Genomic DNA, 57,311 nt, shown 5'->3' with positions numbered 1-57,311 from the left:
CGATCTCGTTTATACTTAAATGGATGTCCTGCAGGAGACCGGCGGCCCATACCATCTTCTCTTTGTTGACAAATTCCTGAAATGTTATGGATAGGTGTTCTTTGAGAAATCTGGATATAAAATAGCCATCAAGCCTGGTAAAAACCGCGCAGGATTCCAGAGTTACACTAGATGGATTTTTACGGATAGAATCGGACAGTATCCGGAGAACCATCTCCGGCTCCGATAGAGCAGCAGTCTGGTTCGCGATGCAGGCTCTGTCCGTTTGCGGGAAAGAGGCCTTTAACCTTGTAAAGAGGCTCATCAGCTCCTGGTAACGGATCGGCTTGACAAGATAATCGACAGCGCCGTAGAGAATTCCCTTCTGGGCATATTCAAAATCGGAATAAGCGGACAAAAAGACCACTTCGGTTTGGATTCTGCGTTCACGAATATTTTTAATCAGTTGGATGCCATCCATGACCGGCATCTGGATATCAGTGAGAACCACGTCGGCAGGAGTGCTTTCCAGGAAAGAGAGAGCCTCTTGCCCGTTGGAAAAAACCGCGGACACCGCGTACCCTAATTCTTCCCACGGGAAGAGATTCTTCAGGTTTTCACGCATGAATGCTTCATCATCGACGATAATCAGTTGGAGCAGCTGTGACAAAACAGAGATCCCCCTTTCCTTGATGTTACGTGTTATGCACAATGGTATCGCTGTATAAGTACCTCACGAAAGAATTATAGCAAATGGAAAGAAGGAAGTCAAAAAAAACAAGCGATTTCTAACATTGTATGATGTCCGGGGATATAACGGAAAAAAGAAAGGGGTCAACCTGGCCTGAAGTCCGAGCCGGTCCACTAAAGCATAGCGGCCCTGGTTGCAGTTTGCCGCCTTTCTCCATTCATCAACCCGTAAGCGGGTTCGAGTCCCGTTTCGAGCTTTTTTATTTGCAGCGAAAGCCTTAATTTTAAATAGCATTTTTGATCTTGTTAAAAGAAGGTACGAGTCGTTTGGAAAACCGTTCAAGGAGGACTTTACGGAAATCATTACGAAGAAAGCTATAGTAATAGGTTAATGACAGATATATCGAAAGGAAATTATTTTGTGATGGCAGGCTCCATGGATAGCTTTAATGAACCATTTGTTCCATTGTTCGATTTAGCAGTACATATCACAGCATCTGTCGAAACAAGAATTGATCGGATTCATAAGAGAGAATATGAAATATTCGGAGAAAGAATCATGAAAGGTGGAGATATGTATGTGGGGCATTGCCGTTTTCTTGATAACTCAGCCAGATATGATTTGGATGGCTCTCCATGTATGAAGACACATTTGCAGTGGGCTATTTCTTTACCTTGTATAGTGCTGCAGCTGAGCGGACATGAGGATTTAAACGAGAATGCCGCAATAATAGTGCAAAGATATTTAAAACTAAGTTTACAAAATGAGTGTTCATGAAATGTGATATGGCTTTTCATAGGATAGGTCGAGGACAAGCGTTTTTCCTGCGGTACCCTTGATCTATCCTAACATAAAATCCAACAATAATACAAGGTTGTAGACAAGCTGTAGACACTCATTAGACAGTGTACGTCCCTCTTTATTATATGTAGATTTGCGGACAACTGTAATATTCGAATCCCGTCTCTCGCTTTTTTAATTTGTAGTGAAAATCCAGGTTTTATCAGGGTTTTCACTATTTTTGTTATGTAAACTTGTCTTTTAAAGGATAGACAGGGGGAGACATTAGACCATGCCTTTGCAGTTAAAGATATGGTCCGTCTTTTGTTGCCACATCCCGCTTGCCGGCTACCTAATCTGAGTGTTCCTTGATTTTTTTATTGAGTGCCAGCTAAGTCAGCCCCTTTGTTCTGGCGCCGACCTTGCAGCCTTTTTTAAACTTATTTTTATATCAAATTATCTTATCAGGACGCGGGGAGGAATTCCGAACTTCTTTTGAAACGCCTCCGAGAAATGGCTTACGTTTGTATACCCCACAGCAAAGGCCGATTCACTCACGTTATGTTTCCCTTGCTCTAACAACGCAAACGCTTTTTCCAGCCGTTGCTCCCGAATGAACTCATAAACGGTTTTCCCGAAATACTGCTTAAAAGAACGTTTTAACTTACAATCATTCATATGGATTATCCGGGATAATTCCAGCAATGACGGGGGTGACTCCAGCCGATTCAGAAGAATCTCACGTGCATAAGTCAAACTATCCATATCTGCTCTGGATAGCCGGCTTACATATTCCTTACTGTTATCATTGCAAATCAGCTTTTCTATATTAATGGATAACAGCTCTAAAATATAGCTTTCTAACAAAAGTCTGTTTATTTGATTCGCTTCTTTTATAAAACACATATCCAATTTATTTATAATGCTTTCTTCCCGGGCATCGCTTTTAAAGCCACAGCAAGAATACGTATCCTTTTGGAAAGAGCGGAATCCAATATTGCTTTTACCACAAACCGCTTCACAAAAACCATCGAACGTGTTAGGGCTAACCCAAATAGAGTATAGCTGAACTTCTTCGCCACTGTTGTATTCTGAATGTGCGCAAGTCTCTCCTAAAAAACCCAGCGACGAATATCCGGGCCGAAGCTCCACAGGCACACGATCTACCTCGCCGTATATGAAATTTCTTCTAGTATAGCTTAGTTCAAACACAGGGGCTGTGGAGCCAGATTGTCTCTTTGTATTATTGGAAAATATACCAGAGGATACCATGATATGTACATCCGGACGTATTGCAATTGTTTCCTTCGGAAATATGTTAGATGATTCAAATTTCAACGGTAAATATGACATTCTATCAGTCCTTTGTAATGTCCGTCTTCGGACAAAGAAAATCCGCCGAGGGGCAGATAATATTTTATCAATCTATTATATTGTAGTTAGCTTAGACTAACTAGTCAATAGTTACTTTCTGAAACAAGCATCCAGTGCGTACTGTTAGAATAAGACAGCCCCATACAATTCCGTCAAGGGGCAGAAAAACTCCGCCTGAGGGCAGAAGGTAAGACGGACTTTATGTATACTATCAAGGTTAGCGATACCTAACTAAAATGCACGATTTACATTAGGAGGTTTAAAGTGAAGAAACGACTTATGATTCCAATTTGTCTTATGCTGGTGACGGCACTGGCCGCATGCTCGCCTGCAGTAGATCACTCACAAACATCAGGCCAATCATCACCTTCCGCTCAGACTGCAGAACCAGCAGGTCAAAATGGCGGTACCATTACGGTTGAAGACATGAAAGGTCAAGTTGAAATTCCCGCTGATCCGCAGCGCATTGTGGACGTTTCCGGTTTAGCGGATGAACTTATCATTTTGGACATGCCATTTATTGCATCGGCCAACACCAGCATGTATGATGGCATAACCGTTCCGGACTATCTTCAGGAGTATTTCACCAATAACAATATTGAAATCGTTGGCAACTATTCCGGAGCCACCGCATCGGGGGATTTGAATCTTGAAAAAATTGCTGAGCTAAAACCGGATCTTATAATTATGAATATCCGGCATGACAAGGTATATGAGCAGCTCAAAGGCATCGCTCCCACGGTGATGATTAACGATGACATCAGCTATGTCAACTGGCGGGGACGCTTTCAGCAGTTAGGCCGGTGGTTTGGGAAAGAGGACGTTGTGACACAGTGGCTTGCTGATTATGACGCAAAGGCCGCTGAGCTTTCCGCAAAGGTTAAGGAAACGGTTGGCGACGAAACCTTTGCTGTCGTGGAAGCGAATTCAGTGCATTTCGGTTCCTACTATATTTATCGGACCGGAGGCCCGGGGGAACTGATATACGATGAATTGAAGCTGGTACCTTCCTCGGGAGTTCCGGAGAATGTCTGGGGAGAAGTAGTTGATGCGGAGTACTTTTCAAAAATTGATGCGGATCACATCTTCTTTTTCAGCGATGACGGCCAGATTGGAGATACGGGAAACAGCCCTGTTTGGCAGAACCTAAAAGCCGTAAAGGCTGGAAATGTATATTATGGTAAGAATGAGGCGCAATATAATATGGCGTATACGGCAAACGGCAAACTGCTGTATATGGAAAAACTGGCAGACGCCATCCTAGGCCGCAGCAATGTTGAATGATCCCAAAGCCCCGGCAAGCCCTTCGCCTATGCCTGTGCGATGGCTTCGAACTAAAACAGGCTTTGCATTATCTCTTGTTTTGATGGGGGGGACGTTGTTGCTCTCCCTCCTGTTCTCAGCCAGCGTCGGTGTGGCAGGCGGGAATATTCGTATTTTAATAAATACGCTTTTTCATCCTGCGGCATCTTCCGACATGGGAAGAATTATGCTGGAGATGCGTATGCCCAGAGCAATGGCCGCCTGCTTTACCGGGGCGGCCTTTGCCCTTGCAGGCGGAGTGATGCAGGGTGTGACGAGAAATCCTTTGGCAGATGCCGGGCTTTTAGGAGTCAATGCGGGGGCAGGATTTTTCGTTGCTCTCACCGCAGTCCTTTTGCCGCCATTGTCAAGCATTGGTACGATGCTTTTCGCGTTTATGGGAGCGGCACTGGCCGTACTGATGGTATATGGCATAGGAATCGGCAAGCATAAATCCGGATCTATACGGCTCATCCTGGCCGGCAGCGCTGTTTCCGCCCTGTTAACTGCATTGAGTCAGGGGATTTCCCTCACCTTCGGACTTTCAAAATCGCTGTCATTTTGGACGGCTGGGAGCTTGTCCGGCATTACATGGCAGAGCCTTCTCCTGACCGCTCCATGGATCGCGGGTGCAGGGCTTATCAGCCAGCTCCTTTCTGGAAGGTTATCGGTGCTTGCCCTGGGAGAGGAAAGTGCAGCGGGACTTGGTGTAAACGTATGGGCTGTTCGGCTGACCGGCATGGGAGTGGTGTTGATTTTGGCGGGGGCCAGCGTATCTCTGGTAGGCGGAATCTCATTCTTGGGGCTGATCGTGCCGCACATTGCACGATTTCTTGCTGGTGAGGATTACCGCAGGCTTTTGCCGGTATCCGCACTGTTGGGGGCAATACTGCTTGTGCTGGCGGATATCGCGGCCCGTTCCATTAACGCTCCTTTTGACACGCCGGTAGGTGCGCTGGTATCAGCCATTGGCGTTCCGGTATTTCTTGCACTGACGTACCGGAAGAAAGGAGCAGTTTTATGAAAAAGAAACACAGGCAAAAGCTTATGCCATGGGTTCTCCTGTTGGCGGTAATCGGGGCTGTCCTGCTATCAATCAACTGCGGCTATTCAAATATCCCTTATTCAGATGTGTCCGCTAGTCTGCTCCATCCGGGCAGCCCGGATGCATCCGTCACACTTTTGCAAATTCGCCTTCCGCGCATAATCCTTGCCGTCTTATGCGGAATGGGGCTGGCACTGTCCGGCTGCACACTGCAGGCTGTGACAGAAAATCCACTGGCTGATCCGGGGGTATTGGGAATCAATGCGGGAGCTGGATTTACAGTCATGCTGTTTTTGACTTTTTTCCCCGCTATGCACATCAGCACTATGGCCTATCAGCCGCTTTTCGCCATGGCGGGTGGGTTGCTGGCGGCGGGCATGCTATACGGATTTTCCAAAAGAAACGGGAAGATCATACCGTCTTATCTCTTGCTTGGCGGCATTGGTATTTCGGCCGGTTTTTCGTCCCTGATGCTGATTATGGCTGCCGACATGGAAAACAGCAGTTATCAGCTGGTAGCCAGATGGCTGGCGGGTAATATCTGGGGAACCAGCTGGTATCAGGTGAAGGCACTGCTTCCTTACCTGCTGATTCTGATTCCGCTGCTTCTTACGAAAGCAGGTATTTTGGACATACTGCTTTTGGGAGAAGAAGCATCCCTTGCATTGGGGGTTCGCGTAGAGAGGGAACGAAGAATTTTATTGGTTGTGGCAGTGGCATTGGCGGCCAGCTGCATTTCCGTCAGCGGCGGTATTGGCTTTATTGGGTTGGTTGCCCCCCATATAGCAAGAAAATTTGCAGGCGGACGGCACCATGTACTTTTGCCTGTATCCATGTTGCTTGGAGGATTACTCCTGCTTTTTGCGGATACCATAGGGCGTTCTTTTTTTGGAGTCATTGAAATACCGGTTGGAATCGTAATTTCCGTTCTGGCCGCACCCTATTTTCTCATTCTGCTTCGCAGGCAGGCATAAGGAGGTAAAAAAACGTGCAATCATGTATTACAGCGGATAAGCTGTCCGCCGGATATAACGGCATTTCAGTTTTTCGTGACATGGATATTGACATTCCCGCAGGGAAAATAACAACGCTGATTGGCTCCAATGGCTCTGGTAAATCAACCATTTTGAAAACCATGTCCCGCCTTATCGTGCCGTCCGGCGGAGCCGTTTATCTGGAAGGTCAGTCCATTCACAGTATGCCAACCAAGCTGGTGGCACAAAAACTGGCGCTCCTTCCCCAAGGCGCCCAGACGCCCATAGGTATCACTGTGAGCGACTTAGTGGAATACGGGCGGTTTCCCCACCGCACCAAGCTGTCAGGACTTACATCAAAAGATCAGGAAATCATCCGATGGGCGTTGTCCAGCACAAGCATGACAGAGCTTGCCGACCGGGAAATGGATCAGCTTTCCGGCGGACAGCGGCAGCGGGGGTGGATTGCCATGGCGTTAGCGCAAAAAACCGATCTCCTGTTTCTGGATGAGCCAACTACATATCTGGATATTTCGCATCAGCTGGAAATCCTACAGCTTTTGCGGAAATTAAATGAAGAACAGGGTGTTACTGTGGTTATGGTTCTCCATGACTTAAATCACGCCATTATGTTTTCCGATTATTTAGTGGCAATCAAGGAGGGAAAAAAACACAGCGCCGGTTCGCCGGAGAATGTGATGACACCCCAGACGCTCCGGGAGGTTTTCGATGTGGAGGCGGCGGTGATTCGTCATCCTGTTCTGGATGTTCCCGTATGTCTGCCTTACGGCGTAAGAGGACAGGTATTTCTAAAACAGAATCAGAGAAAGGGAAACGGAGGAAATGAACAATGAAAAAAATGACTTTAGTGATGGCTGCGTCATTGTGTATACTGACACTTCTCGCCGGCTGCGGCGGTTCCTCGGATACCTATAAAGCCGGAACATATACGGCTGCCGACGTAGGATATGCCGGAGATGTGGAGGTAGAGGTAGAGTTTGATCAGGAATCCATCCTTTCTGTAAAAGTAACTGATCACAACGAAACCGTTGGCATTGGCGACAGAGCGATTGAAGAGTTGCCCTCTAAAATTGTGGAGGAGCTGACTTGGGAGGTGGATGCGGTTGCCTCTGCTACGGTGACCAGTGATGCAATCAAGGCTGCGGTAAAGGACTGTATAGAACAGGCTAAGAGCAAATAGATGAAAACAGAAAGTAGTTACAAAGATTTTAAAATATATACCTGTACTTGTAATATTTCAGAGAGTGTGTATAATATAATAAAGAAAGGCAATCGCCACAGGGTGGTTGGCTAATTGGAAAAGCAAAGACCTTCCCGACCGGCCAAAGTACAGGGAAGGTTTTTTGCATTTAGCGACATGTCATAATGACGAATGTCAGCAGTGCTAGAAGGAACATACCAAAAGACATTAGGTCCTTAAAGTCTAAATTCTTCACGAGCAACACCTCCATTCTATGTAGAATCGAGGCCTACCACCCTATACACGATTGCCAGCAGTTTGTACCTGCCAGTATAATTATATGTTCCAACTTGTAAATATACCAATAAAAAATGAAAATATCTGAAAAATCCCTCCCGGACAAAGCCATTGTCTGAGAGGGATTCTTAGTTTATGAATAGCGTTATCGGGAAATGATTCTACAAGTTATGACATTTCAAGCTAGTGCCTGTTTTATTTTAATAATTCATTACTCAGATTTTAGTACTATAATGAGTTACTGTCCTCAGTTTTGCGTTACAAAATGTTGCCGGGCGTATTAATTATATTCATATTACCCCATCGTTATTTCGTAGATGATGGAGCATGATAAGGGACGTTCAGAAAACTGGTAAATGATTTATGTATTATAATTAAATACAATTTGTAATTATACTTTAGCCTCTTATTGCGATTATGATCTGTCAATAATCTGATTTATGTAAACAATTCTTTTTACTAAGAATAATCACTTAATTTGTTTTACAGTTACTTTTTTTAATACATGAAGAGCATAATTTCAAAAAAAATAATTTTACTGTCAAAATATATTGCCTAATTTTTAACTAGGTGGTAATATATGGTTATATTTACGCCTGTATAAAAAATAAAATACCAGGAGGATTTTAAAGATGAGTATGAAAAGCAAGAAAGTTGCAGCACTGATTACAATGGCAGCCCTGTTTGTCTCTGCTGTACCAATGACAGCGTTAGCCAATGAAGTATCGCCTCATCTGTTTTATGGCACGGAAAGGACATACGGTGAGGATACCACAAGGCATGAGGATTTAATTCTGAGTGAGTTTGGCGAGCAGCTTACGGGGAGATGTGCTGTATTGCCCAAAAATGATACTTTCAGCATTGAAAAAGAGGGCTCAAATCTTGATCCGTCTCATGAATTGGTTTTAAGCCTGTATTGCCCCAGCACCTCTGATTCGAATGGACAGGCACGGCTGTCTTGGGAAGAGAGAATGTTAGTGAAGACAGAAAAGTTAGTACTTGGTAAGGAGTATAGTTTATATAATGATGAAGTAAAGGCAATGATATCGGATCTGCAAGGCAGCACCTCTCATGTAAATGATCCCTATATTGTTATATACGTAACTGACTTTGATATTAATTATTCCTGGAGATGGATTGCTCATTTAACAGATAGCTGGTCAGCGCCTAATGCTGGAAGCGGGGCTGTTGCTCAAAGCGGAGCTGCCACTCAGAAGTGGGCAAGCGATGGAAAGGGCTGGTGGATCCAGAATTCAGATGGCACCTATCTGAAGGACACCTGGTATCAGTCTCCGGAAAGCGGCTTATGGTATTATATGGGAGCAGATGGGTACATGCTCGTTAATACCACAACACCGGACGGTTCCCATGTTAACCAGTCAGGAGTATGGGTCCAATAATTGTCAGATAGATATCATTAGGTCTATAAAGGATCCAAATATAGAATTAAATAAAATCAGTGAATAAGAGGTTGATAGAGAATTACATCTATCAGCCTCTTTTATGCATTTGGGGAACAGAGATCAGGGGGCATTGCCATGGTACCCTAATATATTCTGAAGTCATAGGCCAGGCAGAGGAGTGTAAGGAGGTGCCAGCCTCCTTTGGATTTTGGATAGGCTACTATAAAATCCATTGACAATCCAAAGAATCACGATATAATAGTTATGTGCGCAATTGTTGCATGTGCAATTATTGCTATAACAACTAATACGGGAGCCTGATATGAAAAATTTAATTCTCTATGCAAAAAAATACAAAAAAGAATTCATTCTTGCGATCATCTGTATTGAGGCGGAAACCATTTTTGAATTAGTTATTCCCATGATTATGGCTGACATCATTGATGTAGGAGTTGCAAACGGCGATAGAAATTACATATTTCTAAAAGGATTTCAAATGGTGTTCTTTGCTGTTCTTTCTCTTTTTCTGGGGCATGCATGCGCCCGGTATACCGCGATCTGCGGAAATGGTGTGGGAGCCCAGATCCGAATGGCAGAGTTTCAAAAGATGCAGACATATTCTTTTGCTAACACGGACCGGTTCAGCACCCCTTCTCTGGTAACAAGGCTTACAAGCGACATTACCACAATCCAGAATTCCATTACAAACGGAATGCGTCCCGGTTTTCGTTCTCCAGTGATGATGTTGACTGCATTGATCGTTTCCTTTCGGTTGAATGCCGAGCTGGCTGTGGTATTTTTAATCGCAGCCCCGGTACTTGCCGTCATCTTATTTACAATCATCAAAAACGTAAGACCCTTATACTCAAAAATGCAGGGAGCCGTTGATCTTGTGAATCGGATCATTCAGGAGAATCTGATAGCAATCCGCGTAGTAAAGGCTTATGTCAGGGGCGAACATGAGATAAGTAAATTTAAAGAGGGAAGCATGAATTTACAGAATTCCTCCGAAAGGTCCTTTTCTCTGGCGGCCTTAAATATGCCTGCCTTACAGTTTGTAATGTACGGGACCATATTAAGTATCCTGTGGTTTGGGGGAAACCTGGTCATGATCGGTAACATGAAGGTAGGTGCCCTGACCAGCTTCCTTAGCTACGTGCTGCAGGTGCTTAATTCCCTTATGATGTTTTCTAATGTTTTTCTTTTGTTTACCCGGTCCCTAACCTCATGGAAGAGGATTTCAGAAGTCTTAGAGGAGGAACCGACCATCAATGATGACCGTGCAAAGGATATCACCATCAAGGAAGGAAGGATCCGGTTTGAACATGTATATTTTAAATATAAGGAAGATGCAAAGGAATATGTGCTTTCCGATATTTCCTTTGAGATTGGACCCGGTGAGACCGTAGGGATCATTGGTCAGACAGGTGCCGCCAAAAGCACTCTGGTGCAGCTGATTCCAAGGCTCTATGAGGTGACAGCCGGTAATATTATCATAGACGGCCATCCCATATACGAATATACTCAGGACCACCTAAGGGATTCCATTGCCATGGTGTTACAGAAGAACACCCTTTTTTCCGGCTCAGTGAAGGAAAATCTTTACTGGGGAAAAGAGGATGCAACGGACGAAGAAATAGAAAGGGCATGCAGCATTGCCTGTGTTAACGAATTTATCGGCCGCCTGGATCACGGATATGATACGGAGCTGGGGCAGGGAGGTGTTAACGTCTCAGGCGGACAGAAACAGCGGCTGTGCATTGCGAGAGCGATCTTAAAAGCGCCAAAGGTACTTATTCTGGATGATTCTACAAGCGCCCTTGACACCGAAACAGAAGCAAAGATTAAAGAGGGCCTGGAAAAATCTCTTCCCGGCATGACAAAGATTATTATCAGCCAGCGGATCTCCTCTATCATGGATGCCGATCAGATCATGATCCTTGATGACGGAAAAATAAATGCCATTGGAACTCATGATCAGCTGCTGGCAGACAATGAAATATATCAGGATATTTATTTTTCCCAGCAGAAAGGAGGCGGCCAGTCCTAATGAAGAATACCGGACATGTAAGACCCCAAAACACAAAAAAAGCTTTGGTAAAGCTTTTTAAATACATTGGCCATTATAAGCTTTCCATGCTGTTCATAGCGATCCTGGTCAGCATCAGTGCATTTTCCGGAATCATGGGAACCTATCTGCTGAAACCGGTCATTAACGAATATATCCTTCCGGGTAATATACCCGGTCTTGTGAGAATGATTGTTATCATGGGACTGATCTATCTGGCGGGAGCTATTTCCTGTCTGCTTTATAACCGAATGATGGTCCACGTTTCCCAGCAGGTGGTCAGTGAGATAAGGATAGACTTATTCCGCCATACCCAGAAACTTCCTTTGGAATTTTTTGATACCCATACCCATGGGGATTTAATGAGTCATTTTACAAATGACGTGGACACCATCTCAGAAGCGCTCAACAACAGCTTTACATTGCTGATCCAGAGCTTTATCACTTCCACAGGTACCATTATCATGCTGATTCTCCTGGACTGGAAGCTGTCATTGATCGTTGTATTTTTTCTCCTGATTATGTTAATATATATTCGTCACAATGGAACGCTGAGCAAAAAATATTTTGCAGAACAGCAGAAGAATCTGGGAAATATAAATGGTTATGTAGAGGAAATGGTGGAAGGGCAGAAAGTAGAAAAGATTTTCCGCCATGAAAAACAGGATTTAAAAAAGTTTTGTGAGCTGAATGAGAAATTGAGGATTTCCTCTACAATGGCCTCTACTTATACGGGCATTACCGTTCCTACGATAGTTTCTCTTTCTTACATTAATTATGCCATTTCTGCCTGCGTGGGCGGATTGTTCGCTTTGTCCGGACTGATTAATATGGGAACTCTGGCTTCCTATCTTGTTTATGTCAGGCAGAGCGCCATGCCTATGAACCAGTTTACCATGCAGATCAATTTTCTCATGGTAGCGCTGGCCAGTGCAGAAAAGATCTTTAATATGATGGATGAAGAGCCTGAATATGATGAAGGAACCGTCACCTTAAAGAGGGTGGAGCAGGAGGCGGATGGGAGCCTTAAGGAAACGGATATTTATACCGGTTCGTTTGCCTGGAAAGTTCCTGACAGAGATCACGGATATCTTCTGGTCCCTTTAAAGGGAGATGTCCGGTTTCATGATGTGGTTTTCGGTTATACAGGCGGAAACACTATTTTAAACAGCATCAGCCTGTATGCCAAGCCAGGTCAGAAGATCGCATTTGTTGGTTCTACCGGTGCGGGAAAAACGACCATTATCAACCTTATCAACCGATTTTATGAATTAAATGGAGGCACCATAACCTACGATGGAATCGATATCCGAAACATAAAAAAAGATGATTTAAGGCGTTCTATCTCTCTGGTCATTCAGGACACCCACTTATTTACCGGAAGCATTGCCGATAATATCCGGTATGGAAGACTGAATGCTTCCAGGGAAGACATACTGGCTGCCGCAAAAATTGCAAATGCGGATTCCTTTATAAGACGTCTTCCCAATGGATACGATACGATGTTAGAAAGTGACGGCAGCAATTTATCACAGGGCCAGAGGCAGCTGATTGCCATTGCCAGGGCTGCCATATCACAGCCGCCTGTTCTTGTTATGGATGAAGCCACCAGCTCCATTGATACGCGAACGGAAAAACTTATTGAAAAAGGGATGGATGCCCTTATGAAAGACCGGACGGTATTCGTCATTGCCCACAGGCTTTCCACCGTAAGAAACTCAGACGCCATCCTGGTTCTTGAAAAAGGAGAGATTATTGAGCGGGGCAGCCATGACGAATTGCTGCAGGAAAAAGGGAAGTATTATCAACTGCATACAGGGCAGTTTGAATTAGAATGATGAGAGGAAAGCGCAAAGGGCACAACTGTTTTGTGACTTATTTGTGCCCTTTGCGAAGGGAAAGGAGTGATAAAATATATGAAGCAGCATAATGTGAGAGAACTACTGGTTCGTGAAGAAAAGGCCAGGAAACAGATTATTTCCCCGCTTCTGTCAAATATCGGATTGACGCCTGGACAGGGACATGCGAGGATTTTATATAATCTTTTACAAAAAGACCATATCACCCAAAAAGAGCTGGCAGACCGATGCCATTACGATACGGCCACCTTGTCAAGAAATATAGACAAACTGCAGGATATGGGGTTCCTTCTCAGAGAAAATAATCCGGACTGCAGACGTTCCGTTTTAATCAGTCTTACAGAAAAAGGGGTTGCTGAAGCAGAAGAGGTAAGAAAGGTTTTTCAGCAGTTTGAAGAACTGATCTGTGACCATATTCCAGAAGACGAAATAGCCGTATTCTGTAAAGTATTAATGAAAATGTGCGACAATCTGGAAGCTGATTAAATTCCGTTGACATAAAACAAAAAAGCGTTCCGCACAATGTCACGTAACAGCGGCCATTTCCTGCAGAGCCTGCCTTTTGGAATACCATGATCCTATTATAGTTTTTCAGGGGCATTTAAACAATCACCTTTTATATCACACGCGGGTAAATAAAAAAGACCGGGAAATCAAATGATTTCCCGGTCTTTTCGATGCATTCATGAGACACCGGGGATTCGAACCCCGGACAACTTGATTAAAAGTCAAGTGCTCTACCACCTGAGCTAGTATCCCATACTGGGCTAGTTGGATTTGAACCAACGAATGCAGGAGTCAAAGTCCTGTGCCTTACCGCTTGGCGATAGCCCATTAAAACTTGTGATAAAAAAAAATTCCCTAAAAGGGAAAGGTGAGTACAGGGATTCGAACCCTGGGCCTCCAGAGCCACAATCTGGCGCGATAACCACCTTCGCCATACCCACCATAAATTTCACACCTTGGTTAGAGATGTGAAACGAGCCTGAAGGGATTCGAACCCCCGACCCACGGCTTAGAAGGCCGTTGCTCTATCCAACTGAGCTACAGACTCAAAAGCGGGTGATGGGAATCGAACCCACGTATCCAGCTTGGAAGGCTGGTGTTCTACCATTGAACTACACCCGCAAAAGGTAAGAGAAACAAAACTACCAATGACGGTTTTTCTCTTGAATCGGGGTGACAGGATTCGAACCTGCGACCCCCTGGTCCCAAACCAGGTACTCTAGCCAAGCTGAGCCACACCCCGATTGTGAAAGCATTTTCCATCTTTCGCTTAGTTGCTTTTCCGCAACGCAAGAGTTATTATATATGATGGATATCATTTTGTCAACATTATTTTAGAAAAAATTTCAAATTCGCTATTAAGCCTGTATTTATGCGGTTTTTAAGGAAAAAATAGCCCAGAAATGGGAGGAACCGGCAGGTACATAAAATGTTCCTGCCGGTTGAGTATGAAAAATAAAAAGTCAATGTTAAAAGGGTGGGGTTCCTTTTCAATATTTAGTATACGCGGAAAATATGACCGAAGTTTGACTAAGCCATAAACATTTCATAAAAAGACTAAAAGAATTATGAGAAATATTTGAAGAAACAGATAGCTTACTACTTTCGGCCCTGAAACAATGAATAAAAGAAGAGGTCGTCTCTTAGCTTTGTATATGATATAATGTAATAAGATAAAAACATGGTACCGTTCATAAGAGAAAGAAGGAATTTTATATGAAGTACTGGGAAGTTTATGAAAGCAAAATAGGACCTCTTACCATCCTATGTGATGATGAAGCGCTTCTTAGAATCGATTTTGGGAGGTCGGAGCTTAAGAATGCCGTAAGGGAGCGGACAGAGCTGATCCGGAGAGCAGAAGGCCAATTGGAGGAATATATGGCTGGAAAGAGAACGGCATTTGATCTGCCTCTTAAGCCGGAGGGAACGGAATTTCAAAAAAAGGTTTGGAATGCTTTGTTACTGATTCCCTACGGAGAGACGAAAAGCTATAAGGATATTGCGGTCATGATTGATAATCCCAAAGGCTGCCGTGCGGTCGGCATGGCAAATAACCGCAATCCCATACCTGTCATCATTCCCTGCCACCGGGTGATAGGGGCTAATGGAAGCCTGATAGGATATGGCGGAGGCCTGGATATTAAAGTGAAATTACTGGAACTGGAGCGCCCCGAAGCTTCCAAATTAAATTATTAAGAATTCATGGTGATTCTTTCAGTTCCTTTAATCCCCTATACATTTGGTGCAGATAATGTTATAATCCTCATCGTCACCAGGAATGAGATTGATGATGATGAGGAGTGATTAAAATGAGAAAAAACAAAGTGCTGGCAGTAATAGCCATCGCCATGGCAGTTATGATGGCGGCTACAGGCTGTGGATCAAAAGATAACGGGAAATCCTCGCAGGATAATCCTACAGAGGTAAGTGCTGCCGAGACAAAAGTAGCAGGAGACGAATCAGCAGGTACAGATGAGACTGCGTTAGGTGAGGATGAATCTGATAATGAGGAAGACGGAACAGACGAAACCACCGAAACCACTGCTTCTGATGCAGGAGACATAACTTCCGGCGTCTTTACATCTAAATCTGGAAAATATCAGATTACACCGCCCGAGGGCTGGACCATTGAAGACGATGGAGATGAAAGCTCAGTCGCATTCACCTCTCCCAATGGCAACGATCTGTTAGAAGTTGTCTATGTAGAAGGAGATGACGCTGACGGAGCCAGAGAAATCTATCCGGATACCATGGAAGAATACAAAGAATTTGTCAGCCGTGGCGAGGATATGGAATTTGTCCGTTATAATGTAGAAAACGGAAGCGACGGAAGCCAGACGTTCCGTTATGCAATCCGGTATAAGACGAATCAGGATGGGGTCCGCTATTATGCAATTTCCGGTTCCTACAATGCTGCTACGAAGAAGTACATCAGTGCGGCAGGAACGATTGAATCACCGGACAGTGCGGTAGAAGGCCAGATTGAAGCAGCACTGGATACCTTGAAACTAAAATAAAACTGAAAATAAGATAGGTATAAAACAGGGGCAAAAGCAGGAATATCTGCTTTTGCCCCTGTTTTTACAGCTTTATAAGGGTGCCGTTAAGGAGTGCCACATCCTCCTCCTGGTGGGTGCTTATGATGACAAGTTTATCACGGGTCTTTTCTTTGATGTATTGAATTACGGTTAGTTTCGTGTTCTCATCAAGACCGGTAAAGGGTTCGTCCATTAAAATCATGTCACAAGGGACCGACAAGGCTCTTACAATGGCAACCCGGCGTTTCATTCCTCCGCTTAAGGTAGACACGGGGCGGGATAAAGCCTCTTCCGGAAGAAGCCTTAAAAGCTCTTCTCTGGCCTGTTTTCTGCTTCGGGAGGTTCGACCGGGGATTACCATGGTAATGTTGTCTACCGGGGTAAATGACTCACACAGACGGTTCTCCTGAAACACGGCGGAGGCTCTTGTGCCCTGAAGACCTTCCATGGTTCCGGAGTCGGCCTCTTCAAGTCCCAGAAGGATCCGAAGGAATGTGGTTTTCCCGGATCCTGAGGATCCCATGAGACAGTAGACCTGGCCGGAATGAAGGGAAAGATTTACCTGCATAAATACTTTAAGAGGCCCAAAGGATTTTGACAGATGATTTACCTTTAGTTCCATGGATCAAGCCTCCTTTCTTTTATGGGATTTCCGGCCGGGACTTACAAGGCTTAAAAGCCATAAAAAGAATTTTTCAAAAAGGGCGCTGATGACGATAATAACAAGGGTCCAGGCAAAAAGGTCCGCAGTGCTTAAATAAATTTTTGCCATATAGAGTTTTTCACCGATGGAATGGCTTGGGACGCCGATCACTTCAGCGGCAACCCCGGATTTCCAGCCCATGCCCAAAGCCACCCTGCAGCCGCTTATGAGGTAGGGAAGAAGGGCGGGGCGGTATATATAAAGGAGCTTCTTTTTGCCTTGCATTCGGAACACCCGGGCCATTTCCAAAAGCTTTGGATCGGTACTCATAAAGCCTGCAATGGTATTTATGTAAATGATGGGGAATACCACAAGAAAGGCAATAAAAACAGACAAATTTTCAGAGCCTACCCAGATCAGGGCAAGTATGACAAAGGAAGCTACCGGAACCGACTTTATCAGGGACATAAGCGGTTCCAGCAAATCCCTTAAAAGGGGGAAACGCCATGCGGCTCCCCCGGCCAGGATTCCTGAGCCAAAGGCCATAAGGAATCCAAGGCTTATCTTTCCAAAGGAGAGGGCAATGGTTATCCAGAAGCCGGACATGGCCCCCTGGACCCATAAGGCCTGGATCACCTCCAAAGGGCCTACCAGTATGATGCTGTTGTGCACGGACAGACTTGCTGCCTGCCACGCAAGAAGCCAGAGAAAGATGATACCGGCCTTTTTAGCCGGGAGGGCTGTTGGTTTCATAATGGAAATCTCCTTACAAAGCTTTACCTTAATTATGGCATATAGTAGAAGTCATCGGCTGGCAGTGTTCCGCCCACGGAAGACGGCTCCATATCGAAAAGAACTTTTAAGTATCCGCTTAACAGAGATTTCATCTGATCTCCGTCTACATAGGTGATGCTGCAGTATGGGATGGCCTTTTCTGCAACCGGGGCTTTTTCAATGATCCCGGCAGCAGCCACCAGAGCTGCGGTTTCGGCTACATTGGCATTGGCAAATTCCGCGGATTCCTTATGTTCTGCCATAAAGGTGGCAATGGCATCCCCATGGTCTTTGATCACATCATTCCGGCAGATGGTAACTCCGGTCACCAGACTGCCGCCGCCTTCACCGGCTGAGGCATCCCACTCCTTTGTTAAATCAAGGACCATTTTAAGGGAGTCATTCTGAGCCATGGCAGCTGTTACAAAAGGCTGGGGAAGAAGACCTACTGCATCAGGCTTTTCCTTCAGGATAGAAACGACCTCAGCGGCTTCGGATTTGTATTCCAGGGTTACGTCGTCAGCGGTTAAGCCGCTGGCTTTAAGCACATGCTGAAGGGCATAGTCCGGTGTGGTTCCTTTGCCGGTTAAGTAAACGGTCTTACCCTTTAAATCTATGGCTGTTTTAATGGAATCATCGGCGGATACCCCGTAGAGAACACCCAGGGTGTTAATATCCAGGACAGTCACCTCATGATTGGTTTTGTTATAAATAATGGAGGCCATATTGGCAGGCACAAGGGCGACATCCAAATCTTTGCTTACAATTTTTCCAAGGAGTTCGTCAGCAGCGGTTACCATGGTAAAATCATAGGAGCCTTCTGCACTGCCTTTTTCAGACTGGTCCATAAGCTTAACAAGGCCCATAGAGGTAGGACCTTTTAAGGAACCGATCTTTAAGGTATAGCGATCAGCAGGTTCTTGGGCTTTTGACGTTTCTTCTGCTGTCTCAGAGGCGGATTCCGTTTCAGAGACTGATGTTGCCTGGGGGTTTTCAGCGCCGCCCTTTGCACAGCCGGAGAGTACGGCAGCCGTTACGGCAATCGCCATCAATAGGGATAATGCTTTTTTCATAATGATCCTCGCTTTCTGTCCGTACCTGTTATGTTTTTTTACTTTACGTCCATCAAAAAATCCCACACCAAAAGGCATGGGATATCCGGTTTACGTATTCTCCTCGCCTTCGCCGTCAGGGATCCTTCCGGGTTAGTACGAACACCTTCAGTATATCATTATTCCCCCATGTTTGTCAAAATATAGATACAGATATATTGGCAGATGTGGTATACTGTATATACCTGTGACGAACAAGTCTGACGGTGACAATGAAACACCCTGCGGGTATACCTGCATGTCCAGAAAGCATGGACAATAACATTGAAAGGAGAAAATGGTATATGAATGAAGTATATGCAAAGCTTAAGAATTGTTTGGAAAGTGTGAGGGAGAAGACTGACTTTGTCCCGGAGATAGCTCTGATCCTGGGGTCCGGCCTTGGGGAATATGCAGAGGAGATAAAGGTAGAGACCTCCATTGACTATAAAGATATTGAAGGATTTCCGGTATCAACGGTGGCAGGCCATAAAGGAAGGTTTGTTTTCGGATATGTAAATGATGTTCCGGTGGTTATCATGCAGGGACGGGTTCATTTCTACGAAGGATATCCAATGACGGACGTGGTGCTTCCGGCCAGGCTAATGGGCCTTTTAGGAGCAAAAGTCCTGTTTTTAACCAATGCTTGCGGCGGCGTTAACAAAGAGTTTAAGGCGGGGGATTTCATGCTCATAAGGGATCATATCGCGAGCTTTGTTCCGTCTCCGCTAATTGGGGCAAATTTAGAAGAGCTGGGACCCAGATTCCCGGATATGAGTGATGTTTACAGCAGAGAGCTCCAGCAGACCATCAGAGAGGCTGCAGGAGAAGAAGAAATCGGCCTTAGAGAGGGCATTTACATGCAGCTTTCCGGCCCGGCATATGAATCTCCGGCAGAGGTTTTAATGTGCCACATTCTGGGAGCTGATGCGGTAGGAATGAGCACAGCCTGTGAAGCAGTTGCAGCAAACCACATGGGGATGAAGGTTTGCGGCATTTCCTGTATCACCAATATGGCCTGCGGCATTACGGATCAGCCTTTAAGCCACGGAGAGGTACAAGAGACAGCTGACCGGGTTGCACCTTTGTTTAAAAGGCTGATTACGGCTTCTATTACAAAGATCGCGGGTAAATAAAAGGAGGACTTTTCTTATGGATCGGTTGTTAGCAGAACGGGTTCTGGCAGCATCAGGGGTGAAAAAGGCGTCCCTGGTGCTAAAGAATGCCAGGGTGGTCAATGTTTTTACGGCTGAGCTGGAAAACGGAGATATTGCCATCGAGGGTGGTTACATTGTAGGAGTTGGAGAATATGAGGGACAGACAGAGATCGAGCTGGGGGGCGCGGTGGTTTGTCCAGGATTGATTGACGGCCATATTCACCTGGAAAGCTCCATGGTTGCACCGGGAGAATTTGAACGCTCTGTGGTGCCTCATGGGACTCAGGCGGTTATTACGGATCCTCACGAGATCGCCAATGTGGCGGGAGCGGAAGGGATCCGCTTTATGATGGAGCGGACGAAAGGACTTACCCTTGATGTGTATTTCATGCTTCCCTCCTGTGTGCCGGCAACAGGACTGGATGAATCAGGGGCTGTTCTGGCGGCTGAGAATCTTTCCCCGCTCTATGAAGAGGAACGGGTGCTGGGCCTCGCGGAGCTTATGAACTCCTACGGAACCGTAAGGGCAGACCGTGGGATCCTTGATAAGGTAGAGGAGGCCAGGAACAGGAATCTCTTAATCGACGGTCATGCTCCCGGGTTATCCGGCAGGGAACTCAATGCCTATGTGACTGCCGGAGTGCAGTCGGACCATGAATGCTCCCATTGGGAAGAGGCCGTGGAAAAGCTTAAGAGAGGCCAGTGGATCATGATCCGGGAGGGCACGGCAGCCAGGAATTTAAATGCTCTTATGCCCCTGTTTAAGGAGCCGTATTACCACCGCTGCATGCTGGTTACCGATGACAAGCATCCAGGGGACTTGATCCGGCTGGGGCATTTAGACTATATCATTAAAAAGGCCATTAGCCTGGGAGCTGATCCGGTTCATGCGGTCATGATGGCATCCCTGCATCCGGCCCAGTATTTCGGACTACGGGATGTAGGAGCCGTTGCACCGGGATATAAGGCAAACTTCATTGTTGTTTCCGATCTCAATGAATTTGAGGTAAAGCAGGTATATAAAAATGGAAAGCTGGTGGCGGAAAACGGCGAGATGAAGGCAGAAATCCTTGCAGCGGAACAGCGGAGCGTGGAAACGCCTGTCAGAGTGGGAGATTCCTTCCATTTAGACGAGATTCGCCCGAAAGATTTCCATGTAGAGAAAAAAGGCAATACCATCCGGGTGCTTTGCCTCACTCCCGGAGAGCTGACAACTAAATCCCTTCTGGCCCCATGGGTAGAAAAGGTGGGGGTCGCTCCCGGCGTCAACATTGAGCAGGACATCGTGAAAATGGCAGTGCTGGAACGCCATCATAATACCGGCCATATGGGACTCGGCTTTTTAGGCGGATATGGCTTAAAACGGGGAGCTGTGGCCACCAGCATTGCCCACGATTCCCATAACCTGATTGTTGCAGGAACCAATGATGAAGATATGGCTCTTGCAGCCAACATTGTGAGGAAGAACCGGGGCGGCCTGGCGGTCGTGGCCGATGGGAAGCTTTTGGGTGAACTGCCTCTACCCATCGCAGGACTTATGAGCGAGGAGCCGGCTGAGTGGGTGGATGAAAAGCTGGAAGAACTAAAGGCCCATACAAGAAGCCTTGGAATCGGAGACAGCATCGATCCTTTCATGACCCTTGCCTTTGCAAGCCTTCCGGTAATTCCTGAGCTGCGTCTGAATACATATGGCCTTATTGACGTAGAGAAACAGGAGATTTTAGAGACAATTATTTCCTGTATGTGAAAAAGAACAGGAAATCGATAAAAAAATATTGATAGAGATATAACGATGTGCGATAATATTCCAAAAGGGCAACCGAATGTAAGGTACAAAATTTGGAGGGAGAATATTCATGAGAGTAACAATATGTATAGGGAGCGCATGCCATTTAAAGGGTTCCAGAGAAATCATCGCACAGCTGCAGACCCTTGTGAAGGAAAACCACTTAGAGGATAAGGTGGATCTAAACGGGTCCTTTTGCTGCGGCGATTGTGTAAATGGCGTCTGTGTGACCGTGGAGGGCCAGTTATACTCATTAAAACCAGAGGATACAAAGGAGTTTTTTGACAAAGAGATCATGGGGAGGCTGTAATCATGGGAATCATTGATTTCAAGGCTACTAAATGCAAACATTGCTATAAATGTATTCGTAATTGCGAAGTCAAGGCAGTCATGATTAAAGATGAGCGGGCTGAAATTATGCCGGATAAGTGCATTTTATGCGGAAAATGCATGCAGGTCTGTCCCCAGTCAGCAAAAACTCTCATAAGTGATCTGGATCTGGTAAAGAGTTACATTGACGCAGGGATCCGGACGGTTATCTCCCTGGCACCGTCTTATATGGGCTTGTTAAACTATAAGACCATCGGCCAGGTTAACGGTGCGCTGCGGAAGCTGGGATTTTATGACGTAAGGGAGACTTCGGAAGGGGCGGCTGTTGTAACAGCGGAATATGCCAGGCTTTTAAGCGAAGGGAAGATGGAGAACATCATCACCACCTGCTGTCCCAGCGTCAATGATTTGATCGAGATTTATTACCCCAAGCTGATTCCATATATGGCTCCTGTGGTATCTCCTATGATTGCCCATGGAAAGATGTTAAAAGAAGAACTGGGAACTGAGGTAAAGGTGGTTTTCCTTGGACCGTGCATCGCAAAGAAAAAGGAAGCCGGAGACCCCCGCCATGATGGCTATATTGATGCTGTCCTGAATTTCAATGATATTTCCAGGTGGCTTTCTGAAGAGGAAATCACCATTGAAGACTGCGAGGATATCCCGTTTGCAAGGAACCCAAGAATCAACCGCCTTTATCCGGTTACCAATGGAGTGGTAAATTCAGTGCTGGCTACGGAAGAGGAACGGGATGGATACCGGAAATTTTATGTCCATGGCTGCCTCAACTGCATGGATTTGTGCGAAAGCATGCTGCGGGGAGGAATTAAGGGCTGCTTTATTGAGATGAATATGTGCTCCGGCGGCTGCATCAAGGGTCCCACCGTAGAGGACGAGAACGTATCCAGATTCAAGATCAAGCTGGATATGGAGGAATCCATTGAAAAGGAACCGGTGCCAAGGGAGGAGCTGGCCCCTGTTATGGAGCGCCTCACCTTTCGCAAGCTGTTCCTGGACCGTGCACCAAAGGATGCCATGCCAACAGAGGTCCAGATTCAGGAGATATTAAAAATGACCGGAAAGACCAGGCCGGAGGATGAATTAAACTGTGGCGCCTGCGGTTATTCCACCTGTAGGGAAAAGGCCATAGCAGTTTTCCAAAAAAAGGCAGAGCTGAATATGTGCATTCCATTTATGCATGAAAAATCAGAGTCATTATCCAATCTCGTGATGCAAACCTCTCCCAATATTGTTCTGATCGTGGATAAAGATATGAAAATTTTAGAGTATTCTGCAGTGGGAGAAAAGTATTTTGGAAAAACCAGACAGGAAGCTTTAACCATGTATTTATATGAACTCATTGATCCTTCGGATTTCCAGTGGGTTTATAATACCCACCAGAAGATCCATGGAAAAAAGGTGACTTATGGGGAGTACCATATCTCCACTCTTCAGAATATTCTTTACATTGAAAAAGAAGATGTGGTATTAGCTACCTTCATAGACATCACCAAAGAGGAGGAACTGGCAAGGCAGGACTACGAAAAGAAACTGGAAACCATTGCCCTGGCACAGAAGGTCATTCACAAGCAGATGATGGTGGCCCAGGAAATTGCAGGTCTCCTAGGAGAAACCACGGCGGAGACCAAGACCACCTTAACAAAGCTTTGCAGATCCTTATTGGATGAGGGAAGTGAAGGTGAGGTCAAGTGATGGGGGTTACCGTAGATGTTGCATATACAAGCCTGAATAAATTCAAGGAAGTATTGTGCGGAGATAAGGTTGAACTATTGCAGACTGAGGATTCCAATATTATGATTCTCGCAGACGGTATGGGCAGCGGGGTAAAGGCCAACATTCTGGCCACCATGACCTCCAAGATTCTTGGAACCATGTTTCTAAACGGTGCGACCCTGGAAGAGTGTGTGGAAACCATTGTGGAGACTCTTCCGGTATGTCAGGTGCGCCAGGTAGCCTATTCCACCTTCAGCATCCTTCAGGTGTTTCATGACGGTGAAGCCTATCTGGTGGAATTTGATAATCCCGGCTGTATCTTCATCAGGGATGGGAGCCTGGTTTCCATACCGCAAAACACCAGGATTATCAGGGATAAAAAAATCAATGAGTACCGTTTTAAGGTGAGAAAAGGGGATGCGCTGATCCTGATGAGTGACGGGACCATCCATGCAGGAGTGGGGAAGCTCCTGAATTTTGGCTGGCTGTGGGAGGATGTTGCTTCGTATGCGGTGAAGCAGTACCGCCTGACCATATCCGCCGCTCGTCTTGCTACTGCGTTAACCAGTGCCTGTGATGAACTGTATCAGTACCGGCCTGGCGATGATACCACGGTTGCCGTTATGAGGATCATTGACCGAAAGCCGGTGCATTTGATGACAGGCCCGCCCAGGAAGACGGAGGACGACTGTGTGATGGTGAATGATTTCCTGTCAGGAGATGATGCCGCTAAGAAAGTCGTCTGCGGAGGAACCAGTGCCAATATTGTTTCCAGGGTAACTGAAAGGGAGTTGTCTGTTTCCCTGGATTACGACGATCCGGACATTCCGCCAATCGCTTATATTGACGGAATCGAGCTGGTTACGGAAGGTGTTTTGACATTAAATAAAGTTTTAAAGCTTTTAAGGCGTTATGTGATGAATGATTCTGTCACAGAGGATTTTTTCCTGGAGTTAGATAAGCCAAACGGAGCTTCCATGGTAGCGAAGATGATCATTGAGGATTGTACGGAGCTTAAGTTATTTGTGGGAATGGCAATTAACAGCGCTTATCAGAATCCTGGCCTGCCCTTTGATTTGGGAATCCGCCAGAATCTTGTGGAGCAGTTAAAGCACGTAGTGGAGGAAATGGGGAAGAGGGTTACGGTAACCTATTATTGAATTTGGATAGATATTCACAGAGCCACGATACGTGGAAGTTACAAGGAGGAAAAATATGGCAACAAATGATGCGACATTACTTCGCATAAAGCATCAGGTTTTAAATGAAGTGGCGAAACTTGCATGGGAGGGAAAGCTGGAGGAGAAAAGAAATGAGATTCCCTATGATATCATTCCAGGTCCCAAGGCCCAGTTCCGCTGCTGCATTTACAGGGAACGGGAAATCATCAGAGAGAGAATCCGCCTGGCGGAAGGTCTCTGTCCCAGCGGAAGGGATACGAAGAACGTAGTTCAGGTAATCAGCTCTGCCTGTGAAGACTGTCCCATCGCCAGGTATGTGGTAACCGATAACTGCCAGCTGTGTATGGGTAAGGCGTGCCAGGGTTCCTGTAATTTTGGCGCCATCAGCATGGGACGTGATCGTGCCTATATTGATCCTGATAAATGTAAGGAATGCGGAAAATGTTCCCAGGCATGTCCTTATAATGCCATTGCAGATCTGACCCGTCCCTGTAAGAAAAGCTGTCCGGTGGATGCCATCACCATGGACGAAAACGGCATAGTCGTCATTGACGAGAGCAAATGCATCCAGTGCGGAGCCTGCATTCATGGCTGTCCCTTTGGCGCCATTGATTCCAAAACATTCCTGGTGGATGTGATTAACCTTATTAATGCCGGGAAACGGGTGGTTGCCATGGTCGCTCCGGCGACAGAAGGCCAGTTCGGCCCGGAAATCACCATGGCAAGCTGGAGAACCGCTTTAAAGAAAATCGGTTTCCAGGATATGATTGAGGTTGCCCTTGGGGGCGATCTGACCGCTGCGGCAGAAGCGGAAGAATGGGCAGAGGCTTATAAGGAAGGCAAGAAGATGACGACTTCCTGCTGTCCTGCATTTGTGAACATGATTAAACAGCATTATCCTATGCTCCTTGAGAATATGTCCACCACCGTATCCCCTATGTGCGCAGTTTCAAGAATGCTGAAGGAAAAGGACCCGGAAACGATCACCGTATTCATCGGACCATGTATTGCCAAGAAAAGCGAAACTCTGGATTTAAACATTAAAGACAACGCGGATTATGCCCTGACCCTGGGAGAAATTCAGGCAATGATGGCATCAAAGGGCGTTGAGCTTTTGCCGGAAGAAAACACCTACCAGGCAGGATCTGTATTCGGCAAGCGTTTTGGAAATGGCGGCGGTGTGACTGCGGCTGTTCTGGAATGCTTAAAGGAGTCAGGAGAAAATACGGATATCGAAGTCCTTAAATGCAATGGAGCGGCTGAGTGCAAGAAGGCTCTGATGCTTCTTAAGATTGGAAGGCTTCCTGGGGACTTCATAGAAGGAATGGCATGTGTGGGAGGCTGTGTAGGCGGCCCCAGCAGGCATAAGAGTGAGAATGAAGCAAAGAAGGCTCGTGATTTGCTGATCAAACAGGCGGATGGAAGAGAAGTTCATGAGAACTTGCGGAACCAGGGCCTACAGGAAGTGGCGATGCACAGACATTAACAAAAAGGCTATGGATGCCCCCTTTTTTGGGAGCCCCATAGCTTTTTTATTTACATTCCTGTGAACTGGTTCTTTACTTTGGTCAGCTTCTGCTGTTCTGCCTGTTCTGTGGTGTACCATCCCTTAGCGGACATTTTCTTGTAGATATCGTCCTGCATGCACAGACTGTCGTTTAATGCGCTGTCGAATGTCTGATGCACGTTCATGGTAGGGGATTCTATGGTTCCATGCAGATATAAGTCACACACTCCCTTTGCGGTGTGGAGCAGGTTTTCCATAATACACTTGTCATCCATATGTGATTCCTCCTTACACTAAGTTATAGAAGCTGTCGAAAATCTGCTGGTGCTTCTGCATAAGCTGCTGTGCGCAAGCTTTTAACTCAGGATCCTTCAGATTTTGCGCCGCTTCCTGGCACTGGGTCTTTAAAAATTTCTCATGACCAAGAGCATCTTCAATATAATTTAATTCTTTTGGGCTCATATGATATTCCCTCCATTGTTATACTATCTTTCGGTGTGCTTTCCCGGAAGACAGTATTAATATGGACGTTTTATGGAAATCCATGCATAACAACGGAAATAACCTCATGATTCCTTATAATTACCATAACTTGAATAAATTTTTTTCACAATCTCATAAGAAAGCTTATGCCTTCTGTATTCGTCGACGATTCCCTTATTATTCATTGTCCTCGGGCGGTTAAGGAACCATTCTTCGCTGATTCTGACATCGCTAAACTGCCAGATATACAGTCCCGACGCGCCGGGGTGTTCCAAGATGGCAGTAAGCTGTTCTCCCAGCGTGTCTGCCTGATACTCTTCCGACCACTTGACCTTTGCAGGGCTTCTGTAACCGTAAATAGCTCCTGCGCCCACTTCTGTAATAAGGAAGGGCTTGCCTTTTCCGGGTGTTTCCGTTTGTACCCATTGGTATAAATCATCTAAATATTCCCGGACAGGGGTGTCGTGATACCATTTCGGATAAATGTTGTAGGAAACTGCTTCCGGAAAGTCAAGGCAGATATCTGTTTTAAATTTGCAGCTTGCACTGGAACGCGGGCGGGAAGAATCCAGCTGTCTGATGAGTTCATACTGCTTTTTGTAGCATTCCCTGCCGTAGGGGGTTTCGCTGGCACATTCATTTAAGATGCCCCAAATATAGATGCTCGGGTGATTATAGTGATTTATGATCATTTCACGGATCACTTCTTCTGCCTGCCTCTCAAAATTAGGATTCCTCATATGCTCTTCGGTAAGCCCTCTTGCGTGGTTCTCTTCCCAGATCAAAATCCCCAGCTCGTCACATAGATCCAGGAAGATTTCATCATTGGGATAATGCACGCATCTTATAGAATTCACACCCATGTCTTTGATTGTCTGCAAATCTGAAGCAATCTGAGAAAATGGGATAGCGCAGCCGAATGCGGGATGGTCTTCGTGACGGCAGATCCCCTTTATAAGAAGAGCTTTGCCGTTTAAGAGGATAGAGCTGTTTTCTATTCTCACTTCCCGGAAACCGATTCTCTCTGTCAAGTCGTCTATGGCTGTACCGTCTTTGAAGAGCGCAGCCTCTGCTGTGTATAATTTTGGATGTTCCATGCTCCATTCTTCTGCGTCTGATACGGCTGTCTCTGTTTGTATCAAAGATTCCGTATTTGCTTTTACGGTTATGTCCGGGAGTTTTATATCTGTTTTATTTATGGTTACCGTTGCATCTAAGCGGATATCTTCATCAGAGATATTGGAAATGCAGAGTGTGAGGCCGGCCTTCCAGGTTTCGCCCTTTTTTTCAGGCGTGATATGGATCCATTTTATGTATGCACAGTTAAGTTCCTCTAAAACGACACCTCTGGTAATGCCGCCGTAACTCATATAATCGTTGGGAATATGCAGCGAGCTTTCTTCTGAAAACCGGTTATCAGCTATGACCTCCAGCAGATGTTCTCCTCCAGGCAATCCTTTTAAGAAAATCTCAAAAGGCGTGTAGGCGTTGTAATGGGTTCCTCTCATTATCCCGTCCACGAAAACTTTTGCTGTGTGGCTTACACCTTTTAGCAGAAGCCGTACATTCCCCTCAGCCGTAAAAGTAGTGGAATATTTCCCTTCTCCCCTGTAAGCTTCATATCCCGGATAAGTTTCCCAGGCACTTGGGACAGGTACCGGGAACGTCTTATCGTTTCCGTCTAAGGGGGTGAAATCCCATAGCTTACCGGAAAGTTCTGATGTTTTTCTGACCGAGTTTGTTTGAAAGGTACGTATCATTTAATTTTCCTCCTGTTTCAGGGTACATCTCCCCATATCCGTAGGGGTGTGTCCCGTATATTTTTTAAAGACTCTTGAAAAATACTGCGGGTTGTCAAAGCCAAGTTCCTCACTGATCTGATAAATCTTCAAGTTGCTTTTTGCAAGCAGCTCCTGCGCTTTTTTAACTTTCATTTTATTGATATATTCAGAAAAGCCAAGATCGGAATATTGTCTGAAAAGAGCGGATAAGTAATTAGGGCTGACATTTATAAAAGAAGCGGTATCCGCTAAACTGATTTTCATAAAAATATGATTTTTAATATAGTCTTTTGCCTGAATGACCAGATTGTATTTCGGATCGTTCAACTGGTTTTGCATTGCGCTTTTTACCGCGGTTTTAAATACATCCAGATATTTTATGATTTCAGTTTTTTTATGATAGGTATATAAAACCTGATAGGATTTTGCCTCTTTTTTGTAGCTTTCCGAAAGTATTTTTTCTCCGTCATAGATACAGTTCATTACCAGATGTATCATAAAGGACACAATATTGATCAGTTCTTCAAATGCCAGGGTATCTATGGCGGCCTCGATAGCTCTGACTGTCTGGTCAAAAAGCGTAAGATTGAAATTTTCCAGGGATTCTATCAGTCTTTTGTTGAAGACATTTAAATCAAAGGTTTTATTAAGGGATGGGGCTTCTTCCTTATTAAATTCAAAACACAGGTGGATCTCATTGAGGGAAGAGGCCGTTTTTCCCGGCTTTATGGAAACACCGGTATTGAAAAAGATTTTAATAAGCTGCCGGATGTCTTCGGAGACCGTATTGGTCAGCGCATCGATTTCATCTGCTTTGTGAAAGAGAAGAATACATGCAATCCTTTGATGGTTGTACGCGATCACCGTACTTTTTGTATAACGGCCGATGCACTCCTTTACGGTACTTAAAATACTTAAATACGTAGAGTAAGCTCCGGTATTTAAGCTTTCCTTTTCAAAAAGAATGTCTACGGTCAGGGGCTGATAAAACTTTGCTTTTAAATCCAGATCGTACATTTTTATGAAATCCAGAATTTCTTCCTCGGAAGTGTAGCCGCCGCTTACCAGGTGGTAGAGAAACCGGTTGGTGAACAGATTGATCTCCTGCCCATACCTGCCGGTTTCTGTTTTTCTCTCGGCCAGTACTTTTTTAGCCTTGTTTAACGTTTTTTCAAGGGTTTCTTTGTTCAGCTCCATTTTTACAAGATAATCAAAGGCATTTAGCTTCATGGCAGTCCGGGCATATTCAAATTCTTCAAAGCTGGACAAAAGGATACACAAAGGAGCGTTTTTATCCCCTGTGTTTTGTATGTATGTTAAAATGTCAAATCCGTCCGCTGCAGGCATTTTAATGTCTGTTATGACCAGGTCAAAGGTCTCTTTTTTTAAGATTTCGATTGCCTCGTTGCCGTTTGCGGCAGTAGAGGCTATCTCAAAATCAGGGAAGTTCTCACAAACAAGGCCTGAAAGCCCTATACGGGCTAAGGGTTCATCGTCAACAATCAGGATCTTATATTTCATATGTTACCTCTTTCATAAACGAATCATATTCTTTTACGGTTTTTTATAGATCAGAGGCATTTTTACGGTAACTTTTGTAAATTCACCGAGAATGCTTTCTATGTTCAGTCCGTATTGGTCGCCGAACTCCATTTGTATTCTCTGGTGTATGTTTTGGATTCCTATGCCGGAAAGCCTGTCTGCTTTTGCTGTTTCCCTTGCGATTTCATCCAAAGACCGGACGGTAAGACCTACTCCGTTGTCTTTTACCACGAAAATCAGATCTTCACGTTCCCTATATACTCCTATCAGCAATTCACATTTCCTGCCTGCAGGTCCGATGCCGTGAAAAAGTGCATTTTCCACTAAGGGCTGCAAGGTAAATCTTAAAACAGATGCGCTTAGAACTTCCGGATCCGGAATGTCAAATACCGGAGTAAACATATCTGCATAACGGTAAGATTGCAAATGGATGTATTCTTTTATAAAGTCCAGTTCTTCTTCCACGCGGAACCATTCGGAATTGTTCTTAAAAACGGCTCTCATCATATTGGAAAGAGAGGTTGTCATGTCCACGATCGGCGGAACAGAGTTCATCTGCCCAAGCCATCGGATGGAATTTAGAGTGTTGTAAATGAAATGAGGATGGATCTGGTTCTGCAAAAGGCGGAATTTATAATTCCTTTTCAGTGTTTCTTCCTCCTTCAGCTGATTCAGAGCCAATTGAAACGCTCCAGCCAGCTCATTGATATGGGTGCTTATTTCTTCAAATTCCGAGATGCCCGTAAATGCAGGTGAGACTTCATAATCCGCTTTTATCATTCTTGACACCTGATTGTAGATGATCTTTACCGGTTTATTGACAAGTTTGTTTAATAAAAGATACCAGAAAAACACCTGAAGGAGAAGCAATGAAAAAGCGGGGAAGATAAAATTAAAATCAGGTATGAATATATCATCATGAAGAGCTTTTAAAGGGCTTATTAAAACGACCCCCGACTTGGATTTTGTAAGGAATACCGTTCCGTTATAAAGGTCTTTGTATTCCTTTGACACAATATGGGAGTTAGGAGCCAAAGCATCAAATTGCTTCACATCAAAATCCAGAGGTAAAAAAAGTGTATTTTCAATTTTATAAAGCTGATCGCCAAGAAGAATAAAGGATTCTTCCAGGCCTTTTAACGGATCCGCAAGTATGGCGGTATCTAAGGCTATATAAAAATTTCCTATTTTTTGGTTTGTTGCATAGCTGCTTACGGGAAAACGGAGGGGAAGTATCTGTTCCGGCTTGTACTGACCGTAATATTCCGGATTAAAGGGATTCACTGTTATGGGATAAGAAAAGGTGGGGCCGGCCAGTTCTTCGGGGCATAATTTCTCAAAAGCCGCCCTGTCGGTAATCTGACCGTAAAAAAGGCCGATTTGTATATACCTCGGGTTCCGATCCGAAGTAAGGAGCATTTTAGGAACGTAACCGGAGATGGAAGTTGTGTTTAACAGCATTTTTGCTTCGGTAACTGCCGAGAGCGCATAGGACATATTGCGTATGCTGTCTTTTCCGTTATCGGAAAGAAAAGCGGTGATTTTTGTATTAGCGGAAAGGACGGTATTTAAAGCAGAAACCTGAGCCAAGTTATTTTCTATGCCATAATTGGCATTGGTATGAAGCATAAGAGCGCTTTCCTCTGCATCCCTTTCGTATTTTTCTTTTGCGGAAGAATAAAATATCCAGGAAAAAACAGAAGTAAGAAGCAAGACAAAACAAAAACAATACAGCAGTAATTTAAATGTAAGGGTTCTATAAAATAAAATATTTTTTTTCATACCTTAATTATATGATTGTAATAAAAAAAGTCAAGCATGTCGTTGGTGCCTTGGTAAGATATTACACGAAATCGTAAGATATTTCCTTGTACGCATTGTATAAATATACTAATATATCATTAACAATCAGTGAAATAGCATACATAGTGCAATAAAGATCAAAGGAGGAGTTATATGAAGTTGAGAAAGATTGCAGCATTGGGCCTTGCAGGCATTACGGCGGCCAGTCTGGCAGCCTGCGGGGGCGGTTCAGGTTCTGCCGGGGCTACGGCAGCAGGCACTACAGCGGCGGGAACTACGGCAGCTGCCGCGCAGACCAATACGGCGGCAAGTGCTGAACCGGTGACAATCAAAGTTTCGCTTTGGGATTATTCAAACACAGCATATTATCCGATCATGGTGGAAGCGTTTGAAAAGTCTCATCCGAATATCAAGGTTGACATTGTTGAATTTTCGGCCGCAGAATATTCGGATACGATCGTTGTCAAGATGGGTGCAAAAGAAAAGTATGATGTGGTTTTTATGAAGGGTCTGCCTGAAATGAGCGCTTTGATCGCAGGAGGGCATCTGCAGCCTTTGACAGACAGAATCACCGGTTTTGATATGAAGCCATACGGCGGTGCGGAAAAGTCTCTGAGTCTGAACGGCGTTGTCTATGGTCTTCCTTTCCGGACGGATAACAATATGATTTTCTACAATAAAGATTTATTTGACAAAGCAGGAGTCCAATATCCAAAAGATGGTATGACGATGGAAGAATACAGGGAACTTGCAAAGAAGATGACTTCGGGCGATGGCGCGGAAAAAGTATATGGGTCCCATGTGCACACATGGCCGTCAAACGTTTATCAGTATTCCAGATTCATTGACGAGTTCAATTATCTGGATACATCGACTTATGAAAAACTAAAGCCTTATTATGAGACGATTCTCGGAATGCAGAACGAAGATAAGTCCGTTCAGGATTACGGCGAATTAAAGACAGGAAATATACATTATTCAGGCGTCTTTTACAATGAGCAGGTTGCAATGCTTCAAATCGGGTCCTGGTATATTGAAATGCTTACCGGCAATGTAACACCTCAAAGCGAGCACTATTTTAAGTGGGGCGCGGTGACCATGCCTAATTCAAAGGGAAATACATACGAAAATATGGTAGGCGGGATTACCCCCTGTTCCATCGGTGCATATTCGGAACACCCGGAAGAGGCCTGGGAATTTTTAAGCTATGTTTGCGGGGAAGAAGGAGCAAAAGTAATTGCGGAGCGCGGAATCGTCCCCGGCTGGAAAGGCCAGTCCATATTAGATATATTCGACAAGATACCAGAGCAGTTCCCCAATGCCCCGGAAGAGCTTTCAAAATTCCTGACACCTCCCAATTATATTGTGGAACAGCCTATGGATCCTAATGCAAAAGCGATCAATACGGTAATAGAAGAAATGCATTCTGATATCATGACCAATAGCGTCTCCATCGACGACGGTATTAAAACGGCAATTGAAAGGGCAAAAGAGGCCGGAGCGAAGTAAAGTTAGAAATCATGAAATGGCGGTCAAAACCTGACCGCCATTTTCAAAAATTGTTTCTTATGGTTTCAAATACGGACGGAGGTATCACTTATGCTCAAAAAAAGTTATAGACGTAAGAAAAGCCTGATCGCTTATTCTTTTATTCTGCCGAATTTCATAGGCTATTTTATTTTGACTTTTATCCCGATCATTCTGACTTTTGTCATGAGTTTATGTGAATGGAATTTTGGTCAGACTGTAAACTTTGTAGGCTTTAAGAATTTTATACAGATGTTCACGAAGGATTCCCAGTTTTCCTTGGTTCTTATAAATACCATTTATTATACAGTCGTTACAGTCCCTGTAACTATGCTGTTTTCTTTGCTTCTGGCCATGCTCATGAATTCGAATCTGAAAGGAAGGGTGTTTTTCCGCTCTGTCCTTTTCTTCCCTTATGTGGCTTCCTTAGTGGCGATTGCTATCGTATGGATGGCTCTGTTTTCCCCGCAGTCCGGTCCGGTCAACTCGGTGCTCCGCTCCATAGGAATCGCGAATCCTCCCCGCTGGGCGGCAGACAAACACTGGGCCATGCCCACAATCATCGGACTTACAGTCTGGAAGGGCGTGGGGTATTATATGATCGTTTACCTTGCGGCTTTGCAGGGGGTACCCGGAGAGCTTTACGAGGCGGCCAAGATTGACGGAGCTTCTAAATTCCAGCAGTTTACGAATATTACATGGCCTACGGTTACTCCCACGACATTCTTTGTCGTAATGATGCTTACAATTTCCACCTTTAAATCATACGACATTATGTATATCACGACTCAGGGCGGTCCCGGTACGGCGACAAAGGTATTGGCCTATCACATATACAACAAGGCGTTTAAAGATAACGCATTCGGATATGCTTCCGCACTTTCCATCGTTCTGTTTCTGATCGTGCTTGCCTTTACCCTGCTGCAATTTAAGGTAGAGAAAAAGTTCACCAACGACCTATAGGAGGTGGGATCATGAAAAAAAACGCAGGTACGATGAAACTGATCATAATCTATGGGCTTATGATATTCTGTGCCCTCATAATGCTTACGCCTTTTGCCTGGATGCTTTCTGCTTCTTTAAAGCTGGAAAAAGATGTATTTGCTTATCCGATTAAATGGATACCGAGAAATCCCGTATGGTCAAACTACACCGTGATCTGGGAAAAATTCCCTCTGTCCATTGGTTTTATCAATTCCTTTAAACTTACCTTTGCAACTATGATCTTGCAGATCACCACATCCTCAGCTGCGGCTTACGCGTTTGCAAAGCTTGATTTTAAGGGTCGGAACACACTTTTTATGGCTTATGTTACTACGATTGCAATTCCGTGGCAGGTCTATATGGTTCCGCAATACATCATGATGAGTAAATTTCACCTGGTAGACAGCCATATAGGAATTATACTGATGCATGCGTTTACGGCCATGGGTGTTTTCCTGATCCGGCAGTTTTATATGGGGATCCCCAATGAGCTTTTAGAGGCGGCCAGAATAGACGGACTTAGTGAATACGGTATTTTAGCCCGGATCATGCTGCCGCTTTCAAAACCCGCAATTGCTACCATGGCAATCACTTCTTTTGTTTTTGAATGGAATGACTTTATGGGACCGCTTATTTATTTAAGTACGACCGAGAAAAAGACGATACAACTTATGATAAGACTCTTTAACACGATGTACTCCACAAATTACGCCTGGATGATGGCGGCAGCGGTGATTGCGCTTATTCCGGTGTTTATTATTTTTATTGCGCTGCAGAAGTATTTTGTGCAGGGGGTTGCCACCAGCGGGTTGAAGGGCTAGAAGAAAGGAGAAAAACATGAAATATTCTGTGTTTACCGTGGGCCTTCCTGAAATGACAGTAGAGGAAGCTCTTAAAAACATGAAAGAGTATGGCTATGACGGTGTGGATTTCAGGGTAACGGAAATAAAAGAGGAGTTTGCCAAGGAACAGCCGTCTTACTGGAGAAATAATTACTGCACCGTGGATATAAACACGGTGGAAGAAAAGGCAGGGGAGTTAAAGGGTCTGGCTGACCAATACGGTTTAGAGGTCAATGCCCTTGCTTCTTATCTTACTTGTACAGATGATATTGATAAAATCGCCTCTGTTATGCGGGCTGCAAAAAAGATGGGAGCCGGGAGGATCCGTGTGAATGCCCCTAAATATGATTCAGAGAAGGGCTATAAAAAGGTGTTTGAAGAAGCGCTCTGTGGCTTTCAGAGAGTGGAGGAAAAAGCAAAGGAAACAGGAATAAAAGCTCATTTTGAAATGCACCACGGAACAATTACTCCTTCCGCGTCTGCGGCTTACGCGCTTGCTAAAAACTTTGATCCGGAATATATCGGCGTTATCTATGATACAGGGAATATCATATACGAAGGCCTGGAAGAATATCAGATGGCTCTGGAAATCCTGGGGGAATACTTGGACCATGTCCATATTAAAAATGCCTGCTGGCTGAAAAAGGGAGAGAAATACGAAGCAGACTGGGCGTCATTTTCCGATGGATATGCGGATTTTCCCAAATTCTTTAAAGCTTTAAAAGCCGTGGGCTATGATGGTTATGTGACTTTTGAAGATTTTTCAGGTAAAGAAAGCTCGGATGAGAAGCTTAAGAACAATCTTATTTTCATAAAAGAGATCATCGGCCGATGAAGAAAAGGAAGGATGAAGGTTTTTATGAAATTTGAAGTCGTAAATCCCAATTATGAACTAAGCCCTTTCAGCGGAATGGACAGGAGCCATTGGATCGAGGCGGGAAAGTTTCTTCTTGGGGGACTGTTTTCTCATATGAAATCCATAGAAGATCCGGTATCTCCTCCAAGAAACGAAGAAAAAATAAGCTATCCGTCTCCCGGCGATCAGAGGGGGCGCATAGGCGCGGCACGATTTGAAGGCCTGGCAAGATCCTTGTGTATGGCGGTTCCTCTGATAATGGAAGACGAAAACCTGACCTTAAACGGAATCAATGTACGTGATTATTACGCATATCAAATCGTTCGGGGAATGACTGCGGGTGCTGAAACAGGGTTTGGGACTTTGAGCGAACTTATGGCAGAAAAGGTTGGCCCTGGCCCTTTTCAGCAAACCGTGGAATGCGGGATCATGGGGATCAACCTTCTCATTTCCAAACCTGTGATCTGGGACAGATATACGCAGGAAGAAAAGGATGTTGTGGCAGGATTCTTATCCGATTATGGACATTATCGGACCCATGATTCCAATTGGAGATTTTTTAATTTACTTGCACTTACGTTTTTGAAAATAGAAGGCTATAAGGTGGATGAAGTGTTATATAAAGACCACCTGGAGTATCTACTCTCGTTGTATGCGGGCGAAGGCTGGTATAGGGACGGAAATCTCTTCGATTATTACAGTGCCTGGGAATTTATATTAGATGCCGCGCTTTGGTGTAAATATTACGGTTACAAATACGAAAAGGAAGCAGCAGCAGTATTTGAAAAGAATATCGGTTTATTTTTATCGTCTTATTGGAGAATGTTCAGTGAAAAAGGCGAAAGCATCCTTTGGGGGCGGAGCGGGATCTACCGTTTTTGTGCGTCGTCCGCCCTTTGCGCAGGGGGATTTTTAAAGAATTATGACAGCTCTCCTGATTTCACTTTTCCTTCTGCCCGCCGGATAATGTCCGGAAATCTTCTGCAATTTATTACGAAAGAAGAAATGTTTGTAAATTCGGTTCCCTGTCTCGGCTTTTATGGCCCATTTTTGCCTATGGTACAGTCTTATTCCTGTGTGAGCAGTCCTTTTTGGTGCAGCAAAGCTTTTTTGTGCCTGATTCTTGAAAAAGAACATCCTTTCTGGACTGAAAAAGAGGAGAATCCCTGGGATCAGACAAAGGACTTTGTATGTACGCTGGAAGCGCCGGGCATCCGGTTCGTAAATCACAAGGAAAGCGGCATTACGGAAATAAAAACGGCTAAATTTATGTTTGATGAGTCGTCAGATTACCTTCCCGCATATGCAAGAGCTGCATTTTCTTCTGCGTTGCCATGGGAGAAGATGGGAAAAACCCCGGCGGAAGCCATGGCATATAAATTAAATGGAAAGGAAGTGCCCACATCCTTTGCTTTTTGCAAAGACGAGATGGGTATTTTGTACCGGACAGCTTTTTTTGATATTATGAAAAGCAGGGCAAAAAAAGTCGATATGGCGGATATAGAAGTTCCTTTCGGTACGCTTCGGGTGGACAGGGTAAGGGTAAATGACAGGTCTTTTACATTGACTTTAGGACATTTCGGACTTCCCGCAGAAGATGGGGTTTTGGAAGTGAAGGAAGGAATTGTTGAATATGAAAAGCGAAGCCTTCCTTACATAATCGCAAAAACGAAAAATCTTCAGACAGCAATCGTTTTATATTCGGGATGGCAGAAACTTTCCTATTGTATCAGGGAGGATGTCAATGCGGTGTCTAAAAAATCCTGCCTATTATATGCTTCGTATACAAGAGAAAAATTCTATGATAAATCAGAAAACTTAATCGCTTTATATCTGACGAAAGCCGCGGATTCAGACTTTAGCCCGGAGGAATTATCTGCATTTGGCGGAAGAGAAAGGGTTGACTTTACAGGGATCGACGGGTTCGTATGTCTTTAGGTGAATAGGAGAATAAGAGTATAGGAACTTCATATTTAAGGCATAAAAAATGAGCTTTGATATGGTTTTAAGACCAATCAAAGCTCATTTTTGCACACTTATTTGCAGCAGTTCTTTTTATATTACAGTTTAAATTTCGTTTATTCTTCTCTTTACGTAAGTTGTATGAAGCAGGTGATGAGCCTTTTCACTTCCCGGCTCTCCAAGGTAGGTCTCATAAAGTTCCTTGATTGCAGGGTTCTCGTGAGACTTACGAATGGTCTTTGCAGCATCTACATCATAAAGGACCTTAGCGCGCAGACTGCGGATATCGGTTGTATTGTGTACAAAGCCAGGCTGCTGAGGCTGTCCGCCGCCGTTTACACATCCGCCGGGGCATCCCATGATCTCGATGAAGTGATAATCTGCTTCTCCGGATTTCACCCGGTTAAGAAGTTCTCTTGCATTGCCCAGGCCGGAAGCGACTGCAACATTTACATCCATATCGCCTACACGGTAGGTAGCTTCCTTAATTCCCTCTGTTCCACGTACATCGGTGAAGTCAGGTCTTTCAAGCTCTTCCCCGGTCAGGCTTTCTACGGCAGTTCTTAAAGCGGCTTCCATAACGCCTCCGGTAGCTCCGAAGATAACAGCTGCTCCGGTACCAAGGCCTAAAGGTGTGTCAAAATCTTCGTCAGGAAGCTCTGTGAACCGGATTCCTGCCTGTTTGATCATTCTGGCCAGCTCTCTGGTAGTCATGGAATAATCTACGTCAGGAGAGCCGTTGGCATCCTGGTCATCTCTTCCGATTTCGAATTTCTTAGCGGTACATGGCATCACGCTGACGGATACAATATCCTCTGGCTTCAGACCCATCTTATCCGCATAGTAGGATTTGGCAATGGCGCCGAACATCTGCTGCGGGGATTTGCAGGAGGATAAATTCTCTGTCATATCCGGGAAGTAGTGCTCACAGTATTTGATCCATCCTGGGGAACAGGAGGTGATCATCGGAAGAACGCCGCCGTTTTGCACGCGGTCAATGAATTCATGTGCTTCTTCCATAATGGTTAAATCGGCGCTGAAGTTGGTATCAAATACCTTGTCAAAGCCCAGTCTTCTTAAAGCGGCAACCATCTGGCCTTCCACATTGGTTCCGATGGAATAACCAAATTCTTCTCCCAGAGCGGCACGTACAGCCGGAGCGGTCTGGATGATCACATGCTTTGACCGATCTGCAATGGCAGCAGCCACTTCGTCAATGCTGCTCTTCTCATAGAGAGCGCCGGTAGGACAGACAGCGATACATTGTCCGCAGGATACACAGCTTGTTTCACCCAGTCCCTTGTCAAAGGCAGAGCCGATGATGGTAGCGAATCCACGTTCATTAGGTCCGATCACGCCGATTCCCTGAACTTTTTCACAGACAGCGGAACAGCGGCGGCAAAGAATACATTTGCTGTTATCCCGCACCATATGGGCTGCACTTTCATCTGGAGTAGAAGGTGTTTTGTCTCCATCGTAATAATCATCCACATCAACACCCAGTTCCTTACATAAGGTCTGTAATTCGCAGTTTCCGCTGCGGACACAGGAGAGACAGGAACGGTCGTGATTGGAAAGGATCAGCTGAAGCGTTTTCTTTCTGTAGTCACGAAGCTTAGGTGTATTGGTCCATACTTCCATGCCCGGATTAATGGGGTAAACGCAGGAAGCAGCCATTTTGCCGCCGTTAATTTCGACAGTACAGATACGGCAGGCAGCGATTTCATTCATATCCTTTAAAAAGCATAAAGTCGGTATCTCAACATGGGCCAGTCTGGCAGCTTCCAGGATGGTGGAGCCTGCCGGAGCGCTTACGTCCATGCCATTGATTTTTATTGTGATATTCTCCATGATCCAATTTCCCTCCATTATTTCTTGTAGACAGCGTCAAACTTACATTTCTCCATACATACGCCGCACTTGATACACTTTGCAGGATCAATGACATGTGGGTTCTTAACGGAACCGGAGATTGCGTTAACCGGGCAGTTTCTTGCACAAAGGGTACAGCCCTTACATTTTTCTGCATCAATGTGGTAGGAGAGCAGCGCTTTGCACACACCAGACGGACATGTCTTATCGATAATATGGGCATTGTATTCGTCGCGGAAGAACTTAAGGGTTGACAGAACCGGGTTTGGTGCTGTCTGGCCAAGTCCGCAGGCAGAGTTTTCCTTTACGTAGTAGCACAGCTCTTCCAGACGGTCTAAATCTTCCAGCTTTGCCTGGCCCTTGGTGATCTTATCGAGGATCTCCAGCATACGCTTGGTACCGATACGGCATGGCGTACATTTTCCGCAGGATTCCTCTACGGTGAATTCCAGGAAGAATTTTGCGATATCAACCATACAGTCGGTTTCATCCATAACGATCAGACCGCCGGAACCCATCATGGAGCCGATTGCAATTAAGTTGTCGTAATCAATAGGAATATCGTAATGTTCCACAGGGATACAGCCGCCGGATGGTCCGCCGGTCTGGGCAGCCTTGAACTTTTTACCGTTTGGAATGCCGCCGCCGATTTCTTCGATGATCTCACGGAGAGTAGTTCCCATAGGAACTTCTACCAGTCCGGTGTTGTGGATTTTTCCGCCTAAAGCGAAAACTTTTGTTCCCTTGGACTTTTCAGTACCCATGGAAGCAAACCACTCGGATCCGTTTAAGATGATCTGCGGGATATTTGCATATGTTTCAACATTATTTAAGATGGTTGGCTTGCCGAATAAGCCTTTCTGTGCCGGGAACGGAGGACGTGGCCTTGGTTCTCCGCGGTTGCCTTCGATGGAAACCATAAGTGCAGTTTCTTCGCCGCATACGAATGCACCTGCACCCAAACGAAGTTCAATGTTAAAGGAGAATCCGGATCCAAAGATATCATCGCCTAAAAGCTCCATCTCTTTGGCCTGTTCAATAGCGATCTTTAAACGCTGTACGGCGATGGGGTACTCAGCACGTACGTAGATGTAACCCTGGGAAGCACCGATGGCGTAGCCGGCAATGGTCATGGCCTCCAAAAGAGCATGAGGATCACCCTCTAATACGGAACGGTCCATGAATGCGCCGGGGTCGCCTTCGTCTGCGTTACAACAGACATACTTCTGATCCGCGTCGTTTTGTTTGGCCAGTTTCCATTTGAGACCGGTGGGGAAACCTGCGCCGCCTCGTCCTCTTAAGCCGCTGTCCAAGAGAGTCTGGATCACATCGTCGGGAGTCATCTCGGTAAGAACCTTACCAAGAGCCTGATATCCGCCGGTACCAATGTATTCTTCAATTTCTTCCGGGTTGATGACACCACAGTTGCGCAGAGCGATCCTGTGCTGTTTTTTATAGAAGTCTGTATCACTTAAAGCCTTGATGCCTGCCGGAGTCACAGTCTCATCATAAAGCAGTCTTTCCACCGGACGTCCTTTTAATAAGTGCTCTGTTACGATTTCAGAAATATCATCTTCCTTTACCATTGCATAAAAGGTGGCATCCGGGTAAACGATCATGATCGGGCCTAATGCACAAAGGCCGTGGCAGCCGGTCTGTACAACGGATACTTCCTGATCCAGACCCTGATTCTTTAATTCATCTCTTAATTTTACCATGATCTGCTGGCTTCCAGAGGAAGTACATCCTGTGCCGCCGCAAACTAATACATGTGAACGATACATCCTGTTTCCTCCTTATTTGATGTCAGCTGAAGCTAACGTATAGTTTTGAACAATGTGGCCACCCAGTAAATGCTCTTTATAAACTTCTTCTGCTTTTTCCGGGGTCATATTGATATAAGTAATTTTTTCTTTACCGGGTTCCAGAATTTCAACGATCGGTTCATACTGACATAAGCCGATGCATCCCGTCTGGGTAACAGAAAAACGATCTGTCATATTGTTTTCCTGAACCAGGTTTGATAATGTATTAAGAACAGGTCTTGCTCCGCTGGCTATTCCGCATGTAGCCATGCCGACCAGAATCCGTGTGCGTCCGTGATCTTCGCCGCGCATACTGACCTGACCCTGCATCTTTTCCCGAATTGCTTTTAATTCTTCAAGAGTCTTCATGTTATTCCTCCAATTCAACTTTGACCGACGGACCTAAATGGCCGCGCCTCCATCTGTTTCCAATTTGTTTTCACTGAGATATTCCTTAATATAAGCCGATACCTCCGGAGTATCAAAGGGGATATCCCCTAAAATTTCACGGAAAGCTCTGGTATCCAGCTCAAACGACGCTTGGTTGTAACGATAGATATAGAGAAAGTCTGTGTCCGGATGACAGGTGATAAGGGTTTCAATGGTACTGTTTATATCACCAAGGGGCATACGGTCAATATGGGATAGTCCGAAAACAGCGGTTACCACTGTGCCGGTACCAACCTCTGACTTAATGGAAAAACTACCGCCTGTGCTTTCCGCCGCATATTTGAAAAACGGAACGCCAAGACCCACTTTTCTTGTTCCTCTGGTGGTGAAAAAGGGATCGGTCACTTGAAGTGCCTGTTCCTTAGTCATGCCGCAGCCGTTGTCCTCAATGGTGACAATCAGCTTGTCTGCAGCCGTTTCGACGGTAACAAGAATGGTAACCAGGGCAGCCCCTGCCCGCGTGGAGTTTTCCGCCACATCCAGGATATTTAAAGAAATCTCTGTCATCATAAGCGTGACTTTCTATTCGTACTTTGCAAGTATGTCATGAACATCATCAGTGGTCAGCCTGCCGTAAACATCCCCGTTCACCATCATGACGGGAGCCAGGCCGCAGGCGCCTACGCAGCGGCAGGAATCAAGGGAGAACTTTCCATCCGGTGTACACTCGCCGTTGGTGATCCCAAGGATTTCCTCAAGCTTATGGAAGATGTCTCCGGAACCTTTTACATAGCAAGCAGTTCCTAGACAGACAGATACCTGGTACTTGCCCTTTGGCTGAAGTGCGAATTGGGCATAAAAAGTTGCAACGCCATAAATCTTCTCAAGGGGAATACCCGTTTCGTCAGAAATTATGGTCTGGACTTCGATTGGAAGATAGCCGTAAATCTCCTGTGCCTTTTGCATGATAGGCATGAGAGATCCTTTTGTGTCTCCTAGCAGGGCGATTGCTTCCTTTAAAGCAGCTGCCTGCTCCTTGGTCCCGTTAAATTGGACGCCTTGTGTTTTACAAGCCATTTTATAACCTCCTTATATGTTGCTTATGCAATGTACATGATATTTTAACATGTTATGAATGAAAAATCTATAGTTTCGGCAACATTCGATAAATAAATAACAATCCTTCCGTGGAATCTTTCTATACCTGGCGCCTTATTTATGTTATAATAGTTAATAATGATATGAATTGTGTGAATAGTACGAATCAGGCTGCCCAAAGGCTGGCAGGAAGAAGGAAAGGGGAGCATCAATATGACAGTAAGAGATGTAAGAGATAAACTGAGTGCCAAGGTGCTTGCAGGAGAGGACCACCTTGATGAGGAGGTAAAGAGTGCCTGCGGTTCTGATATGATGAGCGATGTGCTGGCGTTTTCCAAGGATCATTCGGTACTTCTTACGGGACTTTGCAACCCTCAGGTGATCCGTACGGCGGAGATGCTTGACATTGTCTGTATCGTATTTGTCAGAGGCAAAAAGCCGGATGAATCCATGCTTTTGATGGCAGAGGAGCGGGGAATCATTATCCTGTCCACCGGGCATCGTATGTTCTCGGCCTGCGGCCTGCTTTATGAGGCAGGACTTCACGGAGGTGCGATTTGATGACCGATATGATAACGTTTCACTACAGGATTTCACCTGATGATTTTACAAGAGCAGGAGAAGCCAGCAGTGATGTGAAAAGCAAGCTGAAAAAGATGGGGGTCACCCCGGAAGCGGTGCGCAAGGTGGCCATTGCCATGTATGAAGGGGAGATCAATATGGTGATCCATGCGCAAGGGGGAGAGATAACCGTTAACATAACTACGGACAGGATCGAGATGATCCTGGCTGATGTGGGCCCAGGTATACCAGATGTCGGTCTGGCCATGCAGGCGGGATATTCCACTGCGCCGGATGCGGTGCGTTCCCTGGGCTTTGGAGCCGGAATGGGGCTTCCGAATATGAAAAAGTATTCGGATGAGATGGAGATCGATACGGTAATAGGAAAAGGAACGACCATTCGTATGATGGTGAATATATAAGTACGCGGGCAATAACATGGAAACACCCTTCGGGTATACCTTTATGCCCAGAGGGCGTGGGCTATAACATGGAAATGAGGGATTAAGGTGGATAAATTTTATCATTCAGTAAGGCTTGATGAAGAGCTTTGCATGGGGTGTATCAATTGTATCAAACGGTGCCCCACTCAGGCCATCAGGGTGAGAAACGGTAAGGCACAGATCAACAGTAAATTCTGCATTGACTGCGGGGAGTGCATCCGGGTATGTCCTCACCATGCTAAACATGCAACATATGACAAGCTGGAGGCTCTGAAACAGTATGAATATACGGTGGCATTGCCGCCACCATCCCTATACAGCCAGTTTAACAATCTGGATGATGTGAATATTGTCTTAAATGCGCTGCTTATGATGGGGTTTGATGATGTATTTGAAGTAAGCGCGGCGGCGGAGCTGGTAAGCGAGGCTACCAGGGAATATTTAAGTGAAAATCCGGACAAACTTCCGGCCATCAGCACCGCCTGCCCTTCCGTGGTGCGGCTCATAAGGGTCAAGTTCCCAAACTTAATCCCAAACCTCCTGCCATTAAATCCTCCGGTGGAGGTGGCAGCTATCCTTGCAGCCCAAAAAGCAATGGAAAAAACCGGACTTGAGAGGGATAAGATCGGGATCATTTTCATTTCCCCCTGTCCGTCCAAGGTGACCTATGTGAAATCCCCTCTGGGAACGGAACACAGTGAAGTGAATAAGGTGCTTGCCATAAAGGACTTATATCCCCAGCTTTTATCCTGTATGAAGGCAGTGGGAGATGATCCGCCTGAAATTGGGACTTCAGGTAAAATCGGAGTCAGCTGGGGGCGCAGCGGAGGAGAGGCAAGCGGCCTGTTTACCGAGGATTACCTGGCGGCAGATGGCATTGAGAATGTTATAAGGGTCCTGGAAGATATGGAGGACCAGAAATTCACGAACCTGAAATTTGTGGAGCTCAGTGCCTGCAACGGCGGCTGCGTGGGCGGCGTGCTTACAGTAGAAAACCCATATGTAGCGGAGGTAAAGCTGAAACGGCTTCGAAAGTACATGCCTGTGGCAAGGAGCCATATGCATGCAGGAGCCGAGGAACTGGTAAAATGGACCAAGGAGGTTCACTATGAACCGGTGTTTAATTTAGGCGAAACCATGATGGAAAGCTTTGCAAGACTTAATCAGGTGGAACGGCTTTTAAAGAAGCTTCCCGGCTTAGACTGCGGTTCCTGCGGTGCGCCTACCTGCAAGGCCCTGGCCGAGGACATTGTGCGGGGAGAAGCGGTGGAATCGGACTGCGTTTATTTCCTCAGGGACAACGTGCATAAGCTGGCGGAGGAAGTTTCCAGGCTGGCGGCTGATATCGTGGAAGGCGACAGTGACAGCTATGGGAAATTCAAGGTCATGACAAAATACATCGAGAGAATTTCTGATGAAATGACTCAGCTTGACAGAAAAGAAGGGAGGAAGCGCAATGACAGTAAGAGAACTGATTGACAGCAATTTATTTGAAGTAATTAATGCAGGAGAAGAGCTTGACCGTGAGATTAAAAAGCCTTTTTGCTGTGATTTATTGAGTATTGCAATGGGAAAAGCGGCAGAGGGGTGTGCATGGGTAACGGTGATGGGAAATGTAAACACCCTTGCGGTAGCCTCACTTGCAGATGCTGCCTGCGTAGTCATGGCAGAGGGAATTGTTCTTGACGAAGCGGCTGTGAAAAAGGCGGCGGACCAGGATATCACGGTTTTAAAAACAGAGCAGCCCATCTTTGAGGCCGCCCTGCTGATCTATCAAAGGCTGCCTCATGATGAACTTAACCTATGATCTTCATATCCATTCCTGCTTATCACCGTGCGGGGATGATGATATGACGCCGGCAAATATTGTGGGGATGGCTGCCTTAAAAGGGCTTGACGTGATCGCGGTGACGGATCACAATTCCTGTAAAAATTGTCCGGCTGTGTTACATTTTGCAAAGGAATATGGGATTGTTGCTTTGCCGGGAATGGAAGTCTGTACATCGGAGGAGGTACATGCAGTATGCCTGTTTTCTGACCTTGATAAGGCTATGGAGTTTGATGAGTACGTGTATGAACGGTTGATGGCATTTCCGAATAATGAGGAAATATTTGGAAAGCAGCAGATATATAATAAGGAAGATGTCCTCTGCGGAACAGTGCCAAATCTTCTCATCAACAGCGTGGACATCTCTTTTGATCAGTTGTGGGGCCTGGTCCGGTCCTATGGAGGCGTCATGTTCCCGGCTCATATCGATAAGCCTGCCAACAGCCTGCTCTCAAATTTGGGCTTTGTGCCTCCTGACAGCCAGTTTGAAACGGCGGAGGTAAAGGACCTTACAAAGCTTCATGAGCTTAAGAAAAAGAACCCATATCTGGAGGGCTGCAGGATCATCAGCAATTCCGATGCACATTATCTGGAAGACATTCATGAGCCAAGGTTAACGATCGAAGCAGAGGAAAAAAGCATGGATGCAGTGGTCCGTGCGCTCCTGCACCGCTAGGTCTTTTTATTTAAGTTTGGAAATTTTCTTCCAATTTCCTCCTGTTTCCTGTATAGTAGTGGTTAGTAACAGGAAAACACCCTGCAGGTAATATACCTGTTTGTCCGGAAAACACGGACAAAAAAAGGGGAAAGGAGAGATGTAACATGAAAAAACTATTACAATTGGGCTTTGGTCTGATGACCGTGGCACTTGTGACAGCGTTCGTACCGGCAACACCGTTTCCTTCCATGGCGGATGAAACAGCATCGGGCCAGGAGGCATCGGAAGTACGGAATGACTGGATAGATGAAAACCTGGGACCAGGTGTGGCCAGGTGGGTAGACGGGAATGGTAATATTTCAGAACAACCGGGAAAGCATACGGAAGACGGAGCCGGTGACGAGAGTCAGAGCAGCGCGGAGGGCCAGGACTTAAATGCCGGGTCCGCGGCAGAAGGGCAGCAGGAGGCCGATACACAGGAGAGCCAGGAACAGGCAGCCGCAGGACGCCAGATAGACCCTTCAAGGCCCATGGTGGCTCTGACCTTTGATGACGGCCCGTTTGCACCCGTGGGAAATCAGATCATGGATTGTCTGGCACAGTACGGCGGAAAAGCCACGTTTTTCGTGGTGGGAAGCCGTGTTCCTTCTTATGGGACAGAACTGCAGCGCATGGTTGCGGAAGGACATGAAATCGGCAATCACACATACGAGCACAAGAATCTGACAAAGTTAAGCGGATCCCAGATCCAGAGCCAGATAAACAAATGCAATGATGCGGTACAAGCTGCCTGCGGCGTCAGACCTTCCCTGGTAAGAACGCCGGGAGGAGCAAAAAACGGCACGGTCCTTGCAAATGTACAAGCTCCCGTGATTATGTGGAGTATTGATACAAAGGACTGGAAGACGCGAAATACCGGTAAAACGGTAAATGCGGTAATGAGCCAGGTACGGGATGGGGACATTGTTCTGATGCATGAGCTTTATTCCCAGACCGGAGCAGCAGCCCTTGAAATAATTCCCAGACTTACGGAGGCAGGCTACCAGCTGGTTACGGTAAGTGAGATGGCCGCGCTTCGGGGAGGAGCTGCCCCGGGCGGAGTTTATTTTCACTTTTATCCATAAAGGATGAAGAAAGTGTACAGATTCTAATAAGAAACGGAACGTGTTTGAGTCCCTTATGTTGGGGGCTCAAACTTTTTTATTTGTGCTGACCGCCATCATCATGCCCAATTCAACCTCATCAAATAGCGATAATAGCGAATATCCCATTGACCATTGTTAAATCCAACGGGTTATCAGTCAGGTTAACGAAGGGAGTATGGGAGAAACAAGTTATGGCAATAGTTTGAAAAACTATATTTTAAAAATACCTATTGACAAATAATCAGAATAATTGTATTCTTGTATTAAGGTATTAGTACAACAATACAAAAGTACAATGATCCTTAATATTACAATACTATGATACAGCAAACAAAAGGAGGCAATATTATGATCTGGAAACTGACCGATGACCGGCCGATCTGGATACAACTTGTCGAACAGCTCACTTTGCGCATCGTGTCCGGCTTATATGCACCTGGCTCGGCTGTGCCGACGGTACGCGCGCTGGCCGGTGAGGCAGGGGTCAACCCGAATACGATGCAGCGTGCACTGGCGGAGCTGGAAAGCAGGGGGTTAGTAGAAACCCGCCGCACAGCTGGACGGATCGTTACTGAGGATCTGTCACTCATCCACAACGTGCGGAAGGAGTTTGCCTATGCGCGGATGGATGAATTTCTTGCGTCCATGCGTGCCCTGGGCTACACCGATGAACAAATCCGCGAGCTGTTTGCCGCGTGGGATAAAAAGGAGGAACATGTATGAATCAGGAACTTATCACTGCGCGTGGCCTGACTAAGAATTATGGAACGAAGCCCGCCCTTGACCATATTGATTTAACGGTAGGCCGCGGCCGCATCGTAGGTCTTCTGGGCCCAAACGGCTCAGGCAAGACCACCTTTATTAAGCTTTTGTGCGGACTCTTGCAGCCCACCTCCGGTACGCTGGAGGTAAACGGCAATGCGCCCGGCGTGGAAACCAAGTCCGTCATATCTTACCTGCCAGACCGCATGTACTTTGCAGACTGGATGAAGGCCTGCGACTTAACAGACTTCTTTGCCGACTTTTATGTGGATTTTGACCGCCCAAAGGCAATGGAGATGTTCTCGGCTCTTGGCATTCAGCCAAGTGACCGGCTTAAGACCATGTCAAAGGGCACCAAAGAAAAGGTGCAGCTTGCGCTTATCATGAGCCGAAAGGCGCAGCTTTATCTGCTTGACGAACCGATCGGCGGGGTTGACCCGGCAGCTCGTGACTTTATCTTGAACACGATTTTGACCAACTATAATGAAAATGGCACGGTCATGTTGTCCACACATCTTATTTCTGATATCGAGCGGGTGTTGGATGAGGCCATTTTCCTGCAAAATGGCAAGGTTGTACGCCATGATACCGTGGATAACATCCGCGAGCAGGAAGGCAAGTCAGTCGATCAGCTGTTCCGCGAAATATTCGCGTACAGCAGCTAGAATAAGGAGGAAATAAGATGTTTGGCAAACTTTGCAAATATGAATTTAAATCCATTGGGCGCACGCTTGTGCCTATTTACCTGGCGATTATCGCCATATCCATTCTCAATGCATTTTTGGGCTTAGGCTCGCTGGCCAACGGTTATTATAACGGACTGATGTCTGGCTTAAGCTTTGGCCGCGGCCTTCTCAGCCTGGTCCAGACGCTCTCCATCATCGCCTATTTCGGCGTTCTGGTCGCGATGAGTGTCCTGACGCTGATCGTTGTTATTCAGCGGTTTTATAAGGGCCTTCTGTGCGATGAAGGTTATTTGATGTTTACCCTGCCGGTGAAGCCCCGGCAGCTGATCGCAGCAAAGGGCGTGGTTGCATTTGTGATGTCGCTGGCCAGCTCCCTGGTGGCTTTTGCATCTATTTTTATTCTGGTGCTGGGCACTGCAGGTGCTGACAGGGTTTTAAAAGCAATTACAGATCCCCAGTTATGGAATGCCATCAGCCGCGCGATTGCTCATGTTTCGTCCTGGCCGCTATTGGTGTTTGAGCTGATTGTTCTACTCATCGTCAGCGGACTGGTCCAGCTTTACCACATGTACTTTTCTATGGCACTTGGCCATCTGGCCAGCAAAAACCGCGTGATGATGTCCGTTGTCGCCTTTATTGCAATATCCATGCTGTTCAGCTTTATCAACGGCCTTGCAATGATCATTTTGGGAAATGTACCGTCCTTTCAATCGTTCTTCCGCATGATTGATCAATTGCCTGATACACAAGGGATTTCCCTGGTCATGCACTTAACCTTCATTGGTTCGGTTATTTACAACGCAATTCAGCTTGCGATATTCTTTTTCGGCACGGAACGTATCCTGTCCAAGCGTCTCAATCTGGAATAAAGTACAAATAAGGCTTATAAACCAATCAAAAATGATGCCTCGCAATTGATGATAGATTCATTAATTGCGAGGCGTTTTTTTGAATCGGAATCCCAGACCATATCTTGACTTCTCTGTTTACAAGTGTTGCTATAACAGTTATAATAGGGCAAACGGAGGATATAATGGAAAATTCTGCCATAGAAAAGCTGCTGTCCAGACCGGAGACCGGCAGTTAAAAACATAGGAGAAGGCGGATAACTTACGGGCAAGAAATTAAAAGGTATATATTCAGGAGGGAATAAGATGGAATACAGAGAGGTCGGAAAAACCGGCAAGCATGCAAGCGTTATTGGCCTTGGCTGCGAACACCTTGACGGCAAGCCATACGAGCAGGTGAAGGAGACGATTGACGCCGCACTTGAGTATGGCGTTAATCTCATGGATGTTTTTATGCCCGGTACGGAAGTGCGTGAAAACATCGCAAAAGCACTGGGCAGCAAGCGGGACCAGGTGATGTTACAGGGGCATATCGGATCCACGAATGTAAATATGCAGTACGATATCAGCCGGGATATGCCTGTGGTTAAGCAGTATTTTGAAGAGCTGCTGCGGGTCTTCGGTTACATAGATTTTGGCATGATGTTTTTTATTGATTCGGAGCAGGACTATAAAAATGTTTTTGAGACAGATTTTGTTACATATGTAGAGCGTCTAAAACAACAGGGGGACATCCGGCACATTGGTTTTAGCTCCCACAACCCTGAAACTGCAAGAAAGGTCATTGAGACAGGAGTGCCGGAGATGATGATGTTCAGCATTAATCCTGCATTTGATATGCTCTCAACGAAAGCGAGTATTTTCGATTGTCTTGATCATGGTTTCCAGGCAGGGGCTTATGACGGAATTGATCAAAAGCGTGCGGAATTATACAAGCTGTGTACGCAGAAACAAATTGGTATTACTGTGATGAAAACCTTTGGCGGCGGCAAACTGCTGTCACCGGAACATACGCCTTACAGCAGGCCGATGACATCGCAGCAGTGCGTCCATTATGCACTCTCAAGGCCAGCGGTTGCCAGTGTCCTGACAGGCTGTAAAACCCGGGCTGAAATGAAGGACACCATGAGATATCTTACGGCATCTGACTCTGATAAGGATTACACATGGATTTATAACGAAGTGCATAGCGCTTTTGATGGAAACTGCGTGTATTGCGGACATTGCCAGCCATGTCCCTCAGAAATAGATATTGCAGCTGTCAACAAATACTTGGACATCGCACGGCTGGATAAAGAAGCAATACCACCATCCATACGTTCTCATTATCAAAGCCTGTCTCATGGGGGCGATGAGTGTATTTCCTGTGGCAGCTGCGAAAGCCGTTGTCCGTTTGGGGTACCGATCATTAAAAATATGATAGAAGCTGATTCGCTGCTCGGCTGAAGGATGGAATGAGTGAGTAGACGAGGGTGCCCCAAATTACTTTTTGGGCACCCTCTATTAGCCTTATCAGGCAGGTTGCGGATTGAGAATATCCGATTGACCCTTAATTTTACTTCTCGTCACAAACCTGAAAAATGTAAAATTTTAAGTAATAGGAGGTATCATCCCCCGCCCACAAGATCGGATGATCTGCTGCCTGGGTCCGGTATTCTACCTGACGGAGGCGTTTGTGGACGTTTGCGGCTGCCTCCCGGATGGTCTTTGTGAATAGCTCGGGGGTCATAAAATGGGAACAGGAGCAGGTGGCTAAATAGCCGCCGTCCTTTACCAGCTTCATGCCGCGGAGATTGATTTCACGGTAGCCTTTAACTGCGTTTTTCACGGAGTTCCTGGATTTGGTGAAGGCCGGAGGGTCCAGGATGACAACATCGAAGGTTTCTCCGCTTTTCTCCAGCTGGGGAAGGAGTTCAAAAACATCGGCGCACTGAAAGGCCACCCGGTCAGATAAGCCGTTTAATGCGGCGTTTTCTTTTGCCTGTGCGATGCCAAGCTCAGAGGCATCCACCCCAAGAACTTCTCTTGCTCCTGCAATACCGGCGTTTAAGGCAAAGGAACCGGTATGGGTAAAGCAGTCTAAGACCCGCTTGTCCTTACATAAGCGCTGAATGGCAAGGCGGTTGTATTTTTGGTCAAGGAAAAAGCCGGTTTTCTGCCCATCCTGGACATCGACCTGGTATTTAACCCCGTTTTCCGTGATTTCCACCTTCGTGTCAAAGGAAGGGCCGATAAAGCCCTTATAGCGTTCCATGCCTTCCTGGAGGCGGACCTTTGCGTCGCTTCGTTCGTAAATGCCGCGGATTTTAATGCCGTCCTCTTCCAGAACCTTTTTCACCTTTTCCAGGATTACAGGCTTTAGCCGGTCAATGCCAAGGGCAAGGGATTCCACCACAAGGATATCCCCAAACTTGTCTACTACAATGCCGGGAAGGAAGTCTGCCTCTCCGAAGATGAGGCGGCAGCTGGAGGTGTCCACAGTGGCTTTGCGGTATTCCCAGGCGTTGCGGACCCGCATTTCCAGAAAGCTTTCGTTCACCCCATGGTCTTTTTTTCGGGACATGATGCGGACGGTGAGCTTGGAATTGGTATTGATGAAGCCATGACCCAGAAAATAGCCGTCAAAGTCTTCCACGGATACGATATCACCGTTGGTATAATCCCCGGTGATGGTATCGATTTCATTGTCATAGATCCAAGGACCGCCGGCTTTGAATGAGCGGCCTTCTCCTTTTTTTAATCTTACGGTTGCTGATTCCATAAGCATACACTCCTTTTTTAGTGAGATTGACCCCGTTTTAATGAGGTGAGCAGCCGGTATAACGGCTGAAACAAAATGAGGGACAGAAAGAAATTGCCTGTTCCATGGACGATATCGTATGGGATTCCTGCCGCCCACCAGGTAAGCGCTGCGCCGGGGCCTCCGGAAATTAAGTAGAATCCCGAACAGAAGAATCCAAACAGCATTCCAAAGATTCCGGAAAGCAGGGATATGCCAAAGGTTCCTGGCGTATTGTTTTTATAAATCAAAAATACGGCGGCCGGGAGTATGGGCCACACATAAAGATAGGAAAACCACCAGAGGCCGAAGCCGTAGACCAGCCCTTCCAATATAACAAACACGTATAGGATGATCCATACGTGTTTGCGGAATACGAGGGTGTATAAAATTAGAAGCAGGGATACCAGTTCTACGTTGGGAAGCCAGGACAAGCTTACCTGGCTTACAAATAAAAGGGCTGAAAGCAGTGCGTCTAATACAAGCTCCCTGGTGGTAATCAGGGGATGATTTTTCATGATTTTTTTATTTCCTCAGAGGTCAATGTGTACTGAAAGGTATAGCGCTCTCCATCCTTGATGGCCTGCTGGCTCACTCCGTAACTGCAAGTTTCCCCGCCGCAAAGAAGAGCCCAGTAAGCGCCGTCCTTTTGGTAGTCTGCCCGCTTTCCGTTAATTGTAGTGACCATGAGGCCAAATTCTTCGGTAGTGGTTCCTTCAATTTGAAAATTCGGTATGGATTTAAGCGCTTCTAACAGAAACTGCGCTTCTGTAGTGATCTGATAGTGGTCCTTTACTCCGTTTTCATATACCACATCAATGGTAATGCTTTTTGTCCCCGCCATGGGAACCGGTTTTGTCAGGGTATATACGACTAAAAGCAGTGCCAGGACCGCAATGGCGGCGCAGCCTCCCAAAAAGGGAGAAAGCCTCTTAAACTTATTCATGATCTGCTGACTTCCTTATTCATTATTTGACTAAATGCATGGATTAGTATAGCATATATTCATGGTACGCCGCAAGGACAGAATTTCCTTCTTTTCTTAAAATACCCTTTGATGTATAATAAATGGGTATTGTTTGAAAAAGAAGGTGGATAGATGACTGTGAATGAGCAGATTTTAGAAGAAATAGCAGCTTGTGAGAAGCTTTTGATCGGAATCGGAGAGGAATGGAACGCAGAGGGAATTCCGGATTTGGGAAGCCTTTATGAGAAAATGAATGAACTCATAAAGGACAAGGATTTTTTCATTGTAACCACAGTGACCGATGGAGAGATATTTAAATCTCCTTTGGATAAGAGCCGGATGGTAGCACCCTGCGGGAACGTGACATGGAGGCAGTGCTCCAAAACCTGTACAAAGGATATCTGGGAGCCGGAAGAACTCTCAAAGGATGTCTGTCCTCATTGCGGAGAACCTCTTACGGGCAATACCATAGAGGCAGTGGATTACATAGAAGAGGGCTATCTTCCCCAGTGGAGGGCTTATACCACATGGCTGTCAGGGACCCTTAATAAAAAGCTGCTGGTATTGGAACTGGGAGTAGGATTTAAGACACCTACGGTCATCCGCTGGCCTTTTGAGAAGACGGTCTCCATAAATAAAAAGGCCCATATGTACCGGATTCACGAAATATTTGCCCAACTGCCGGAAACTGTAAAGGGAAAGGCTGATGCTGTTTTAGAAAGTTCTACGGAATTTTTTCGGAAATTATAGGCTTATTTTGCGTTGTACATTACACGTTACTGTGTTAAAATGTTGAAAAAAGACGTAAAGAGGTGACGGCCATGATTGCGATAATCGACTACGATGCTGGAAACTTAAAGAGTGTGGAGAAAGCTTTGACCGCATTGGGGGAAAAGCCGGTGGTAAGCCGGGAAAAGGAGATTCTCCTTTCTGCGGACAAGGTGATTCTTCCAGGGGTTGGTTCTTTTGGCGATGCGATGGAAAAGCTTCATCAGTATGAGCTGGTGGATGTGATCCATCAGGTAGTTTCAAAAGGAACGCCTTTTCTCGGGATATGCCTGGGGCTTCAGCTTTTCTTTGAAAGCAGCGAAGAATGCGAAGGGGTTAAGGGACTTTCCCTGCTTCCTGGTAAGATCGTGAAATTTCCGGAGACGCCGGGGCTTAAAGTTCCTCATATGGGCTGGAACCGTCTGGATATAAAGCCTGGTACAAGACTTTTTAAAGGAATTGATTCCGGGGCATATGTGTATTTTGTCCATTCATATTATTTAGAAGCGGGGCGGGAATCTGATGTAGCTGCATCTGCAGCCTATGGAATAAAGTTCGGGGCATCGGTGGAACACGGGAATCTTTTTGCCTGCCAGTTCCATCCGGAGAAGAGCAGTGATACTGGCTTGAACATTCTGAAAAATTTCATTGAATTGACTTAAGGAGGAACAGGATGCTTACAAAGAGGATCATTCCATGCCTGGATGTGATGGACGGAAGAGTAGTAAAGGGTGTTAATTTCGTGAATTTAAAGGATGCCGGGGACCCGGTGGAGATTGCTGCGGCTTATGACAGGGCCGGCGCTGATGAAGTGGTGTTCCTTGATATCACCGCGTCCTCTGACAACCGGAATACGGTGGTGGATATGGTGCGCCGGGTGGCCGAAAAGGTATTTATCCCCTTTACTGTCGGCGGCGGGATCCGCACGGTGGAGGATTTTAGAATGCTTTTAAGAGAAGGTGCGGATAAGATATCCATTAATTCCTCGGCCATCAATACCCCTCAGCTGATCTCCGACGCAGCAGGCAAATTCGGACGCCAATGTGTGGTGGTCGCCATTGATGCCAGAAGGCGGAAGGATGGAAGCGGCTGGAACGTATATAAGAACGGCGGCCGGATCGACACCGGACTGGATGCGGTGGAATGGGCCATGAAGGCAGACAGCCTTGGAGCAGGGGAGATCCTCCTTACCAGCATGGACTGCGATGGAACGAAGGCAGGATATGATGATGAGTTAAACCGCATCATAGCAGAGCATGTTTCCGTGCCTGTGATCGCCTCAGGAGGCGCAGGCACGAAGGAGCATTTCCATCACGCCCTGACGGAAGGAAAAGCAGATGCAGCTTTAGCGGCCTCCCTTTTCCATTACAAGGAGCTGGAGATCATGGAATTAAAACGGTATTTGGAAGTCATGGGAGTACCGGTGAGGATTTAAAGTTTATTTTTATACAAAAGGGTTTTCCCGAAAAATGCAAAGGAGAAAGAATGGGAGCAATTGAGAACGACTGGCTGGAACCCTTAAGCGAAGAGTTTAAAAAGCCATATTACAGGGAACTTTATCAGAAAGTGAAGCATGAATATGAAATGACCCAGGTCTTTCCTGACCCAAACGACATTTTTAACGCGTTTCAGTTCACGCCTCTTTCCAATGCAAAGGTAGTGATTTTAGGTCAGGATCCTTATCATAATAATGGGCAGGCCCACGGGCTTTGTTTTTCTGTAAAGCCTGATGTGGATATTCCTCCGTCCCTTGTAAATATCTATCAGGAGCTGCGGGATGATCTTGGCTGCGAGGTTCCAAATAACGGATATTTGAAAAAGTGGGCAGATCAGGGGGTCATGCTCTTAAATACGGTGCTTACGGTGCGTGCCCATGCAGCCAACTCCCACCAGGGGATCGGCTGGGAGACCTTTACGGATGCTGCCATTAAGATTTTAAATAAACAGGACCGGCCTATGGTATTCCTTTTATGGGGACGTCCGGCCCAGAATAAGAAGGTCATGCTGACAAACCCCAGGCACCTCATTCTGGAGGCGCCTCATCCCAGCCCTCTTTCCGCTTACAGAGGATTCTTTGGCTGTAAACACTTTAGCAGAACCAATGCCTATTTAAAGGAAAATGGGTTGGAGCCTATCGACTGGCAGATTGAAAATATTTAAAAAGACAGGGGAAAAGGAATGAATATCATTGAGATTTTAAAAGTAATTGTTCTTGGAATTGTGGAGGGCTTTACAGAGTGGCTTCCCATAAGCAGTACGGGCCACATGATCCTGGTGGATGAGATTATACACTTAAATCAGCCGAGTGCATTTAAAAACATGTTTTTGGTTGTCATCCAGCTGGGGGCGATTCTGGCGGTGCTGGTCTTGTATTTTGACAAGCTTAACCCCTTTTCCGTCAGGAAAAAACCGGCGCAGAAGCAGGCTACTCTGGTTCTATGGTCAAAGATCATCTTAGCCTGTATCCCGGCAGCAGTGATCGGGGTCCTGGTGGATGATATCCTTGATGAATATCTGATGAACGGCTATGTAGTGGCAGCGACCCTGATCCTTTACGGTGTGCTGTTTATCCTCATTGAGAACAGGAACCAGTACAAGAGCTTTGAAGTTCAGAAGGTGGGAGATATCTCGTACCAGACAGCTCTTTGGATCGGACTGTTTCAGCTTCTGGCCCTGATTCCTGGTACCTCACGTTCCGGTG

General features: G+C 45.8%; 56 protein-coding genes and 6 tRNA genes. 38 read left to right on the top strand and 24 right to left on the bottom strand.

From position 1 onward, the window contains the following. Nucleotides 1-649, bottom strand: a 649-nt coding sequence (locus RT269_RS14410) for a response regulator (protein ID WP_313183572.1), incomplete at its 3' end; no start/stop codon positions are given. 444 nt (nt 650-1,093) lie between these two features. Between RT269_RS14410 and RT269_RS14405 the strand changes: the two genes are divergently transcribed. Next, nucleotides 1,094-1,447 (top strand): hypothetical protein, encoded by a 354-nt coding sequence (locus RT269_RS14405; RefSeq protein WP_313183570.1) that lies wholly within the window; start codon nt 1,094-1,096, stop codon nt 1,445-1,447. 459 nt (nt 1,448-1,906) lie between these two features. Here RT269_RS14405 and RT269_RS14400 read toward each other — a convergent pair whose 3' ends face one another. After that, the gene (locus tag RT269_RS14400; RefSeq protein ID WP_313183569.1) at nt 1,907-2,803 is read right to left on the bottom strand and encodes a helix-turn-helix domain-containing protein; all 897 of its coding nucleotides are present in this window, start codon (nt 2,801-2,803) and stop codon (nt 1,907-1,909) included. A 285-nt stretch (nt 2,804-3,088) separates the two neighbouring features. Between RT269_RS14400 and RT269_RS14395 the strand changes: the two genes are divergently transcribed. The 9 genes from RT269_RS14395 (at nt 3,089) to RT269_RS14355 (ending at nt 13,459) form a co-directional block, all read left to right on the top strand. Next, nucleotides 3,089-4,108, top strand: a complete 1,020-nt coding sequence (locus RT269_RS14395; RefSeq protein ID WP_313183567.1) for an ABC transporter substrate-binding protein — start codon at nt 3,089-3,091, stop codon at nt 4,106-4,108. Continuing rightward, nucleotides 4,098-5,150, top strand: a complete 1,053-nt coding sequence (locus RT269_RS14390; RefSeq protein WP_313183565.1) for an iron ABC transporter permease — start codon at nt 4,098-4,100, stop codon at nt 5,148-5,150. Before RT269_RS14395 ends, RT269_RS14390 begins: the two co-directional genes overlap by 11 nt. Next, a complete protein-coding gene (locus tag RT269_RS14385; RefSeq protein ID WP_313183564.1) occupies nt 5,147-6,145 on the top strand; it encodes a FecCD family ABC transporter permease in 999 nt (332 codons plus the stop codon). Before RT269_RS14390 ends, RT269_RS14385 begins: the two co-directional genes overlap by 4 nt. Before the next feature lie 14 nt (nt 6,146-6,159). Beyond that, nucleotides 6,160-6,999: an ABC transporter ATP-binding protein gene (locus tag RT269_RS14380; RefSeq protein WP_313183562.1), complete on the top strand. Its 840-nt coding sequence runs from the start codon at nt 6,160-6,162 to the stop codon at nt 6,997-6,999. Continuing rightward, nucleotides 6,996-7,346 carry an FMN-binding protein gene (locus RT269_RS14375; protein ID WP_313183561.1) on the top strand — a complete coding sequence of 117 codons (351 nt, stop codon included), beginning with the start codon at nt 6,996-6,998 and terminating at the stop codon, nt 7,344-7,346. Before RT269_RS14380 ends, RT269_RS14375 begins: the two co-directional genes overlap by 4 nt. Before the next feature lie 929 nt (nt 7,347-8,275). Further along, nucleotides 8,276-9,043, top strand: a complete 768-nt coding sequence (locus tag RT269_RS14370; protein WP_313183559.1) for a hypothetical protein — start codon at nt 8,276-8,278, stop codon at nt 9,041-9,043. 325 nt (nt 9,044-9,368) lie between these two features. After that, entirely contained in the window at nt 9,369-11,096 is a 1,728-nt protein-coding gene (locus RT269_RS14365; protein WP_313183558.1) for an ABC transporter ATP-binding protein, read from the top strand. Next, a complete protein-coding gene (locus tag RT269_RS14360; RefSeq protein ID WP_313183556.1) occupies nt 11,096-12,952 on the top strand; it encodes an ABC transporter ATP-binding protein in 1,857 nt (618 codons plus the stop codon). Before RT269_RS14365 ends, RT269_RS14360 begins: the two co-directional genes overlap by 1 nt. Nucleotides 12,953-13,030: 78 nt before the next feature. After that, the gene (locus RT269_RS14355; protein ID WP_313183554.1) at nt 13,031-13,459 is read left to right on the top strand and encodes a MarR family winged helix-turn-helix transcriptional regulator; all 429 of its coding nucleotides are present in this window, start codon (nt 13,031-13,033) and stop codon (nt 13,457-13,459) included. Nucleotides 13,460-13,659: 200 nt separating this feature from the next. Here the strand turns inward: RT269_RS14355 and RT269_RS14350 are convergent. The 6 genes from RT269_RS14350 to RT269_RS14325 form a co-directional block, all read right to left on the bottom strand. Next, nucleotides 13,660-13,732 (bottom strand) — tRNA-Lys (locus RT269_RS14350). Nucleotides 13,733-13,735: 3 nt separating this feature from the next. Then, nucleotides 13,736-13,807 (bottom strand) — tRNA-Gln (locus RT269_RS14345). A 38-nt stretch (nt 13,808-13,845) separates the two neighbouring features. Beyond that, nucleotides 13,846-13,921: transfer RNA gene (locus RT269_RS14340), tRNA-His, on the bottom strand. A 32-nt stretch (nt 13,922-13,953) separates the two neighbouring features. Continuing rightward, nucleotides 13,954-14,027 (bottom strand) — tRNA-Arg (locus tag RT269_RS14335). Between the two features lie 3 nt (nt 14,028-14,030). Further along, nucleotides 14,031-14,101, bottom strand: a tRNA-Gly gene (locus RT269_RS14330). A gap of 46 nt (nt 14,102-14,147) precedes the next feature. After that, a tRNA-Pro gene (locus RT269_RS14325) sits at nt 14,148-14,222 on the bottom strand. Between the two features lie 473 nt (nt 14,223-14,695). Between RT269_RS14325 and RT269_RS14320 the strand changes: the two genes are divergently transcribed. Together RT269_RS14320 and RT269_RS14315 are read left to right on the top strand one after the other, a co-directional pair. Continuing rightward, nucleotides 14,696-15,175, top strand: coding sequence for a methylated-DNA--[protein]-cysteine S-methyltransferase (locus RT269_RS14320; protein WP_313183553.1), 480 nt, complete (start codon nt 14,696-14,698; stop codon nt 15,173-15,175). A 113-nt stretch (nt 15,176-15,288) separates the two neighbouring features. Beyond that, nucleotides 15,289-15,996: a hypothetical protein gene (locus tag RT269_RS14315; protein WP_313183551.1), complete on the top strand. Its 708-nt coding sequence runs from the start codon at nt 15,289-15,291 to the stop codon at nt 15,994-15,996. A 64-nt stretch (nt 15,997-16,060) separates the two neighbouring features. On the opposite strand, the gene RT269_RS14310 is transcribed toward RT269_RS14315, so the two are convergent. Genes RT269_RS14310 through RT269_RS14300 form a run of 3 tightly spaced genes read right to left on the bottom strand, consistent with a single transcriptional unit; the run spans nt 16,061 to nt 18,507 of the window. Continuing rightward, entirely contained in the window at nt 16,061-16,639 is a 579-nt protein-coding gene (locus RT269_RS14310; RefSeq protein ID WP_313183550.1) for an ATP-binding cassette domain-containing protein, read from the bottom strand. A gap of 3 nt (nt 16,640-16,642) precedes the next feature. After that, entirely contained in the window at nt 16,643-17,413 is a 771-nt protein-coding gene (locus RT269_RS14305; RefSeq protein WP_313183549.1) for an ABC transporter permease, read from the bottom strand. Nucleotides 17,414-17,445: 32 nt separating this feature from the next. Continuing rightward, the gene (locus tag RT269_RS14300; RefSeq protein WP_313183548.1) at nt 17,446-18,507 is read right to left on the bottom strand and encodes an ABC transporter substrate-binding protein; all 1,062 of its coding nucleotides are present in this window, start codon (nt 18,505-18,507) and stop codon (nt 17,446-17,448) included. Nucleotides 18,508-18,830: 323 nt separating this feature from the next. Here RT269_RS14300 and RT269_RS14295 point away from each other — a divergent pair, with 323 nt between their 5' ends. The 6 genes from RT269_RS14295 to RT269_RS14270 all read left to right on the top strand — a co-directional run bounded on the left by RT269_RS14295 (nt 18,831) and on the right by RT269_RS14270 (nt 26,199). Beyond that, nucleotides 18,831-19,661, top strand: coding sequence for a purine-nucleoside phosphorylase (locus RT269_RS14295; protein WP_313183547.1), 831 nt, complete (start codon nt 18,831-18,833; stop codon nt 19,659-19,661). A 16-nt stretch (nt 19,662-19,677) separates the two neighbouring features. Next, nucleotides 19,678-21,429: an adenine deaminase gene (gene ade / locus RT269_RS14290; protein ID WP_313183545.1), complete on the top strand. Its 1,752-nt coding sequence runs from the start codon at nt 19,678-19,680 to the stop codon at nt 21,427-21,429. 109 nt (nt 21,430-21,538) lie between these two features. Then, a complete protein-coding gene (locus tag RT269_RS14285; RefSeq protein ID WP_100042824.1) occupies nt 21,539-21,778 on the top strand; it encodes a (2Fe-2S) ferredoxin domain-containing protein in 240 nt (79 codons plus the stop codon). A 2-nt stretch (nt 21,779-21,780) separates the two neighbouring features. Beyond that, nucleotides 21,781-23,511 (top strand): [Fe-Fe] hydrogenase large subunit C-terminal domain-containing protein, encoded by a 1,731-nt coding sequence (locus RT269_RS14280; RefSeq protein ID WP_313183544.1) that lies wholly within the window; start codon nt 21,781-21,783, stop codon nt 23,509-23,511. Further along, a complete protein-coding gene (locus tag RT269_RS14275; RefSeq protein ID WP_313183543.1) occupies nt 23,511-24,692 on the top strand; it encodes a SpoIIE family protein phosphatase in 1,182 nt (393 codons plus the stop codon). Before RT269_RS14280 ends, RT269_RS14275 begins: the two co-directional genes overlap by 1 nt. 55 nt (nt 24,693-24,747) lie before the next feature. Then, nucleotides 24,748-26,199, top strand: coding sequence for a 4Fe-4S dicluster domain-containing protein (locus RT269_RS14270; protein WP_313183541.1), 1,452 nt, complete (start codon nt 24,748-24,750; stop codon nt 26,197-26,199). A gap of 50 nt (nt 26,200-26,249) precedes the next feature. Here the strand turns inward: RT269_RS14270 and RT269_RS14265 are convergent, their stop codons facing one another. The 5 genes from RT269_RS14265 to RT269_RS14245 form a co-directional block, all read right to left on the bottom strand. Next, nucleotides 26,250-26,495: a spore coat protein gene (locus tag RT269_RS14265; RefSeq protein ID WP_313183539.1), complete on the bottom strand. Its 246-nt coding sequence runs from the start codon at nt 26,493-26,495 to the stop codon at nt 26,250-26,252. Nucleotides 26,496-26,508: 13 nt separating this feature from the next. Beyond that, entirely contained in the window at nt 26,509-26,682 is a 174-nt protein-coding gene (locus RT269_RS14260; protein WP_313183538.1) for a hypothetical protein, read from the bottom strand. A 104-nt stretch (nt 26,683-26,786) separates the two neighbouring features. Next, on the bottom strand, nt 26,787-28,463 hold the full coding sequence (locus RT269_RS14255) for a glycoside hydrolase family 2 protein (protein ID WP_313183536.1): 1,677 nt from the start codon (nt 28,461-28,463) through the stop codon (nt 26,787-26,789). Beyond that, nucleotides 28,464-30,005: a response regulator transcription factor gene (locus RT269_RS14250; RefSeq protein WP_313183534.1), complete on the bottom strand. Its 1,542-nt coding sequence runs from the start codon at nt 30,003-30,005 to the stop codon at nt 28,464-28,466. Nucleotides 30,006-30,038: 33 nt separating this feature from the next. Further along, nucleotides 30,039-31,655 (bottom strand): sensor histidine kinase, encoded by a 1,617-nt coding sequence (locus tag RT269_RS14245; RefSeq protein WP_313183533.1) that lies wholly within the window; start codon nt 31,653-31,655, stop codon nt 30,039-30,041. Between the two features lie 327 nt (nt 31,656-31,982). Here RT269_RS14245 and RT269_RS14240 point away from each other — a divergent pair, with 327 nt between their 5' ends. The 5 genes from RT269_RS14240 to RT269_RS14220 all read left to right on the top strand — a co-directional run bounded on the left by RT269_RS14240 (nt 31,983) and on the right by RT269_RS14220 (nt 37,976). Continuing rightward, entirely contained in the window at nt 31,983-33,338 is a 1,356-nt protein-coding gene (locus tag RT269_RS14240) for an ABC transporter substrate-binding protein (protein WP_313183532.1), read from the top strand. A 90-nt stretch (nt 33,339-33,428) separates the two neighbouring features. Then, nucleotides 33,429-34,319: a carbohydrate ABC transporter permease gene (locus tag RT269_RS14235; protein WP_313183530.1), complete on the top strand. Its 891-nt coding sequence runs from the start codon at nt 33,429-33,431 to the stop codon at nt 34,317-34,319. Between the two features lie 11 nt (nt 34,320-34,330). Further along, a complete protein-coding gene (locus RT269_RS14230; protein ID WP_313183528.1) occupies nt 34,331-35,161 on the top strand; it encodes a carbohydrate ABC transporter permease in 831 nt (276 codons plus the stop codon). 16 nt (nt 35,162-35,177) lie between these two features. Then, nucleotides 35,178-36,017 (top strand): sugar phosphate isomerase/epimerase family protein, encoded by an 840-nt coding sequence (locus RT269_RS14225; protein WP_313183527.1) that lies wholly within the window; start codon nt 35,178-35,180, stop codon nt 36,015-36,017. Between the two features lie 24 nt (nt 36,018-36,041). Beyond that, entirely contained in the window at nt 36,042-37,976 is a 1,935-nt protein-coding gene (locus RT269_RS14220; protein ID WP_313183525.1) for a DUF2264 domain-containing protein, read from the top strand. A 129-nt stretch (nt 37,977-38,105) separates the two neighbouring features. Here RT269_RS14220 and RT269_RS14215 read toward each other — a convergent pair whose 3' ends face one another. From RT269_RS14215 to RT269_RS14195, 5 genes are read right to left on the bottom strand one after another with little or no spacing between them, the layout of a single operon-like run. After that, nucleotides 38,106-39,851, bottom strand: coding sequence for an NADH-dependent [FeFe] hydrogenase, group A6 (locus RT269_RS14215; RefSeq protein ID WP_313183524.1), 1,746 nt, complete (start codon nt 39,849-39,851; stop codon nt 38,106-38,108). 17 nt (nt 39,852-39,868) lie between these two features. Continuing rightward, the gene (gene nuoF, locus RT269_RS14210; RefSeq protein WP_313183522.1) at nt 39,869-41,656 is read right to left on the bottom strand and encodes an NADH-quinone oxidoreductase subunit NuoF; all 1,788 of its coding nucleotides are present in this window, start codon (nt 41,654-41,656) and stop codon (nt 39,869-39,871) included. Between the two features lie 12 nt (nt 41,657-41,668). Next, nucleotides 41,669-42,046: a (2Fe-2S) ferredoxin domain-containing protein gene (locus tag RT269_RS14205; RefSeq protein ID WP_038278585.1), complete on the bottom strand. Its 378-nt coding sequence runs from the start codon at nt 42,044-42,046 to the stop codon at nt 41,669-41,671. Between the two features lie 33 nt (nt 42,047-42,079). Then, nucleotides 42,080-42,637: an ATP-binding protein gene (locus RT269_RS14200; protein ID WP_313183521.1), complete on the bottom strand. Its 558-nt coding sequence runs from the start codon at nt 42,635-42,637 to the stop codon at nt 42,080-42,082. Between the two features lie 12 nt (nt 42,638-42,649). Continuing rightward, on the bottom strand, nt 42,650-43,144 hold the full coding sequence (locus RT269_RS14195; protein WP_313183519.1) for an NADH-quinone oxidoreductase subunit NuoE family protein: 495 nt from the start codon (nt 43,142-43,144) through the stop codon (nt 42,650-42,652). 234 nt (nt 43,145-43,378) lie between these two features. Between RT269_RS14195 and RT269_RS14190 the strand changes: the two genes are divergently transcribed. The 10 genes from RT269_RS14190 to RT269_RS14145 all read left to right on the top strand — a co-directional run bounded on the left by RT269_RS14190 (nt 43,379) and on the right by RT269_RS14145 (nt 51,542). Next, nucleotides 43,379-43,726: a DRTGG domain-containing protein gene (locus RT269_RS14190; protein WP_313183518.1), complete on the top strand. Its 348-nt coding sequence runs from the start codon at nt 43,379-43,381 to the stop codon at nt 43,724-43,726. After that, on the top strand, nt 43,726-44,148 hold the full coding sequence (locus RT269_RS14185; RefSeq protein WP_054791100.1) for an ATP-binding protein: 423 nt from the start codon (nt 43,726-43,728) through the stop codon (nt 44,146-44,148). The genes RT269_RS14190 and RT269_RS14185 overlap by 1 nt, the downstream gene beginning before the upstream one ends. A gap of 87 nt (nt 44,149-44,235) precedes the next feature. Further along, on the top strand, nt 44,236-45,648 hold the full coding sequence (locus tag RT269_RS14180; RefSeq protein ID WP_313183516.1) for a [Fe-Fe] hydrogenase large subunit C-terminal domain-containing protein: 1,413 nt from the start codon (nt 44,236-44,238) through the stop codon (nt 45,646-45,648). Beyond that, nucleotides 45,626-45,976 (top strand): hypothetical protein, encoded by a 351-nt coding sequence (locus RT269_RS14175; RefSeq protein ID WP_313183514.1) that lies wholly within the window; start codon nt 45,626-45,628, stop codon nt 45,974-45,976. Before RT269_RS14180 ends, RT269_RS14175 begins: the two co-directional genes overlap by 23 nt. Further along, entirely contained in the window at nt 45,957-46,673 is a 717-nt protein-coding gene (locus RT269_RS14170) for a PHP domain-containing protein (protein WP_313183513.1), read from the top strand. The genes RT269_RS14175 and RT269_RS14170 overlap by 20 nt, the downstream gene beginning before the upstream one ends. Nucleotides 46,674-46,819: 146 nt before the next feature. Next, complete coding sequence (locus RT269_RS14165; RefSeq protein WP_313183512.1) at nt 46,820-47,779, top strand: polysaccharide deacetylase family protein; 960 nt, start codon at nt 46,820-46,822, stop codon at nt 47,777-47,779. Between the two features lie 369 nt (nt 47,780-48,148). Then, the gene (locus RT269_RS14160; RefSeq protein ID WP_313183511.1) at nt 48,149-48,523 is read left to right on the top strand and encodes a GntR family transcriptional regulator; all 375 of its coding nucleotides are present in this window, start codon (nt 48,149-48,151) and stop codon (nt 48,521-48,523) included. Further along, nucleotides 48,520-49,227 (top strand): ABC transporter ATP-binding protein, encoded by a 708-nt coding sequence (locus tag RT269_RS14155; RefSeq protein ID WP_313183510.1) that lies wholly within the window; start codon nt 48,520-48,522, stop codon nt 49,225-49,227. Before RT269_RS14160 ends, RT269_RS14155 begins: the two co-directional genes overlap by 4 nt. Before the next feature lie 17 nt (nt 49,228-49,244). Further along, nucleotides 49,245-50,117 (top strand): hypothetical protein, encoded by an 873-nt coding sequence (locus tag RT269_RS14150; protein ID WP_313183508.1) that lies wholly within the window; start codon nt 49,245-49,247, stop codon nt 50,115-50,117. 285 nt (nt 50,118-50,402) lie between these two features. Next, on the top strand, nt 50,403-51,542 hold the full coding sequence (locus tag RT269_RS14145) for an aldo/keto reductase (protein WP_313183507.1): 1,140 nt from the start codon (nt 50,403-50,405) through the stop codon (nt 51,540-51,542). Between the two features lie 109 nt (nt 51,543-51,651). On the opposite strand, the gene RT269_RS14140 is transcribed toward RT269_RS14145, so the two are convergent. From RT269_RS14140 to RT269_RS14130, 3 genes are read right to left on the bottom strand one after another with little or no spacing between them, the layout of a single operon-like run. Next, nucleotides 51,652-52,857 (bottom strand): class I SAM-dependent rRNA methyltransferase, encoded by a 1,206-nt coding sequence (locus RT269_RS14140; RefSeq protein ID WP_313183505.1) that lies wholly within the window; start codon nt 52,855-52,857, stop codon nt 51,652-51,654. 17 nt (nt 52,858-52,874) lie between these two features. After that, nucleotides 52,875-53,393, bottom strand: a complete 519-nt coding sequence (locus RT269_RS14135; RefSeq protein ID WP_313183504.1) for a hypothetical protein — start codon at nt 53,391-53,393, stop codon at nt 52,875-52,877. Then, nucleotides 53,390-53,821, bottom strand: coding sequence for a DUF4430 domain-containing protein (locus tag RT269_RS14130; protein WP_313183502.1), 432 nt, complete (start codon nt 53,819-53,821; stop codon nt 53,390-53,392). Before RT269_RS14130 ends, RT269_RS14135 begins: the two co-directional genes overlap by 4 nt. 153 nt (nt 53,822-53,974) lie before the next feature. On the opposite strand from RT269_RS14130, the gene RT269_RS14125 reads away from it, so the two are divergent. The 5 genes from RT269_RS14125 to RT269_RS14105 all read left to right on the top strand — a co-directional run. After that, complete coding sequence (locus tag RT269_RS14125; protein WP_313183501.1) at nt 53,975-54,592, top strand: hypothetical protein; 618 nt, start codon at nt 53,975-53,977, stop codon at nt 54,590-54,592. A gap of 71 nt (nt 54,593-54,663) precedes the next feature. Further along, entirely contained in the window at nt 54,664-55,272 is a 609-nt protein-coding gene (hisH, locus tag RT269_RS14120; protein ID WP_313183499.1) for an imidazole glycerol phosphate synthase subunit HisH, read from the top strand. A gap of 11 nt (nt 55,273-55,283) precedes the next feature. Further along, the gene (hisF, locus tag RT269_RS14115; protein WP_313183498.1) at nt 55,284-56,045 is read left to right on the top strand and encodes an imidazole glycerol phosphate synthase subunit HisF; all 762 of its coding nucleotides are present in this window, start codon (nt 55,284-55,286) and stop codon (nt 56,043-56,045) included. Nucleotides 56,046-56,095: 50 nt separating this feature from the next. Then, a complete protein-coding gene (locus RT269_RS14110) occupies nt 56,096-56,770 on the top strand; it encodes a uracil-DNA glycosylase (RefSeq protein WP_313183497.1) in 675 nt (224 codons plus the stop codon). A gap of 18 nt (nt 56,771-56,788) precedes the next feature. Further along, a partial coding sequence (locus RT269_RS14105; RefSeq protein WP_313183496.1) for an undecaprenyl-diphosphate phosphatase occupies nt 56,789-57,311 on the top strand: 523 nt, incomplete at its 3' end.

The sequence above is a fragment of the Lacrimispora sp. genome (assembly GCF_032078915.1).
Lineage (GTDB): Bacteria > Bacillota > Clostridia > Lachnospirales > Lachnospiraceae > Lacrimispora.
This window is presented reverse-complemented; position numbering and strand designations above follow the sequence as displayed.

Excerpts from the sequence above, each read along its gene's own strand:
- RT269_RS14360 (WP_313183556.1), top strand. The coding sequence starts at position 11,096 with ATGAAGAATACCGGACATGTAAGACCCCAAAACACAAAAAAAGCTTTG.
- RT269_RS14220 (WP_313183525.1), top strand. The coding sequence starts at position 36,042 with ATGAAATTTGAAGTCGTAAATCCCAATTATGAACTAAGCCCTTTCAGC.
- RT269_RS14215 (WP_313183524.1), bottom strand. The coding sequence starts at position 39,851 with ATGGAGAATATCACAATAAAAATCAATGGCATGGACGTAAGCGCTCCG.
- RT269_RS14230 (WP_313183528.1), top strand. The coding sequence starts at position 34,331 with ATGAAAAAAAACGCAGGTACGATGAAACTGATCATAATCTATGGGCTT.
- RT269_RS14130 (WP_313183502.1), bottom strand. The coding sequence starts at position 53,821 with ATGAATAAGTTTAAGAGGCTTTCTCCCTTTTTGGGAGGCTGCGCCGCC.
- RT269_RS14245 (WP_313183533.1), bottom strand. The coding sequence starts at position 31,655 with ATGCTTCATACCAATGCCAATTATGGCATAGAAAATAACTTGGCTCAG.
- RT269_RS14385 (WP_313183564.1), top strand. The coding sequence starts at position 5,147 with ATGAAAAAGAAACACAGGCAAAAGCTTATGCCATGGGTTCTCCTGTTG.
- hisF (WP_313183498.1), top strand. The coding sequence starts at position 55,284 with ATGCTTACAAAGAGGATCATTCCATGCCTGGATGTGATGGACGGAAGA.
- RT269_RS14390 (WP_313183565.1), top strand. The coding sequence starts at position 4,098 with ATGTTGAATGATCCCAAAGCCCCGGCAAGCCCTTCGCCTATGCCTGTG.
- RT269_RS14145 (WP_313183507.1), top strand. The coding sequence starts at position 50,403 with ATGGAATACAGAGAGGTCGGAAAAACCGGCAAGCATGCAAGCGTTATT.
- ade (WP_313183545.1), top strand. The coding sequence starts at position 19,678 with ATGGATCGGTTGTTAGCAGAACGGGTTCTGGCAGCATCAGGGGTGAAA.
- RT269_RS14280 (WP_313183544.1), top strand. The coding sequence starts at position 21,781 with ATGGGAATCATTGATTTCAAGGCTACTAAATGCAAACATTGCTATAAA.
- RT269_RS14125 (WP_313183501.1), top strand. The coding sequence starts at position 53,975 with ATGACTGTGAATGAGCAGATTTTAGAAGAAATAGCAGCTTGTGAGAAG.
- RT269_RS14300 (WP_313183548.1), bottom strand. The coding sequence starts at position 18,507 with ATGAAAAAAGCATTATCCCTATTGATGGCGATTGCCGTAACGGCTGCC.
- RT269_RS14150 (WP_313183508.1), top strand. The coding sequence starts at position 49,245 with ATGTTTGGCAAACTTTGCAAATATGAATTTAAATCCATTGGGCGCACG.
- RT269_RS14270 (WP_313183541.1), top strand. The coding sequence starts at position 24,748 with ATGGCAACAAATGATGCGACATTACTTCGCATAAAGCATCAGGTTTTA.
- RT269_RS14355 (WP_313183554.1), top strand. The coding sequence starts at position 13,031 with ATGAAGCAGCATAATGTGAGAGAACTACTGGTTCGTGAAGAAAAGGCC.
- RT269_RS14265 (WP_313183539.1), bottom strand. The coding sequence starts at position 26,495 with ATGGATGACAAGTGTATTATGGAAAACCTGCTCCACACCGCAAAGGGA.
- RT269_RS14255 (WP_313183536.1), bottom strand. The coding sequence starts at position 28,463 with ATGATACGTACCTTTCAAACAAACTCGGTCAGAAAAACATCAGAACTT.
- RT269_RS14400 (WP_313183569.1), bottom strand. The coding sequence starts at position 2,803 with ATGTCATATTTACCGTTGAAATTTGAATCATCTAACATATTTCCGAAG.
- RT269_RS14370 (WP_313183559.1), top strand. The coding sequence starts at position 8,276 with ATGAGTATGAAAAGCAAGAAAGTTGCAGCACTGATTACAATGGCAGCC.
- RT269_RS14205 (WP_038278585.1), bottom strand. The coding sequence starts at position 42,046 with ATGAAGACTCTTGAAGAATTAAAAGCAATTCGGGAAAAGATGCAGGGT.
- RT269_RS14365 (WP_313183558.1), top strand. The coding sequence starts at position 9,369 with ATGAAAAATTTAATTCTCTATGCAAAAAAATACAAAAAAGAATTCATT.
- RT269_RS14170 (WP_313183513.1), top strand. The coding sequence starts at position 45,957 with ATGATGAACTTAACCTATGATCTTCATATCCATTCCTGCTTATCACCG.
- RT269_RS14235 (WP_313183530.1), top strand. The coding sequence starts at position 33,429 with ATGCTCAAAAAAAGTTATAGACGTAAGAAAAGCCTGATCGCTTATTCT.
- RT269_RS14240 (WP_313183532.1), top strand. The coding sequence starts at position 31,983 with ATGAAGTTGAGAAAGATTGCAGCATTGGGCCTTGCAGGCATTACGGCG.
- RT269_RS14250 (WP_313183534.1), bottom strand. The coding sequence starts at position 30,005 with ATGAAATATAAGATCCTGATTGTTGACGATGAACCCTTAGCCCGTATA.
- RT269_RS14225 (WP_313183527.1), top strand. The coding sequence starts at position 35,178 with ATGAAATATTCTGTGTTTACCGTGGGCCTTCCTGAAATGACAGTAGAG.
- RT269_RS14200 (WP_313183521.1), bottom strand. The coding sequence starts at position 42,637 with ATGATGACAGAGATTTCTTTAAATATCCTGGATGTGGCGGAAAACTCC.
- RT269_RS14135 (WP_313183504.1), bottom strand. The coding sequence starts at position 53,393 with ATGAAAAATCATCCCCTGATTACCACCAGGGAGCTTGTATTAGACGCA.
- RT269_RS14140 (WP_313183505.1), bottom strand. The coding sequence starts at position 52,857 with ATGGAATCAGCAACCGTAAGATTAAAAAAAGGAGAAGGCCGCTCATTC.
- RT269_RS14405 (WP_313183570.1), top strand. The coding sequence starts at position 1,094 with ATGGCAGGCTCCATGGATAGCTTTAATGAACCATTTGTTCCATTGTTC.
- RT269_RS14295 (WP_313183547.1), top strand. The coding sequence starts at position 18,831 with ATGAATGAAGTATATGCAAAGCTTAAGAATTGTTTGGAAAGTGTGAGG.
- RT269_RS14160 (WP_313183511.1), top strand. The coding sequence starts at position 48,149 with ATGATCTGGAAACTGACCGATGACCGGCCGATCTGGATACAACTTGTC.
- RT269_RS14310 (WP_313183550.1), bottom strand. The coding sequence starts at position 16,639 with ATGGAACTAAAGGTAAATCATCTGTCAAAATCCTTTGGGCCTCTTAAA.
- RT269_RS14315 (WP_313183551.1), top strand. The coding sequence starts at position 15,289 with ATGAGAAAAAACAAAGTGCTGGCAGTAATAGCCATCGCCATGGCAGTT.
- RT269_RS14375 (WP_313183561.1), top strand. The coding sequence starts at position 6,996 with ATGAAAAAAATGACTTTAGTGATGGCTGCGTCATTGTGTATACTGACA.
- RT269_RS14285 (WP_100042824.1), top strand. The coding sequence starts at position 21,539 with ATGAGAGTAACAATATGTATAGGGAGCGCATGCCATTTAAAGGGTTCC.
- RT269_RS14185 (WP_054791100.1), top strand. The coding sequence starts at position 43,726 with ATGACCGATATGATAACGTTTCACTACAGGATTTCACCTGATGATTTT.
- RT269_RS14155 (WP_313183510.1), top strand. The coding sequence starts at position 48,520 with ATGAATCAGGAACTTATCACTGCGCGTGGCCTGACTAAGAATTATGGA.
- RT269_RS14320 (WP_313183553.1), top strand. The coding sequence starts at position 14,696 with ATGAAGTACTGGGAAGTTTATGAAAGCAAAATAGGACCTCTTACCATC.
- RT269_RS14275 (WP_313183543.1), top strand. The coding sequence starts at position 23,511 with ATGGGGGTTACCGTAGATGTTGCATATACAAGCCTGAATAAATTCAAG.
- RT269_RS14305 (WP_313183549.1), bottom strand. The coding sequence starts at position 17,413 with ATGAAACCAACAGCCCTCCCGGCTAAAAAGGCCGGTATCATCTTTCTC.
- RT269_RS14260 (WP_313183538.1), bottom strand. The coding sequence starts at position 26,682 with ATGAGCCCAAAAGAATTAAATTATATTGAAGATGCTCTTGGTCATGAG.
- RT269_RS14110 (WP_313183497.1), top strand. The coding sequence starts at position 56,096 with ATGGGAGCAATTGAGAACGACTGGCTGGAACCCTTAAGCGAAGAGTTT.
- hisH (WP_313183499.1), top strand. The coding sequence starts at position 54,664 with ATGATTGCGATAATCGACTACGATGCTGGAAACTTAAAGAGTGTGGAG.
- RT269_RS14195 (WP_313183519.1), bottom strand. The coding sequence starts at position 43,144 with ATGGCTTGTAAAACACAAGGCGTCCAATTTAACGGGACCAAGGAGCAG.
- nuoF (WP_313183522.1), bottom strand. The coding sequence starts at position 41,656 with ATGTATCGTTCACATGTATTAGTTTGCGGCGGCACAGGATGTACTTCC.
- RT269_RS14190 (WP_313183518.1), top strand. The coding sequence starts at position 43,379 with ATGACAGTAAGAGATGTAAGAGATAAACTGAGTGCCAAGGTGCTTGCA.
- RT269_RS14175 (WP_313183514.1), top strand. The coding sequence starts at position 45,626 with ATGACAGTAAGAGAACTGATTGACAGCAATTTATTTGAAGTAATTAAT.
- RT269_RS14165 (WP_313183512.1), top strand. The coding sequence starts at position 46,820 with ATGAAAAAACTATTACAATTGGGCTTTGGTCTGATGACCGTGGCACTT.